This window comes from Ruminococcus turbiniformis, assembly GCF_020687545.1.
Classification (GTDB): Bacteria; Bacillota; Clostridia; order Lachnospirales; family Lachnospiraceae; genus Mediterraneibacter; species Mediterraneibacter turbiniformis.
Genome location: NZ_JAJEQX010000012.1, coordinates 57672 through 100656 on the forward strand (window position 1 = coordinate 57672; position 42985 = coordinate 100656).

Annotated in this window: 45 protein-coding genes and 9 tRNA genes (1 of these 54 running past the window's edge); 17 read left to right on the forward strand and 37 right to left on the reverse strand. The window is 49.5% G+C overall.

Annotated elements, in window-relative coordinates:
* The 15 genes from LKD70_RS08230 to glf all read right to left on the reverse strand — a co-directional run.
* Nucleotides 1–170, reverse strand: partial view of an HPr family phosphocarrier protein gene (locus LKD70_RS08230; protein WP_227707547.1) — the 5' portion only. The gene continues 70 nt to the left of window position 1, outside the view; the window shows 170 of its 240 coding nt (coding positions 1–170); the start codon lies at nt 168–170; its stop codon lies off the left edge, out of view.
* A 98-nt stretch (nt 171–268) separates the two neighbouring features.
* A complete protein-coding gene (locus LKD70_RS18615; protein ID WP_227707548.1) occupies nt 269–1585 on the reverse strand; it encodes a sedoheptulokinase in 1317 nt (438 codons plus the stop codon).
* Between the two features lie 98 nt (nt 1586–1683).
* Nucleotides 1684–1764 (reverse strand) — tRNA-Leu (locus LKD70_RS08240).
* A gap of 87 nt (nt 1765–1851) precedes the next feature.
* Nucleotides 1852–1924 (reverse strand) — tRNA-Lys (locus tag LKD70_RS08245).
* Between the two features lie 28 nt (nt 1925–1952).
* Nucleotides 1953–2024: transfer RNA gene (locus LKD70_RS08250), tRNA-Gln, on the reverse strand.
* 49 nt (nt 2025–2073) lie between these two features.
* Nucleotides 2074–2147, reverse strand: a tRNA-His gene (locus LKD70_RS08255).
* Nucleotides 2148–2152: 5 nt separating this feature from the next.
* Nucleotides 2153–2226: transfer RNA gene (locus LKD70_RS08260), tRNA-Arg, on the reverse strand.
* Nucleotides 2227–2270: 44 nt separating this feature from the next.
* Nucleotides 2271–2341: transfer RNA gene (locus LKD70_RS08265), tRNA-Gly, on the reverse strand.
* 5 nt (nt 2342–2346) lie between these two features.
* Nucleotides 2347–2421 (reverse strand) — tRNA-Pro (locus LKD70_RS08270).
* A 140-nt stretch (nt 2422–2561) separates the two neighbouring features.
* Nucleotides 2562–3053 carry a metallophosphoesterase family protein gene (locus tag LKD70_RS08275; RefSeq protein WP_227707549.1) on the reverse strand — a complete coding sequence of 164 codons (492 nt, stop codon included), beginning with the start codon at nt 3051–3053 and terminating at the stop codon, nt 2562–2564.
* The gene (locus LKD70_RS08280; RefSeq protein ID WP_227707550.1) at nt 3050–3664 is read right to left on the reverse strand and encodes an XTP/dITP diphosphatase; all 615 of its coding nucleotides are present in this window, start codon (nt 3662–3664) and stop codon (nt 3050–3052) included. Before LKD70_RS08280 ends, LKD70_RS08275 begins: the two co-directional genes overlap by 4 nt.
* Entirely contained in the window at nt 3661–4827 is a 1167-nt protein-coding gene (locus LKD70_RS08285) for a THUMP domain-containing class I SAM-dependent RNA methyltransferase (protein WP_227707551.1), read from the reverse strand. The genes LKD70_RS08280 and LKD70_RS08285 overlap by 4 nt, the downstream gene beginning before the upstream one ends.
* 39 nt (nt 4828–4866) lie before the next feature.
* A complete protein-coding gene (locus LKD70_RS08290; RefSeq protein WP_227707552.1) occupies nt 4867–5244 on the reverse strand; it encodes a hypothetical protein in 378 nt (125 codons plus the stop codon).
* 363 nt (nt 5245–5607) lie between these two features.
* A complete protein-coding gene (locus LKD70_RS08295) occupies nt 5608–6270 on the reverse strand; it encodes a hypothetical protein (RefSeq protein ID WP_227707554.1) in 663 nt (220 codons plus the stop codon).
* A gap of 271 nt (nt 6271–6541) precedes the next feature.
* Nucleotides 6542–7642, reverse strand: coding sequence for a UDP-galactopyranose mutase (gene glf / locus LKD70_RS08300; protein WP_227707555.1), 1101 nt, complete (start codon nt 7640–7642; stop codon nt 6542–6544).
* Between the two features lie 226 nt (nt 7643–7868).
* On the opposite strand from glf, the gene LKD70_RS08305 reads away from it, so the two are divergent.
* On the forward strand, nt 7869–9101 hold the full coding sequence (locus LKD70_RS08305) for a 6-phosphofructokinase (protein ID WP_227707556.1): 1233 nt from the start codon (nt 7869–7871) through the stop codon (nt 9099–9101).
* A gap of 112 nt (nt 9102–9213) precedes the next feature.
* Complete coding sequence (locus LKD70_RS08310; RefSeq protein ID WP_227707557.1) at nt 9214–10479, forward strand: dihydroorotase; 1266 nt, start codon at nt 9214–9216, stop codon at nt 10477–10479.
* 74 nt (nt 10480–10553) lie between these two features.
* Here the strand turns inward: LKD70_RS08310 and LKD70_RS08315 are convergent, their stop codons facing one another.
* A complete protein-coding gene (locus tag LKD70_RS08315; RefSeq protein WP_227707559.1) occupies nt 10554–11912 on the reverse strand; it encodes an FtsW/RodA/SpoVE family cell cycle protein in 1359 nt (452 codons plus the stop codon).
* On the reverse strand, nt 11909–12259 hold the full coding sequence (locus LKD70_RS08320; RefSeq protein ID WP_227707560.1) for a PadR family transcriptional regulator: 351 nt from the start codon (nt 12257–12259) through the stop codon (nt 11909–11911). The genes LKD70_RS08315 and LKD70_RS08320 overlap by 4 nt, the downstream gene beginning before the upstream one ends.
* 248 nt (nt 12260–12507) lie before the next feature.
* Between LKD70_RS08320 and LKD70_RS08325 the strand changes: the two genes are divergently transcribed.
* Nucleotides 12508–12591, forward strand: a tRNA-Leu gene (locus tag LKD70_RS08325).
* A gap of 52 nt (nt 12592–12643) precedes the next feature.
* Here the strand turns inward: LKD70_RS08325 and LKD70_RS08330 are convergent.
* The gene (locus tag LKD70_RS08330; RefSeq protein ID WP_227707561.1) at nt 12644–12862 is read right to left on the reverse strand and encodes a YgiT-type zinc finger protein; all 219 of its coding nucleotides are present in this window, start codon (nt 12860–12862) and stop codon (nt 12644–12646) included.
* 55 nt (nt 12863–12917) lie between these two features.
* Here LKD70_RS08330 and LKD70_RS08335 point away from each other — a divergent pair.
* A tRNA-Val gene (locus LKD70_RS08335) sits at nt 12918–12991 on the forward strand.
* Nucleotides 12992–13006: 15 nt separating this feature from the next.
* On the opposite strand, the gene LKD70_RS08340 is transcribed toward LKD70_RS08335, so the two are convergent.
* Entirely contained in the window at nt 13007–13615 is a 609-nt protein-coding gene (locus LKD70_RS08340) for a TetR/AcrR family transcriptional regulator (RefSeq protein ID WP_227707562.1), read from the reverse strand.
* 156 nt (nt 13616–13771) lie between these two features.
* Between LKD70_RS08340 and LKD70_RS08345 the strand changes: the two genes are divergently transcribed.
* Nucleotides 13772–14647 carry a DegV family protein gene (locus LKD70_RS08345; protein WP_227707563.1) on the forward strand — a complete coding sequence of 292 codons (876 nt, stop codon included), beginning with the start codon at nt 13772–13774 and terminating at the stop codon, nt 14645–14647.
* Here the strand turns inward: LKD70_RS08345 and LKD70_RS08350 are convergent.
* The 17 genes from LKD70_RS08350 to LKD70_RS08430 form a co-directional block, all read right to left on the reverse strand.
* Complete coding sequence (locus LKD70_RS08350; RefSeq protein WP_227707564.1) at nt 14628–15362, reverse strand: NAD-dependent protein deacylase; 735 nt, start codon at nt 15360–15362, stop codon at nt 14628–14630. The two genes, LKD70_RS08345 and LKD70_RS08350, sit on opposite strands and share 20 nt — an antisense overlap.
* Before the next feature lie 64 nt (nt 15363–15426).
* A complete protein-coding gene (locus tag LKD70_RS08355) occupies nt 15427–16071 on the reverse strand; it encodes an HD domain-containing protein (RefSeq protein WP_407690932.1) in 645 nt (214 codons plus the stop codon).
* An 85-nt stretch (nt 16072–16156) separates the two neighbouring features.
* On the reverse strand, nt 16157–16714 hold the full coding sequence (locus tag LKD70_RS08360) for a DUF6465 family protein (protein WP_227707565.1): 558 nt from the start codon (nt 16712–16714) through the stop codon (nt 16157–16159).
* Between the two features lie 142 nt (nt 16715–16856).
* On the reverse strand, nt 16857–17309 hold the full coding sequence (locus LKD70_RS08365; protein WP_227707566.1) for a MarR family winged helix-turn-helix transcriptional regulator: 453 nt from the start codon (nt 17307–17309) through the stop codon (nt 16857–16859).
* Between the two features lie 84 nt (nt 17310–17393).
* The gene (locus LKD70_RS08370) at nt 17394–19127 is read right to left on the reverse strand and encodes an acetyl-CoA carboxylase carboxyltransferase subunit alpha (RefSeq protein WP_227707567.1); all 1734 of its coding nucleotides are present in this window, start codon (nt 19125–19127) and stop codon (nt 17394–17396) included.
* A 23-nt stretch (nt 19128–19150) separates the two neighbouring features.
* On the reverse strand, nt 19151–20491 hold the full coding sequence (locus tag LKD70_RS08375) for an acetyl-CoA carboxylase biotin carboxylase subunit (protein ID WP_227707569.1): 1341 nt from the start codon (nt 20489–20491) through the stop codon (nt 19151–19153).
* A 7-nt stretch (nt 20492–20498) separates the two neighbouring features.
* Nucleotides 20499–20930 carry a 3-hydroxyacyl-ACP dehydratase FabZ gene (gene fabZ / locus LKD70_RS08380; RefSeq protein WP_227707570.1) on the reverse strand — a complete coding sequence of 144 codons (432 nt, stop codon included), beginning with the start codon at nt 20928–20930 and terminating at the stop codon, nt 20499–20501.
* Nucleotides 20931–21042: 112 nt separating this feature from the next.
* Nucleotides 21043–21570: an acetyl-CoA carboxylase biotin carboxyl carrier protein gene (accB, locus tag LKD70_RS08385; RefSeq protein ID WP_407690933.1), complete on the reverse strand. Its 528-nt coding sequence runs from the start codon at nt 21568–21570 to the stop codon at nt 21043–21045.
* A 4-nt stretch (nt 21571–21574) separates the two neighbouring features.
* Nucleotides 21575–22816, reverse strand: coding sequence for a beta-ketoacyl-ACP synthase II (gene fabF / locus LKD70_RS08390; protein WP_227707571.1), 1242 nt, complete (start codon nt 22814–22816; stop codon nt 21575–21577).
* 36 nt (nt 22817–22852) lie between these two features.
* The gene (gene fabG / locus LKD70_RS08395) at nt 22853–23593 is read right to left on the reverse strand and encodes a 3-oxoacyl-[acyl-carrier-protein] reductase (protein ID WP_227707572.1); all 741 of its coding nucleotides are present in this window, start codon (nt 23591–23593) and stop codon (nt 22853–22855) included.
* Nucleotides 23587–24507: an ACP S-malonyltransferase gene (gene fabD / locus LKD70_RS08400; RefSeq protein ID WP_227707573.1), complete on the reverse strand. Its 921-nt coding sequence runs from the start codon at nt 24505–24507 to the stop codon at nt 23587–23589. The genes fabG and fabD overlap by 7 nt, the downstream gene beginning before the upstream one ends.
* Nucleotides 24500–25438 carry an enoyl-[acyl-carrier-protein] reductase FabK gene (gene fabK / locus LKD70_RS08405; RefSeq protein WP_407690934.1) on the reverse strand — a complete coding sequence of 313 codons (939 nt, stop codon included), beginning with the start codon at nt 25436–25438 and terminating at the stop codon, nt 24500–24502. Before fabK ends, fabD begins: the two co-directional genes overlap by 8 nt.
* Before the next feature lie 36 nt (nt 25439–25474).
* A complete protein-coding gene (locus LKD70_RS08410; RefSeq protein ID WP_227707575.1) occupies nt 25475–25699 on the reverse strand; it encodes an acyl carrier protein in 225 nt (74 codons plus the stop codon).
* Between the two features lie 117 nt (nt 25700–25816).
* The gene (locus LKD70_RS08415) at nt 25817–26773 is read right to left on the reverse strand and encodes a beta-ketoacyl-ACP synthase III (protein ID WP_227707576.1); all 957 of its coding nucleotides are present in this window, start codon (nt 26771–26773) and stop codon (nt 25817–25819) included.
* Nucleotides 26774–26972: 199 nt separating this feature from the next.
* Nucleotides 26973–27317: a TIGR04076 family protein gene (locus LKD70_RS08420; protein WP_227707577.1), complete on the reverse strand. Its 345-nt coding sequence runs from the start codon at nt 27315–27317 to the stop codon at nt 26973–26975.
* 24 nt (nt 27318–27341) lie between these two features.
* Nucleotides 27342–28070, reverse strand: a complete 729-nt coding sequence (locus LKD70_RS08425) for an HAD family hydrolase (protein ID WP_227707578.1) — start codon at nt 28068–28070, stop codon at nt 27342–27344.
* Between the two features lie 124 nt (nt 28071–28194).
* Nucleotides 28195–29589 (reverse strand): MATE family efflux transporter, encoded by a 1395-nt coding sequence (locus LKD70_RS08430; protein ID WP_227707579.1) that lies wholly within the window; start codon nt 29587–29589, stop codon nt 28195–28197.
* Between the two features lie 242 nt (nt 29590–29831).
* Between LKD70_RS08430 and LKD70_RS08435 the strand changes: the two genes are divergently transcribed.
* Nucleotides 29832–30290 carry an Lrp/AsnC family transcriptional regulator gene (locus LKD70_RS08435; RefSeq protein WP_227707580.1) on the forward strand — a complete coding sequence of 153 codons (459 nt, stop codon included), beginning with the start codon at nt 29832–29834 and terminating at the stop codon, nt 30288–30290.
* Here LKD70_RS08435 and LKD70_RS08440 read toward each other — a convergent pair.
* Nucleotides 30285–30899, reverse strand: a complete 615-nt coding sequence (locus LKD70_RS08440; protein ID WP_227707581.1) for a CPBP family intramembrane glutamic endopeptidase — start codon at nt 30897–30899, stop codon at nt 30285–30287. The two genes, LKD70_RS08435 and LKD70_RS08440, sit on opposite strands and share 6 nt — an antisense overlap.
* 174 nt (nt 30900–31073) lie before the next feature.
* Between LKD70_RS08440 and LKD70_RS08445 the strand changes: the two genes are divergently transcribed.
* From LKD70_RS08445 to LKD70_RS08495, 11 genes are all read left to right on the forward strand, one after another.
* Nucleotides 31074–31748 carry an RNA polymerase sigma factor gene (locus LKD70_RS08445; protein WP_320442593.1) on the forward strand — a complete coding sequence of 225 codons (675 nt, stop codon included), beginning with the start codon at nt 31074–31076 and terminating at the stop codon, nt 31746–31748.
* A complete protein-coding gene (locus tag LKD70_RS08450; RefSeq protein WP_227707582.1) occupies nt 31738–32523 on the forward strand; it encodes a hypothetical protein in 786 nt (261 codons plus the stop codon). Before LKD70_RS08445 ends, LKD70_RS08450 begins: the two co-directional genes overlap by 11 nt.
* A complete protein-coding gene (locus tag LKD70_RS08455) occupies nt 32514–33401 on the forward strand; it encodes an ABC transporter ATP-binding protein (protein WP_227707583.1) in 888 nt (295 codons plus the stop codon). The genes LKD70_RS08450 and LKD70_RS08455 overlap by 10 nt, the downstream gene beginning before the upstream one ends.
* Entirely contained in the window at nt 33388–34611 is a 1224-nt protein-coding gene (locus LKD70_RS08460; protein WP_227707584.1) for an ABC transporter permease, read from the forward strand. The genes LKD70_RS08455 and LKD70_RS08460 overlap by 14 nt, the downstream gene beginning before the upstream one ends.
* Nucleotides 34612–35165: 554 nt before the next feature.
* Complete coding sequence (locus tag LKD70_RS08465; protein ID WP_227707585.1) at nt 35166–36509, forward strand: MarR family transcriptional regulator; 1344 nt, start codon at nt 35166–35168, stop codon at nt 36507–36509.
* On the forward strand, nt 36496–37026 hold the full coding sequence (locus tag LKD70_RS08470) for a hypothetical protein (protein WP_087418865.1): 531 nt from the start codon (nt 36496–36498) through the stop codon (nt 37024–37026). The genes LKD70_RS08465 and LKD70_RS08470 overlap by 14 nt, the downstream gene beginning before the upstream one ends.
* A 239-nt stretch (nt 37027–37265) precedes the next feature.
* Nucleotides 37266–37790: a DUF5697 family protein gene (locus LKD70_RS08475; RefSeq protein ID WP_015574568.1), complete on the forward strand. Its 525-nt coding sequence runs from the start codon at nt 37266–37268 to the stop codon at nt 37788–37790.
* 21 nt (nt 37791–37811) lie between these two features.
* Entirely contained in the window at nt 37812–38465 is a 654-nt protein-coding gene (locus LKD70_RS08480; protein ID WP_227707597.1) for a DUF6100 family protein, read from the forward strand.
* A gap of 141 nt (nt 38466–38606) precedes the next feature.
* On the forward strand, nt 38607–39713 hold the full coding sequence (locus LKD70_RS08485) for a hypothetical protein (protein WP_320442594.1): 1107 nt from the start codon (nt 38607–38609) through the stop codon (nt 39711–39713).
* A complete protein-coding gene (locus tag LKD70_RS08490; RefSeq protein ID WP_227707586.1) occupies nt 39703–41703 on the forward strand; it encodes a VirD4-like conjugal transfer protein, CD1115 family in 2001 nt (666 codons plus the stop codon). The genes LKD70_RS08485 and LKD70_RS08490 overlap by 11 nt, the downstream gene beginning before the upstream one ends.
* Before the next feature lie 20 nt (nt 41704–41723).
* Complete coding sequence (locus LKD70_RS08495) at nt 41724–42650, forward strand: RNA-binding protein (RefSeq protein WP_227707587.1); 927 nt, start codon at nt 41724–41726, stop codon at nt 42648–42650.
* The last annotated feature ends 335 nt before the right edge of the window (nt 42651–42985 follow it).

Sequence of the window (42985 nt, forward strand, 5' to 3'; positions counted from 1 at the left end):
ATAGGAAGTCCGAGTTTGATAGACATAAGTCCCAGAATAGATTTTCCGTCTATGCGGAAGTTCCGGTGCGTCATATCCGTCACATCGATATCGGATTTCATGTTCTGACATGCATCACAAAAGCTGAGCAGTTGGCTCGAGGTTACAAATTTGATCTTTTTCTCAACCATTTTTCCGACCTCCCGTTTTTCACGTCTGTAGTATATAATACAATTCCCGTTTTGGGTGAAAAAGTTGTCAAATCTTAACGCATCTTAACGCCCTTTTTTCACAGGATCCGCCTCGCCATATCCCGGGCCGCGAAGGCCGCTCCGCAGGCTGCTTCCTCCTCGCACAGAGCAGGCTGCGCGGGCATTGAAAACATCCCGGAGGCAATCTTTCTCAGAGTCTCATTCCGGCGGAATCCGTTTCCCGAAAGGATGATCTTATCTCCTTTCAGCCCGGCAGCAGTCTGCATCACATTATACATCTCATACAGTTCCCGTATCATTCCCTCCATTACGCCGCGCACAAGGAATGACGGGCGGAAATTCTCCGTACTGATGCCGCTGATTACGCCGCGTCTTCCGGGCATTTCTCTTGTGCCTGCAAACGAGGTATCCACGGTCAGCCCTCCCGTATCCGCCGTATCTTTTGCAAGCATCTCCATAACGCGGTAGTGGTCTGTGATCTGCATCCCCGCCGCATCCGCATATTCTCTGAAGAAGCGTTCCAGCATCGCGTACGCCCTTCCCCCGCACAGCGATGAGCCGGTCAGAAGGTAACTGTCTTCTGTCAGCGGCCGTGTCTCAATCCCGTTTTCATCCAGGCAGACATCCGAGCGGACCGAAATCTGCCCGCCGGTTCCCATATTAAGGAGCACCGCTCCTTCCCGGTTTCCAACCGCGCCGAGAAAAGACGCCTGATTGTCCCCAATCGCTGTACATACCGGTATGCCCCGATATTCTCCAAGCGGTCTCAGTCCGGCAGTCACCTCAGGGAGCACATCCGGAGCAGAAGCTTCGGCTTCTGTTATCTCTCTCATAAAAGCCCGCTTCCTCACGTCAAACAGCCCGAATCCCGCCGCATTGCCCGCATGTACGAGCGGCTGTTCTCTCCCGGCGAGGCGCATTCCCGCGTAGTCCATGATCGTACAGATCTTCACAGCGTCAGACGGCAGATTCCCTGTCTTATCCATATAGAGATGCGTTGCAAGACCATAGCCTGAGTACACACGTACCCCATACTTTTTCCAGAGGAGTCCGCACACACTGCCGCCTTCCCCCAGCGGGAGATTCCCCCTTCCGTCCTGCCACGTATAGAGCGGGCTCACATGTCTCCCTCTTTTATCTGTATACAAAATGCCATGCATCTGCCCGGTCAGGCCAATCGCGGAAATATCCTCATATTCCTGCAGCATTTTATCAAGCGTTTCTTTCAGCCGATTAAAAATACGTTCCGGATCCTGCGTCTTCTCCCACGCATGATCCGAGGGAAGGAAGCTGTCGTTCGGTATAGTACAGGTATTAATCGGCCGCTCCTCTCTGTCTGATATCAGGGAAAAACTAATCGTGGTAGTGCCTATGTCAATGCCGAGAAATTTCACAGGTTCTTCCTCCTTTTCTCAAATGAGCCATTCTCTCCGCAAAAAAGAAAAGGGCCCGGGAAAATCTGTCATTTTCAGGGGCTCCGCTGCCATAAAACTGCGGATAACAGGACTTGAACCTGCACGTCGTAGACACCAGATCCTAAATCTGGCGCGTCTGCCAATTCCGCCATATCCGCATTCTCCATATAATTCTCCGGCAGACAGACTGTATCTGCACTGTCGCCAGAAAAAAAATAGAACAAACACTGCGTGCTTGTTCTAAGTGAGCGTGCGGGGATTCGAACCCCGGACAACTTGATTAAAAGTCAAGTGCTCTACCACCTGAGCTACACGCCCTTATTTTCCCCGGCTTTCCCAGGATAAACTGGGCTAGCTGGATTCGAACCAGCGAATGCAGGAGTCAAAGTCCTGTGCCTTACCGCTTGGCGATAGCCCATCGAAGACTTGAGTCTGACACTGCATGCCAGTAGGAATATAAAGGAAAGGGTGGGTAGTGGGACTCGAACCCACGATATCCAGAACCACAATCTGGCGCGCTAACCAACTGCACCATACCCACCATAACGAGCCTGGGGGGATTCGAACCCACGACCTACGGCTTAGAAGGCCGTTGCTCTATCCAGCTGAGCTACAGACTCATTTTTACCATTCTCGAAGAAAACAATACGCTTTCCACAAGAAAAGCGGGTGATGAGAATCGAACTCACGTATCCAGCTTGGAAGGCTGGTGTTCTACCATTGAACTACACCCGCACATATCGGGGTGACAGGATTCGAACCTGCGACCTCCTGGTCCCAAACCAGGCGCTCTAGCCAAGCTGAGCCACACCCCGGTACAATCGCTGCTTCCTGTCTTTCCCGTAGCGCAAGCATTATTATATTATAAGCTTTTCCTAATGTCAACAATTTTTTTGTATTTTTTTACTTTTCGCGTTTTTTCGTCCCTGTCCGGCCGAAAACCGCTTTCTATTCCTCACTGTTTTGCTGTCAGATACCTCTGCTCATATGTAATTTTCCCGTCCTCAGAGACCTCCATCAGCATATAACTCCCCCGGCGCCCTTCCTGGCGCGGAAACGATAAACTTCCCGGATTAAGCACAGTTACTCCGCCCTTCTGGTCAAAAAACGGCCTGTGAGTATGTCCGAACATCACGATATCAGATCTTCTGGCTTCCCCTTCCTCCCGGATATGTTCCGGGTCAAGAGATACATAGTACGCATGGCCATGTGTGATAAACACCTTATATTTTCCTATATAAAATTCTTCTTCCCGCGGAAGCCCGGAAAAAAAGTCGTTATTTCCCCTCACCATATGTTTTTCACAGTCCACAACTGCATCAATATACTCTTCTCCGCCCTCCAGGTCTCCGAGATGTATGAACATATCGATAGCGCCTGCCTCTTCAAGTGCCTGATCAAGCCCCGCATGTCTGCCATGTGTATCGCTGACAATCAATACTCTCATTCCATATCCTCTCCGATTTTTTCTTTCAGAATCTCCTTCATTGCCCGAAGCGCCTTGCCTCTGTGGCTCAGTTCATTTTTCATTTCCGGATCCATCTCCGCCGTGGTCATGCCATATTCCGGGACATAGAAAATCGGGTCGTAGCCGAACCCGTTTCCGCCGGACGCCTCGTCTGCAATCCGCCCCTCGATCGTCCGCCGGACGGTTGTCACCGTACCGTCAGGGAAGACTGCTGCCACCGCGCATACAAACCGGGCTGTACGTTCCTCATCCCGCACGCCTTCCAACCGGTCCAGAAGGATCCTGTTTTTGATATCATAAGAAGTATCTTCCCCCGCAAACCTCGCCGAATAGATGCCGGGAGCCTTATCAAGATAATCGATTTCCAGGCCGGAGTCATCCGCCAGCACAATATCATTTGTAAGAATTCTGGAAACCGCTCTCGCCTTTATCTCCGCATTTTCCTCAAAAGACATCCCGTCCTCCACAATTTCCGTATCCGCTCCGGCTTCCTTCATAGAAAGGATCTCCATTCCAAGATCTTTCATGATCATGCGGATTTCCCTCATTTTGTTTTCATTTCCCGTTGCAAATATAATTCTTCTTTTCATCTCAATGCATCCTTCTGTTTCTTTTGTTTTGGCGGTTTCGGCCCCGCGAACTGGTAAAAGTATGTTTTCAGCATACCGTTATAAATTTTCCTGTTTTTGTCCGCTTTTCTTCCGAAATAACGTTCCGCATCCTCATAGCTTGTAATCATGTAGGCTGACCAGCTGTCAAGTCTGCGGAAAGCCTCCCCGAACTCCCTGTAAAGCCCCGGAAGATTTTTCTTTTCCTCCAGCCGCTCCCCGTACGGCGGATTTGTGATGATAAATCCATACTTTTTCGGATGGCTCAGGTCTTTGACTTCTCTCTGCTGGAAATGAATAAGACTGCCCACGCCTGCCGCTTCTGCGTTTTTCCGCGCGGCGCGCAGGACCTCCCCGTCCGCATCATAGCCCTGAATATCTGTTTCGATCTGATCGTTTATTACATCGGATGCCTCGTTGACCGCCTCGTACCAGTTCCTTTTTCCGACAAGGTTCGTCCAGTTTTCAGCCGTAAAAGAACGGTTCATTCCCGGAGCGATATTCGCGGCAATCATGGCCGCCTCAATGGGAAATGTTCCGCTCCCGCAGAAAGGATCGACCAGAATCCTTTCTTTCCTCCACGGGGTCAGCATAATCAGCGCCGCCGCAAGATTCTCGGCGATTGGCGCCTTTCCCGCCACCGGCCGGTATCCTCGCTTATGAAGAGAAACGCCTGTCGTATCCAGTCCCACCGTAACTACATCTCTCATAAGAAACACACGTACCGGGTAGGAGGCACCGCTCTCCGGGAACCACTCTATCCGGTATCTGGATTTCAGGCGCTCTACCATGGCCTTCTTCATAATCGACTGGATATCCGACGGGCTGAACAGACGGCTTTTTACCGAGGCAGCTTTTGCCACCCAGAACTTACCGTCCGCCGGGATATAATCCTCCCAGGGAATGTTTTTTGTTCCTTCAAAAAGCTCCTCAAACGTCCGGGCCTGGAAACTCCCCACTTTCAGAAGTACCCTTTCTGCTGTTCTCAGAAAAATATTTGCCCTGCATACAGCATCTATGCCGCCCGAAAATGTGACTCTTCCATCCTCCACCTGCACGATCTCGTAACCCAGATCCTGGATTTCACGCTTAAGCACTGACTCCAGCCCAAAATGACAGGGAGCGATCCATTCCATTTTATCCATTCAGTATTCCGTCCTTACGTTTTGTCTGTTATCATCTTACTATAAATCAGGGGCAGAGTAAAGTTGAACTTTGCTCTGCCCCTTCGCATTTACCGTCTCCCGGTTTCCGGATTTAATACCTGTCCGACTCGCTGTAATCATCCATGTTTCTTCCGCAGTTGCGGCTGGAATTTCTGGATGAAGATGTTGTGCTGTTCTTGTTTGCATTCTTATTCTTGCTCTGGGTGTCGGAGTAGGATGAATAAGAGTTGTTTTTGGAATTTGTGTTGTTTGAATTGTTTGTGTTATTGTAATTCTTTGCCATGAGTATCCCTCCTGTTTTTTTGGTTCAGTCATAGTATGAACCTGTTCAGGATGAATTATTCTCAATTTTATGTCCATATTCTGTTTTACACGGCATGTTTTTACATTTTTCAAATTTTTTTCTTGCTTTTTCCAATTCCGTATATTATACTGTCTATTGTAGAAAGTAATTTCTACAACCCCTTATTAATTATTTATACTCCCCTCAAAAGACCGATGGCTCCCCCATCGGTCTTTTACCGTACTCTCATTCGTTCATAATTTGTTCATTTATTATTATAAATTCTTTCATTTTATGATCACGTTTTCTTCATTTCTCTCCCCTATACTAAAACCATCGAAAGGAACAGAAGAAAAGAAAAATATCAGACACATTACAGAGACGCTTTCAAGTTATTAGAATAAACTTTTTCATAATACATGCCGGGGGCTGAGAAATCAGCCACCCGGCATCCTCCCTTTTTACGGAACTTTTTCTCACAGCGGTCCAATCAGGCCGATCAGAAGTCCAAGCACCGCGGCCGCAGCAATCTCTGCCAGAATCATTCCAAACCCTTTTCCGCTTTTCTCCCTGCCGCTCTGAATCTCCGCCGGAACAGGAGGAAGATCACGCAGCACCTGAGAAAACTCCGCGTATTTCTTTTTTGATTCTCCGGTACAGCGGCGGATCAGCCGTTCAAACCGCACCTCTTCTCTTCGCCGCAGCTGCGGTGTAATCTCCGAACATGCAAGAATAAACTGAACCGTTCTTCCATAGGCAAACAGATCTGCGTCCTGATTTTTTGTAATCCCCATGTCATAAACAGGCTTCACGAAATGGTTTCTCACAGCCCTCTTCTGCATTTGCTTCATAACAAACGCATTCTCCTGCGACTCCAGATCAAGAAGGAACAGTCGTCCCTCATCTGAAATTACAATACTGTACGGATTAAGATACCGGTAGTTTCTTCTGTTTCTGCATCGGTAAAACTGATCGACACAGACCGCAAGCTGACGGAACCACTCAAACACGGTTTTCTTATCCAGCCTGGGATTTTCCCCGATACAGTGAATCAGAAGTTTCCCCGGTACGCAGTCCATTCCCTGCCTGCAGCGGGCTCCGTGGTCAATAAACTTCAGCACTTCATACATTTCTTCCATATGCAGTTCTCTTCGGCTGTATCTGTTCAGCCGGTTCCGCGTTTCCCTCCTGCGCAGAACCGGCAGAATACATTCATCCCACTGAATTCCATCAGAACCTGATGATGAAAAAAAGAGTGTAAATTCAGACCCGAGCGGTCCGAGTAAACATATCATACTGTAACGGCAGGAAAAAATCAAGCATTTCCGCACAGTGCCCTCACTTCTCCCGCCCGGCACCTTTCATCCGGCACCGTTTATTCCGACATCTCCAGATGACCAGCGTATCCAGTCATTCCAAAGTATTCAGGCGTTCCAGCGCCGCTGCAATCACCTTATCCATATCATAATACCGGTAATCTCCAAGTCTGCCTCCGAATATGACATTCTTTTCCTGCTCCGCAAGTTTTTTGTACGATTCAAACAGAGCATTGTTCTTCTCATCATTTACCGGATAGTAAGGCTCCATCCCCACACTCCACTCCGATGAATACTCTCTTGAAACAACTGTTTTCTCCTGGGTTCCGAACTCAAAATGCTTGTGCTCAATCACACGGGTATAAGGCACTTCCCTGTCCGTATAATTGACAACTGCATTTCCCTGATAATTGGCGCAGTCAAGCACTTCCGTTTCAAACCGCACGGAACGGTATTCCAAAGCTCCAAGCTGATAGCCAAAATACTCATCGATCATACCTGTGAAAATAATCTTGTCCGCGGTATCCGGATTTTCTTTCCTGAATTCAAAGAAATCTGTTCCCGTGCGCACATCCGCCTCTGCCAGCATTTTCTCAATAATCGGAGTATATCCGCCGACAGGAATGCCCTGATACCGGTCGTTAAAGTAATTATTATCGTAGATAAACCGGCAGGGAAGGCGCTTTATGATAAACGCGGGGAGTTCCGTGCATTTTCTTCCCCACTGTTTCTCCGTATAGCCCTTCACCAGTTTCTCATAAATGTCTCTTCCGACTAAAAACAGCGCCTGCTCTTCCAGGTTTTTCGGCTCCGTGATCCCGGTTTCCCTCCGCTGTCTCTCGATAATCTCCTTCGCCTCTTCCGGCGTGCGGATTCCCCACATCTTGCTGAATGTATTCATATTGAAGGGGAGATTGTACAGCTCATCTTTGTACACCGCCACCGGTGAATTGATATAGTTGTTAAACTCTGCAAACTGATTGATATACTCCCACACTTTCCTGTCCGATGTGTGGAAAATATGCGCGCCGTATTTGTGGACATGAATTCCTTCAATATCCTTGCAGTATATGTTGCCTCCGATATGATCTCTGCGGTCGATCACAAGACATTTCTTTCCCTTTCTTCCGAGTTCATACGCCATAACCGCCCCATACAGTCCGGCTCCCACGATCAGATAATCATATTTTCTCATAGCTTTTCTCTCCTGCTTTCGTATTTCTGAATCAATACTGTTTCAAATCGATTTCAGTATAACATTTTTAGACGCCTGTTTTGCAAAGTATATTTTTTTCGTTATTTTGCCTATATAATGTATTTTTTCATTTACAAATTGGTTATTATGCACTAAACTGTAAATGTAGGCGTTTTTCAGAGGAATCCTCTCGGAACCGCCATCTACAGAACGGAGGTACCATACAATGAAAGGAAACGTTATCGTCGGACAGTCAGGAGGCCCGACTGCGGCAATCAACTCCAGCCTTGCGGGTGTTTACCGCACTGCGAAAGACCGCGGGGCTGTAAAAGTATACGGAATGCTTCACGGAATTCAGGGACTGCTTCAGGAGCGCTATATCGACCTGTCCGAATATATCACAAATGAACTCGATGCCGAACTTCTCAAGAGAACGCCGGCTGCTTTTCTCGGATCATGCCGCTATAAGCTGCCCGAGATTCACCAGGACAAAGAAGTCTACGAGAAAATATTCGGAATACTCGATAAACTCAACATTGAAGCCTTTATCTATATCGGCGGAAATGATTCCATGGACACAATCAAAAAGCTGTCTGATTATGCGATCGTAACAGGACATCCGACCCGCTTTATCGGCTGTCCGAAAACAATCGACAATGACCTTGCGCTCACCGACCACACACCGGGATACGGAAGCGCCGCAAAATATATCGGAACATCTGTAAAAGAGATCATCCGCGACAGTTTCTGTCTTGAATATGAGAAAGGACTTGTCTCCATTGTAGAAATCATGGGCCGCAACGCCGGATGGCTCACCGGTGCCGCTGCGCTGGCAAAAGGTGAGGACTGCGCCGGCCCCGATCTGATCTATCTGCCGGAACTTCCGTTTGACATTGAGGCTTTCGGACAGAAAGTCAGGGAACTTCTTGTGAAAAAGCCATCTGTTGTAGTGGCCGTTTCCGAGGGAATCCGTCTGGCGGACGGAAGATATGTATGCGAACTCGGACAGAGCATCGACTTTGTCGACGCATTCGGCCACAAACAGCTCTCCGGCACGGCAAATTACCTTGCAAGCTATATTGCCGGTGAAATCGGCTGCAAAACACGTTCCATTGAGCTGAGTTCTCTTCAGCGCTCCGCATCCCACTGCGCTTCCCGTGTTGATATTCTGGAAGCATACCAGGTAGGCGGAGCCGCCGTAAAAGCGGCCGATGAGGGAGACTCCGGCAAAATGGTTGTTCTTCAGCGTCTTTCTGATGATCCGTACCAGAGCGGCACGGAAGTCAAAGATGTGCATAAAATCGCAAATGACGAAAAACTCGTTCCGCGTGAGTGGGTAAACGAGGACGGTTCCTATGTGACCGATGAGTTCGTCAGCTATGTACGCCCGCTCATCCAGGGCGACGTATCTCCTGTCATGGTAGACGGTATACCGCGTCATCTCTACCGCCAGATATAGGAAATACTGTTTCAGTCGTCCGGATGTAGCCGGGAGGGCGGCCTGTGAGATGACAGGTGCGGCTCTCCCGGCATTTTTCTGTCATACAAAAAGAGCCAACAGGAGGTAACTTATGATTATTAATAACGGTTTTATCATGGATCCCGCCGCATGCCGGTCTTACACGTCCGACATCCGCATCCGTGACGGAATAATCGAGCAGATCAGCACCCACATTGAGCCGGAGCCTTCCGAGCAGGTTATCGACGCCGCCGGGCTGACGGTCGCGCCGGGGCTTGTTGATACCCACGTCCATTTCCGCGACCCGGGATTCACCCATAAAGAAACAATCCACACCGGGGCTCTCGCCGCTGCCAGGGGCGGATTCACTTCCGTCATATGCATGGCGAATACCTCGCCCACCGTAGATAACGTCAGTGTGCTGACCGATATTCTGGCCCGCGCCGGGAAAGAAGACATCCGCATCTACCAGGCAGCGTGTGTGTCACGTTCCCTGAAGGGCCAGGAGCCTGTCGATATGGAGGAACTGAAGTCGTACGGAGCATGCGGATTCACCGATGACGGTATTCCCATCCGGGATGCCGCCTTCCTCTACAGCGCAATGGAAAAGGCAAAGGAATTAAACGTTCCCATCAGCCTCCACGAGGAAGATCCTTCCTTTATCAAAAACAACGGCATCAATCATGGAAACGTTTCGGACGAGCTCGGAATATACGGTTCCCCGTCCATCGCCGAGGAATCTCTTGTGGCAAGGGACTGCCTTCTTGCGCTGCGCTCCGGGGCGGACGTCGTAATCCAGCATATCAGTTCCGGACGCTCCGTAAACCTTGTCCGGATGTTTAAGGCGCAGGGCGCTTCCCTGCACGCAGAGGCAACTCCGCATCATTTTACACTTACCGAGGATGCCGTGCTGAAATACGGATCGCTGGCCAAAATGAATCCTCCGCTTCGCACGGAGGAAGATCGTCTCGCAGTCATTCAGGGACTTGTCGACGGAACGATCGATATCATCGCCACCGACCACGCCCCGCACAGCAAGGAAGAAAAAGCCAGGCCCCTTACAGCGGCGCCAAGCGGAATCACGGGGCTTGAGACCTCTCTTGCCCTCGGAATCACATCGCTTGTGCGTCCCGGGCACCTCACCCTGATGCAGCTTCTGGAAAAGATGACCGTCAATCCGGCAAAACTCTATCACCTTCCGGCAGGGAAAATTAAGGAGGGCGAAGCCGCGGACTTTGTCCTGTTTGATCCCGAGGAATGCTGGACTCCGGATGAGTATGCTTCCATGTCCTGCAACACGCCCTTTACCGGCTGGAAACTGTACGGAAAAGTCAAGATGACCATATGCAGAGGAAAGATTGTATATACCGAGGGTTAAAACATCCCGAAAAGATCTTCATGTCCAACAGACGAAAACGGAGAGCAGCAGTCACGCTGTTCTCCGCTTTCCTTCTACACCGCTTTTTCCCGCGCATACCTGTTTTCCGGATATCGTCTCTCCGGAGCTGTATTCTGATACCGGAAGATACTCAGCACAATCCCCATGAGCAGATAAGAGACAACCATACCGCTGCCCCCGTTCATGAGAAACGGACAGTAGTTTTCAGCATAAATGATCCCCATATTGTTCATAAAGCACAGCAAAATCTCAATCAGAAATACAACCGCACATCCTGTACCCATTACCATGCCGAGCTGGTTGCGCTGCCTTAAAGAGATTTTCAAAAACCGTATAAAAAGTGCCAGAACCGCGCCGCCCAGCAGCACTGCTGCAATAAGTCCAAAATACGCAGCCACCCCGGCCAGGAGGAAATTCAGCGGCGCTTCCGGCATTCCTGAAGCGGGCAGTCCGCCTCCTTCTCCGAGAAACCTGCTGTTTCCCAGCAGCGCTCTGACAAACTCCCTTGTATAAGAGATATCCTTGCCCCAGCCGTCCATAGGCGACAGAAAATATACCAGCCGTTCCCACTGATACAGCGGGCGGAAAAGCATCACATATACGACCGGCACAGCCGGAAGTAAGGCCGTCACAGTCAGCGCCCCCAGACACAGTTTCCGCGGGACAAAGTACCACCCCTGCCAGACAGAGAGCCCGAACACGACCACATACGAAAAGAGCAGAATCGCCGCAGTGGAAAAGCTGCACACATAAAATGCGAGAAAGATTCCGGGAAGCATCCACAGTACCGCTTTTATAATTCCCGTCCAGCTCTTTCCCCTGCATCTGTACAGTACTGCCGCATAGAGAGGAACTGTCAGCAGAAGAACCATCGGGATATTCAGCGTAAGGCCGCCGGGCAGCGCAATCCAGCGCGCCGCTCCGTTTATCTTCACTCCAAACAGGGCGCTTCCCAAAAATAGGGCCGCAAAAAGAAGCACCATCATCTCCCTCGCCCTGGCGGCGATTCTTGTATAGTCTATAAAACATACTCCTGCCATGACTGCAAGTCCGACGGCCATATATACAATTCGTCTTTCCCAGCTTAAAATACCATCTCCGCCGGATTCCACGAATCTCTGCTGTATGAAATACTGAACGCCCAGTCCCAGTACACTCAGTATAATAATGAAGGCAATCATCCCCCACGGCATCTGCGGACGGTGGATCCGGTCCAGCTCTGTCCCCACTTCAACCGGGTCTCCCATATCACAGACAGCGGCTTCCTCCGCTTCACCTCTCTCCATCCCTTCACTCATGTATGCCTTCGTCTGCTCTTCTATATGCGTTCTGATCTCGTCCGTCACCTCTCCTCTCGCCATTTTACAGCGAATCTGTTCCGTCAGCGTCCGGATGTACTCTTCCGTTCTCATACGCTTCCTCCCATCTCTGGCTGAAAACCTCCCAGCACATCCTGCACCGCTCTGGAATACGTGCGCCACTCGCTCTCCTTTTCGGAAAACGCCTTTTTCCCCTGCTTTGTGATACTGTAATACTTTCGCATCTTGCCGCCCGCACTCTTCTCATATGCTGTGAGCAGTTTCTTCTGCTCCATTCCATGAAGCAGCGGATATAAAGTGCCCGCCTTCAGCTCGAACACATTCTGCGATCTCTCCCGAAGCGTCTCAATCATCTCATATCCGTACATGTCCTTCTCAGAGAGCAGTTTTAAAAGAAGCATGGATGTACTTCCAGACATTAAAGTTTTATCCGGATTCATAGTTATCCCTCCGTTCCTTTTATATATAGATCATCTATATAACCTGGTTTCATTTTATATCGATAATCTATATATGTCAAGAACTGTTTTTTTAATAACAGTTCAGCCATAGAACTGTCCGCTCGAAAAATCATGCAAGCATGATTTTCTCTCCCGAACAGCCCTATGGCTGAACTACTATTTTTTTCAAAAAAAGAAAATTAGGGGTTTACAAAAATACTTTGTTATGATAGAATAGTTTTTGTCGAGCGGAAGTGGCGGAATGGCAGACGCGCTAGATTCAGGTTCTAGTGGGAGTTAATCCTGTGAGAGTTCAAGTCTCTTCTTCCGCATTAATCCCGTAATCCTTGTGATTACGGGATTTTTGATTTTTCCGCGTAAATACTATATCAGCTCACCAGATGCATTGAACGTATATTCCTTTCCTGAGATCGTCAGCGTCTCATTGACAGCCATTACACCATCATTCTTAAAAGCAGCCATCCCGCACTCTACACACTTATAGCACGGCACATTTCTTACAATTACAAGGCATTCTCCTGTATCAGTAACACTCGTTGTCACGCCTTTCTCAACTGTTGCTCCGCATTTTGAACACCTCATTGTTTTCTCCTTTTTTTATTGCATTTTGTCTCCAAAGTGCTATAATAGATCACATGGAAGCATAGCTCAGCTGGGATGAGCGTTCGCCTCACACGCGAGAGGTCATGGGTTCGAGCCCCATTGCTTCCATTTTTCATGTCATTTTTACGCTCCGTTCTGGTCGCGGCGCTCGCTCTCGGTCAGTATTCCGGACTTCAGAAGATCCGTCAGAAGCCGGCGTGCCTCCTCACCGATCTGGTCAAGCGGCGTGTTCTCCTCATGCGATTCGTTGACAAACCCCAGCATTCCGTAACATACAAACCCTGCAATCTTTTTCGGAGAATATTTAAGCTTCAGTCTTTTCTTCAGATGTGTTGTATGCATTTCCACCATTTCAAGAACAATGCTGTAAAACCGCGATGCGAGATAGGGATTTGTCTCCGGGTTTGTGTGCTGAAAAAAATCAAATCTGTCATAATACAGCTTTAAAATACTGTCAAGCATATTTACATATCCCGCCGCCAGTTTTCTGGCAGGATTATTTTCTCTCTGCCGCCGGTAATAATCATCCATTCCAACTTTCAGCATGTCATCGAATATTTCATCCAGCAGCGCATATTTGTCATTGTAATGTGAATAAAATGTAATTCTGCTTATCTCTGCCTCTCTGCACAGTTCCGTGATGGAAATATGCTCAAAATCTTCTCTTCCGAGCATGCTGATCATTGCAGATTTCAAACTTCTTTTCGTTTTTGTAATACGTTTGTCTTCCATTTCCTGACACTTTCTCTCTCCTGTATAAATACCTTACATTTTACAGGAATTGTTCATTGTTATTCCTTTACGATTTTGCTATAATTTTAACACCTGTTATAATAACGGTCAATGACCGGTCATTTATACAGAATTCTGAAAAATAGGAGGTACTCTATGTCTGGGGTTGCCATAATGACTGACAGCAACTGCGGAATCATGCCGTCCGAAGGCGGTTCCTACGGAATCCATGTGCTGCCTATGCCGGTTATTATCGACGGAAAAACCTATTACGAGGGAATTGATATTACACCAGCCGAATTTTACAGAAAACAGTCCGAAGGAGCAGTTATCACCACGTCTCAGCCTTCTCCGGGAGATGTGACGGTCATGTGGGATCAGCTTCTTGAAGATCACAACGAAATTGTATTCATCCCGATGTCATCAGGCTTAAGCAACACTTGTCAGACCGCGCTTCTGCTCTCCGGGGATGAGCCGTATAAAGGACGTGTTTTTGTAGTAGACAACCATCGTATCTCCGTAACACAGGCGACTTCCGCCCTGGATGCCAGAGTTCTGGCGGACGAGGGAAAGTCGGGCGCTGAGATAAAAGAAATCCTCGAGAGGGAAGCACTCGATGCTACCATTTATATTGCGGTGGATACTCTGGAATACCTGAAAAAAGGCGGGCGGATCACAGCCGCTGCCGCTGCTTTAGGAACGGTACTGAAACTGAAGCCCATCCTGACGATTCAGGGCGGAAAGCTTGATTCTTACGCGAAGGCAAGAGGAATGAAAGCCGCTTTCCGCACAATGGCGGAAGCGGTAAAACTGGATGTCACGTCACGTTTTTCCCATTTAAAGGAGGAGGGCGTTCTCAAAGCCGGCATTGCCAACACACTGATGGAACCGGAAAAGCTGGCGGCGTTCAAGGACGCTATGCATGAGGTATTTCCAGATCTGGAACTGATCTATTACCCTCTCACTATGAGCATAGCGACCCATGTCGGCCCGGGAGGACTTGGAATCGGCGTCACAAGATGCCGACGGTAATTTTGTCCATAATTTCACCAATCGGAGCGGCGATTGTAAGTTCTGCGCGGACTTCTTTTGCTGTCTCCGATTTATTAATTACTACAAGATGTTTTCCCCGAAAATAATCGATAAAGCCCGCCGCCGGATACACTACGAGGGAGGTTCCCCCGATAATCAGCGTATCCGCAGTACTTATAGCCTTTACCGCTCCCTGAATCGTATCAGAGTCCAGTCCCTCTTCATAGAGCACTACATCCGGCCTGACCGTTCCGCCGCACTCACAGCGCGGCACGCCGTCCGCATTTTTCACGTATTCCGCATCATAAAACTTCCCGCATTTCATACAGTAATTTCTGTGAATACTCCCGTGCAGTTCAAACACGCGCCTGCTTCCCGCCGCCTGATGAAGCCCGTCGATATTCTGTGTCACTACAGCAGTCAGTTTCCCCGCCTTCTCAAGCTCCGCAAGTTTAAAATGGGCCGGGTTCGGCTTTGCGTCCAGACACATCATCTTCTCCCGGTAAAACTCATAAAACGCCGCCGGATACCTCATGAAAAAGCTGTGGCTTACAACCTCTTCCGGAGAGTATCTGTACTCCTGGTGATAGATTCCGTCCGCGCTTCTGAAATCGGGGATCCCGCTCTCAGTGGATACTCCTGCGCCGCCGAAAAACACGATTCTGCTGCTGTCATCAATAATTGCCTGCAGACGGCTTATCTCATTTTCATACATCGCATTTTCCTCCTCTTCCTGTTTCTGTCTAATCCGGTTTTAAGTTTCCGCTTCCTGTTTCTGTCTAATCCGCTTTTAAATTTCCTTTTTCAATATGGCTGTCCATAATCTCAAGCATCTTTTCCCAGACGATCTGAGACGTTTCCGCTATGTGCTCATTTCTGCGGCACACCTGGGATTTGCGGACGCCATGTTCCGCCCAGCTTTTTCCGCCGGACGCATCATTGAGAAGAAGCGGCTGAAAATTGTCAAGCAGATGGGCAAATTTGGCATCTGCTGTTCTGTATTCTTCAAACTCTTCCCACAGCGTGCGGAAACTGCTTCCCTGATCTTCCGGAAGCAGGCCGAATATTCTGTCTGCCGCTTTCGTCTCCCGTTCTTTCTTTGTTGCCGCTCCGGCGGTATCATAGGCGTATGTATCCCCCGCATCGATCTCCACAAGATCGTGAATCAGAACCATCGTCATTACACGAGTCAGATCCGTTTTTTCTTTCATATGCTCCTGCAGAAGAACAGCCATCAGGGCCAGATGCCAGGAATGCTCTGCATCGTTTTCCTTTCGTTTCGCATCTGAGAGATAAGTCTGCCTGAAAATATTTTTCACCTTGTCAATTTCCACAATAAAGCGAATCTGCTGCTCGAACCGTTTTTTCGCATCTGCATTTTTCTCAGACATGTACCCTGCAAAATCTTTTCTTCTGTCCGCCATTTTTATCCTCCTGTATATAGAGCAAAACCCCTTCTGCGCAGAACACAATCCGCACATAAGGGGTCTTTTTGCCTTTTTACACTGTTTACAGCTCTACTTTTCCTGTTGTGTCTCCGTTCACCACGTAATACGCAGCGGACTCCTCCGGCTTCAGATAGATCTTAACGTCCTTCATATCGCCCACCTTGTTTTTAAGCACTTTTGTCCAGATATCTTTCACTTTCTGAAGGATCTCTTTCTCTGTGTACTCTTTTCCTGCGAACTGAAGGAACATCTCTGTCTTAAGTTCTGCTTTCTTTGCAGGTGTTTTCTTTGCCGCAGGCTTTTTCGCTGCCGCTTTCTTCACAGCTGCCTTTGCTGCAGTCTCCTTCTTATCGTCTGCCTTCTTCTCTGGTGTATCTACTAAAACTGCCGCTTTTGTCTCAAGCTTTTTCGTCGTATCTTTCTTTGTCTCAATTGCTTTTGCCGCATCCGGCTGCGCAGACTTCACCGCCTCTTTTGCCGGTTCTGCCTTTACTGCCTTAGCTGCTGTATCAGCCGCCTTCGGCGCTTCTGTTTTCACTGTCTTAGCTGCTGTGTCAGCTGCCTTGACCGTTTCTGCTTTCACTGCCTTTGCTGTTGCATTTGTTTTCTTTGCTGCCATACTTGTCCCTCCTAAAATAATACTCCAAGTATTTCCGGCCTCGGTGACACTCCGGTCATCGGAGCCATTTTTTATTCAGCTCAATCCTTCGTGTTCCATAGGGGATTGTACCTCATTTTTCCGGAAAGGTCAAATTTTTCTGTTAATTTTTTATCGTCTCCTTATATCCCCGAAAAAATTCTGACAATCCATTAAGTGTTTTCAGCAAAATCGGAATTTCTTTTTCATCCAGTTTCTGAATCACCGCATCTGTCATCCTGCAGTGGTATTCTCTGTGATGCTCATAGGCTTTCCTTCCTTTTTCCGTAAGATCCAGAAAAACAACCCGCCGATCCTGCTCACTCCTGTGACGCGTCACATATTTCTTATTCACAAGGCCGTTTACTGCAGTTGTAAGGGAACCTGCCGTAATCCCCATTTTCTTTGCAACTACAGACATTGTATTTTCCCCTGAAAGTCCGATCGCATCGATAATATGCATATCATTGTTTGTGATGTCCTTAAACTCATCCGTAATGATCGCATCCTCTTCCAGTTTCCATATTTCATTGAAAAGATTTACCAGAATATCATTAATCGTTTCCCGGGGATCCATACATATTCTCCTTTCCACAGCGCAATCTACTGCTGCGGGACAGACATACCGCTCTCTGCCCTGTCGTCTCTTTCTATGATTTTATCACATTGCGCGGAATCTCGTATACCGTCTCTCCGTAAGTTTTTCCGTATCAAGCTCCGAATATCTGATAAGGAACTCCCCGATCCGCTCATTCAGAGTCTCCAGCACAGGTTTCATTTCTGTATCGCTGAAATTTTCCGGTTCCGGAATCACATCTTCAACAATACCCAGCTTCTTAAGGTCTGCCGCCGTAAGCTTCATCACTTCTGCCGCCTCGTTCGCTCTCTTGCTGTCTTTCCAGAGAATACTTGCAAACCCCTCCGGTGAGAGCACGGAATAGACGGCATTCTCGAGCATCCATACTTCGTCAGCCACTGCCATAGCAAGTGCTCCTCCGCTTCCGCCTTCGCCTATGACAACGGAAAGCACCGGAACTTTCAGCCCCGACATTTCAAACAGATTTCTCGCTATCGCCTCGCCCTGGCCTCTCTCTTCTGCCTCCAGGCCGCAGAACGCACCAGGCGTGTCCACAAAGCAGATCACCGGACGGGAAAACTTCTCCGCCTGTTTCATAAGGCGCAGCGCCTTGCGGTATCCGTCCGGAGACGGCATGGAAAAATTGCGGTCCAGATTCTCTTTTGTCGTCTTGCCTTTTGTCTGCGCAATGACTGTAACCGGTCTGCCGTGAAAATACGCGATACCCCCGACAATGGCGTGATCGTCCTTAAAGTACCGGTCACCGTGGAACTCCATAAAGTCCGTAAACAGGCCGTCTATATAGTCCGTCCCCACAGGGCGGTCTTTCTTTCTCGAAAGCTGTACCCTCTCCCACGCGCTGACGGCAGCCGTTCTGCCTGTCTCTGAGTTTTCTGACTTCTTAGCATCCATCGTATCCTTTGCGGCTTTGATATCCTTTTCTTCTTTTGAACCGTTCTCCGCTCCCGCACCGCTGTGCATCGCAAGAATCCGGGCGAGAACATCCTTCATCTCTTCCCGCTCCACAATCCGGTCCACAAACCCGTGGTCAAGCAGGAATTCCGACCGCTGAAATCCTTTCGGAAGTTTCTGTCCGATCGTCTGCTCGATCACCCGCGGTCCCGCAAATCCAATCAGAGCTTTCGGCTCTGCAAGGATAACATCTCCAAGCATTGCAAAACTCGCAGTTACGCCTCCCGTAGTCGGGTCAGTCAGCACGGAGATATAAAGCTGTCCCGCATCACTGTGCTTTTTCAGCGCGGCAGACGTCTTTGCCATCTGCATAAGCGAGACGATTCCCTCCTGCATCCTGGCTCCGCCGGAACAGGTAAAGATAATTACAGGAAGCTTTTCTTCTGTCGCTCTCTCCACCGCTCTTGCGATCTTCTCTCCTACAATCCAGCCCATGCTGGCCATCATAAACCTTCCGTCGCACACACCCACAACCGCAGGGTTTCCGCCGATCATCACCTTCCCTGTGACAACGGCTTCATTGAGATTTGTGTGCTCCTGAAGCTTTCTGACCTTCTCCTCATAGCCTTTAAACTCCAGAGGATTGACAAAGTCCATCTCCTTATCCCACTCTTCAAACGATCCCTCATCTGCTATCATCTCGATTCGTCTGTATGCGTGAACTCTGAAATATCCATGACATTTCGGACAGATATAATAGCCGTTCCTTACATCCTCCGCAACGATAGCCGCGCCGCATTTGTTGCACTTGCGCAGCAGTCCGACCGGCACCTCAGGATGTGAATTCCTGACGGCTATATAGTGAGAACGTGAGCTTGTCTTCTTAAACATGTTTTTCAGCTTCATCTGAGATACCCTCCTGAAAAGCTCTATTTCCCAAGATTTTCGATAAATTCAATATCTATATTTCCAGATATGAAATCAGGATTGTTCAGTATTTCGTACTGGTAATCCACATTTGTGTCAATCCCCTCGATGATGATCTCTCCGAGAGCGCTCTGCATCTTTCGGATCGCCTCGTTTCGGTTCTTCGCGTGGACGATCAGCTTTGCGAGCATGGAATCATAGTACGGAGGAACTGTATAACCGCTGTAAATGGCAGAGTCAATCCGGACACCCTTGCCGCCCGGAAGATACATGTCCGTGATCGTTCCCGGAGACGGCCGGAAATTTTTCTCCGGATTCTCCGCATTAATTCTGCACTCAATGGCGTGTCCCGTGATGTGAACATCCTCCTGCCTGTAACTGAGCGGCCGTCCGTCCGCGATCCTTATCTGCTCTTTGACAAGATCAATTCCCGTCACCCACTCTGTGACCGGATGCTCTACCTGTATCCGCGTGTTCATCTCCATAAAGTAGAAGTTCCCGCTCTTCTCCAGAAGGAACTCGATGGTTCCCGCATTTGTGTAGTGCGCCGCTTTCGCCGCCTTTACCGCCGCTTCTCCCATACGCTCTCTCAGCTCCGGCGTCAGAGCGATGGACGGCGACTCCTCGATCATTTTCTGATGGTTTCTCTGAATGGAACAGTCGCGCTCTCCGAGATGGATCACATTGCCGTATTCGTCTGCGAGAATCTGAAACTCAATATGACGGGGATGCTCCACGAAATGCTCGATATACATCGTATTGTCCCCAAAGGCCATCTGCGTCTCTTTCTGAGCCGTCCTGAAACTGTTCTCGAACTCTTCCGGCGTACGGGCCACTCTCATGCCTTTTCCGCCGCCTCCCAAAGCCGCCTTTACGATGACCGGATAGCCGACCTCAGATGCGATCTTCGCACCTTCCTCCACGTCATAGACCGGATCTTTGCTCCCCGGGATCACCGGCACTCCGGCTTCCATCATCGTGTTTCTCGCCTCGGCCTTGTTGCCGAGTCTGCGGATTACGTCTGATGACGGTCCGATAAATGTGATATTGCACTGTTCGCACAGCTCCGCAAATCTGCTGTTCTCCGAAAGAAAGCCGAATCCCGGATGAATGGCATCCGCGCCGGAAATCACGGTGGCGCTGATAATATTCTGCATATTCAGATAACTCTCGGACGAAGGCGCGGGGCCAATACAGACTGCTTCGTCGGCAAGCTGCGTGTGCAGAGCCTCCCGGTCTGCCTCAGAATAAACCGCAACTGTCTCAATTCCCATCTCACGGCAAGCCCGGATGATGCGCACGGCGATCTCTCCGCGGTTTGCGATCAATACTTTTCCGATCATCTTTTCTCTACTCTCCTACCATAAATGTCAGTTCTGCGCTGACAACAACTTTGCCGTCCACATAGGCGGTCGCCTGTCCCACTCCGACAGGTCCTTTGCTCTTAATGATCTTTGTCTCCAGCTTCAGAGTGTCTCCCGGAAGAACCATGCCTTTGAAGCGGCACTTCTGTACACCTCCGAAGAACGCGATCTTTCCTTTATTCTCCGGCATGCTCAAGATGGCGACCGCTCCTGTCTGAGCCAGTGCCTCAAGAATCAGCACACCCGGCATTACCGCCTTCTGCGGGAAATGGCCTTTAAAAAAGTCTTCTCTGTATGTCACACATTTGTATCCCACTGCATACTGTCCAGGCTCGTAGTCCTCGATCTTGTCGATCAGGAGGAAGGGATGTCTGTGAGGGATGATTTCCTGGATCTGCTCAATATTTAAACTGTTCATATTTTCTCTCCTTCTCGCTGTATGGCTGCGCCATATGGCACGAACCCTCCTCAGCTGCCGCCAGGGGGCAAGCCCCCCTGCCGCAGCTGGGATGGTTTCATGCCGCATGTACTTAGCTTATTACAAAGAGTGGCTGGCCGTATTCGACGGGCTGGCCGTTTTCAACGAGTATCTCTTTTACAGTTCCGCTGAACTCGCTTTCAATCTCGTTCATCAGTTTCATTGCTTCTACAATTGCAAGTACCTGACCTTCTTTCACACTGTCGCCGGTCTTTATAAACGGCTCTGCATCCTCGGCAGGAGCAGCGTAAAATGTGCCGACAAGCGGGGATTTTACGATCTTTCCTTCCAGTACATTCTCCTCTTCCGTCTGTACACCAGCTTTCAGAGCCGGGGATTCCTGCTGTACCGCAGGCACCGGAGCCGGAGAAGCCGCAGTTACCGGTGCGGTGACTGCCAAGGGTGCGGGTGCGGCAACAGCCACGGGAACCGGTGCTGCCGGAGCCTGTACCTGCACGATTCTGTCCCCTGCCTTTTTCAGAGACAGCTTCACGCCGTCTTCCTCGTACTTAAATTCCGTAAGATCAGAGTCCGATACAGCCTGGATGAGCTGCAATACCTGTTCTACCTTCATCTTCATACACCTATCCTTCATACTTTTTAAGCAGCAGTGTCGCGTTATGTCCTCCGAATCCGAGAGAATTCGTCAGCACATAATTTACTTCTTTCTCTACCGGAGCGCCAACTGTATAGTGCAGATCGCATTCCGGATCCACATTTTCCGTTCCCATCGTCTGATGGATGAAACTGTCCTGGATACTCTTGACGCATACAATGAACTCCACGCCGCCGGCCGCACCCAGAAGATGACCGATCATGGACTTTGTCGAGTTGATATCCACTTTCTCCGCCGCATCACCGAGAGCGAACTTGATTGCTTTTGTCTCAAAAAGATCGTTGTGGTGGGTGCTTGTTCCGTGCGCGTTGATATAATCAATCTGCTCCGGCTTTACCTCTGCCTCCTGCATGGCGATCTTCATGGCCATTCCGGCTCCCTCGCCGTCCTCTGCCGGAGAAGTGATATGATACGCATCGCCTGTGGCCCCGTATCCGATCAGCTCAGCGTAGATCTTTGCGCCTCTTGCCTTCGCGTGCTCCAGCTCCTCCAGAACAACGATACCGGAGCCTTCTCCCAGCACGAATCCGTCTCTGTCTTTATCAAAAGGACGGGATGCACGAGCCGGGTCTGCATTTGTAGACAGCGCTGTCAGCGCCGCGAAACCGGCGATTCCCGTCTCGCAGACAGCAGCCTCCGTACCGCCCGCAACCATCACGTCCGCATCGCCGTACTGGATCGCGCGGAATGCATCCCCGATACAGTGCGTACCGGAAGCACATGCAGTCACGACATTCGTACATTTTCCTTTCAGCCCAAGCTGAATGGAGATGTTTCCGGCCGCCATGTTGGAGATCAGCATCGGCACCATCAGCGGATTCACTCTGCTCGGTCCCTTTGTGCGAATCTTTTCATAGTTTGTCTCCACACACTGAAGGCTTCCGATTCCGGAACCGACGATTACGCCGACTCTGTATGGATCTTCCTTCTCCATATTAAGCCCCGAATCGTCAAACGCTTCCTTTGCAGCCGCTACCGCGTACTGGGAAAACAGCTCCATTCTCTTTGCCGCCTTAAAATCCATCCGCTCCTTTGCGACAAATCCTTTTACCTCTGCCGCAAGCTGAACCTTAAAGTCAGACGCGTCGAATTTTGTAATCGGTCCGATCCCTACCCTGCCTTCTCTGATACCGTTCCAGAACTCTTCCACCGTATTGCCGATCGGTGTCACAGCTCCCATTCCGGTCACTACAACTCTTCTCTTTTCCATATGTCAATCTTATTCCTTTCAAAACTTCCCGAACATTTACATTGCCATTCCGCCGTCTACAGCAAGCACCTGACCTGTAATGTAACGCGCGTTGTCCGACGCCAGAAATGCGACTGCATTCGCGATATCTTCCGGCTCGCCGAACTTTCCGAGGGGAATCTGCGCTGCAGCTCCCTCTTTCACTTTCTCTGACAGAACTGCCGTCATCTCCGTATTGACGAATCCCGGCGCCACGGCGTTCACCGTAATTCCGCGGCTTGCGAGCTCTCTCGCCACAGATTTTGTCAGACCGATAACACCAGCCTTTGACGCGGAATAATTTGCCTGTCCCGCGTTTCCGAGCACTCCGGACACGGAAGACATGTTGATGATGCGTCCGCCCTTCTGCCGGATCATCTGGCGTGCCACGTGGCGGATGCAGTTGAACGTTCCCTTCAGGTTCGTATCAAGAACCGCATCGTAATCCTCTTCCGACATCTTCATCAGGAGGCCGTCTTTTGTAATTCCCGCGTTGTTTACGAGAATGTCCACGCTTCCTAATGTGGAGATGATTTCCTTAAACATTTCCTCACACGCTGCATAGTCAGACACATTGCACTGTCTGATTTCCGCTTTTCCGCCGTTTTCTTCGATTTCCTTCTTCACCTCGAGAGCGCGGTCCTCTGATCCGTTGTAGTTAATCACAACCGTTGCTCCCTCGGATGCAAGTTTGATCGCGACTGCTCTTCCGATTCCTCTGGAAGCGCCCGTCACTACAGCAACTTTTTCATTTAACATAACTCACTTACCACCTTGTCTGCGTCTTCCCATACGGATACGTTATACACCTTCACATCGCGGCTGATCTTGCGCATGAATCCGGCCAGTGTCCTTCCCGGTCCGATTTCAACGAATGTGTCCACACCGTCCGCAATCATATTCTCCACGCTCTGCTGCCAGCGGACAGAGGACGCCACCTGTTTTGCAAGGAGCGCTTTTGTCTCGCTGATATCTGTCACATACTCTGCCGTCACATTGGTCACATACGGAATCTGAAGGGGGAAAAGCTCCGTATTTTCAAGCACTTTTCCCAACTCTTTTCCCGCGTCCTCAAGCATCGGCGAATGGAACGGGCCGCTTACGTTCAGCGGCATGACGCGCTTTGCTCCGGCTTCCTTCAACGCTTCGGACGCCTTCTCAACGCTCTCTTTCCATCCGGTGATGACGATCTGTCCCGGGCAGTTATAGTTGGCGATTGTCACGCCGTCGATTCCCCCGACCACTTTCTCAATCGCCTCACCGGTCATCCCGAGAACCGCTGCCATGGATCCTTTTCCTCCCGGCACAGCGTTCTGCATGAGGATGCCGCGTTTTCTCACTGTCGTGATCGCGTCATCCGCAGACATCCCGCCTGCCGACGCGATAGCGCAGTACTCTCCGAGGCTTAATCCCGCTGTTACATCCGGATTTAAGCCTTTCTCCCTCAGCACGTGCTCCATGGCCAGACACACGGTCACAAGCGCCGCCTGCGTGTACTCTGTCTGGTCGAGCCGGTCATTCTCCTCAAAGCACAGTTCTTTCATATCTATACCCAGCAGCTCGGTTGCTCTGTCCACAACTTTGCGCGCTGTTTCACTCTGTTCATAAAAATCTTTGCCCATTCCGGCTTTCTGCGCTCCCTGTCCGGGGAACATAAACGCGATCTTACTCATAGAATCCTTTTCCTCCGATCAGGTCGTCCGTCTCTTTTACAAGCTTCTGTATCAGGTCATGGCATGACATTTTCTCTTTTACCATTCCTGCGATCTGTCCTGCCATCACACTTCCGGTCTTCACATCTCCGTCAACAACAGCTTTTCTTAAGCCGCCGAGAGTTAAAAGTTCCAGCTCCTCGAAAGATGCCCCCTGCTGTTCCTTGTCAAGGTACTCTTTCGTCATCTGGTTTCTTAAGGCTCTCACCGGATGTCCTGTCGAACGTCCTGTCACTCTGGAGTCGATGTCCCGCGCCTTGATAATCATATCTTTATAATTTTCATGAACCTGAGATTCATTCGTAACCACAAAGTGAGTTCCCATCTGAACACCCTGTGCGCCCAGCATAAACGCAGCGGCGATTCCTCTGCCGTCTGCGATTCCTCCGGCTGCAATCACCGGGATACTCACTGCATCCACAACCTGGGGCACAAGCACCATGGTTGTGTTCTCACCAATATGTCCGCCGGCTTCTGTTCCCTCGGCAACTACCGCGTCCGCACCGCATCTCTCCATACGCTTCGCAAGAGCCACGGATGCGACAACAGGGATTACCTTCACACCGGCTTCCTTCCACATCTTCATATATTTTTCCGGAGATCCGGCTCCTGTCGTAACGACTTTGACGCCTTCCTCCACAACTACTTTCGCCACATCGTCCGCGTGCGGACTCATGAGCATGATATTGATGCCGAACGGCTTATCCGTCAGCTTCTTTGCCTCTCTGATCTGATCACGTACCCAGTCGGCCGGCGCGCTCGCAGCGCCGATCAGCCCCAAGCCGCCGGCTTCGGATACGGCGGCTGCAAGATGATACTCAGCAACCCAGGCCATTCCCCCCTGAATGATCGGATATTCAATTCCCAACAGTTCGGTTACTTTTGTCTTCATACTAACAACCTCTTTCATAAAATTAATAAATCAGAATTATTTGTGCTCTTCCAGATATTTCACTACGTCGCCGATCGTGCTGATCTGCTCCAGATCCTCAGACGGAATCTCTACCTCAAACTCTTCCTCGAATGCCATCACCATCTCAAATAAATCCAGGGAATCCGCACCGAGATCGTCTTTGAAGGAAGTCTCCTCTGTGAGCTCAGCTGCATCTGTGTTTAATGATTCTGCTACGATTTCTTTGATTTTCTCTAACATGGTTTTCTTTTCCTTTCTCTTATAAAAATATAGAAATAGCCTCCTCGTATGGAGGACGTCTCCGGCAGGGCGGAGGATTTATGTTGTAATCCGGTTACCCGGTAATTACCAGTCTTACTACCACTCAAACAGGCATGCGGCCCATGTAAGGCCCGCTCCGAATCCGGAGAGCATCAGTTTCTGTCCTCTCTCCAGCTCGCCTTTGCGGTTCATCTCGTCGAGCAGGATCGGCACGGTGGCGGCCGATGTGTTTGCGTATTCCTCCAGATTCATCGGAAATCTGGATATATCTGTTTTCAGACGCTTTGCCACCGCCTCAATGATTCGCCTGTTTGCCTGATGAAGGATGAAATAATCAATCTGATCCAGCGTCAGTTCTGTCTGAGCGAGCACTTCTTTTATAATCTCCGGCACCTTTCTCACAGCGAACTTAAACACTTCCTGCCCGTTCATATGGATATAGGAATCTTTGTCAGACTTCTCCCACTCTTTGCTGTGGCGGCTCAGACATGTAAGCGCCGCGCCTTTCTTTCCGTCCGAGTGGGCTGCCATGACAGCCGGCGTCCCTTCTTCCGCGCAGAGGAGAACCGCTCCGGCGCCGTCTCCGAAAAGAATGCACGTGCTTCTGTCCGTCCAGTCGAGCATATTACTCATGCTCTCTGCCCCCACCACTAGAACTGTCCGGTATATCCCGGCGCTTATATATGCCTGGGCTGTATTGAACGCAAGCACAAATCCCGTACACGCCGAGTTCAGATCATATCCGACCGCGTGTACCGCCCCTACCTTCTTCTGTACCTCGCACGCCGCACAGGGAAAGATGACTTCTGACGAGGAAGTGGCAACAAGAATCAGCTCAATCTGCTCCGGGTCAATCCCGCTCTGTTCCACAGCCTTTAACGCGGCTTCTCCGGCCATAAAAGACGTCGTCTCATCTCCGGCGATGTGTCTCTTTCCAATGCCGGTTCGCTCCCGGATCCACTCGTCGCTTGTGTCAACGATCTTCGAGAGATCGTCGTTGTCCAGCACGCGCTGCGGTACATAGGAGCCGGTTCCGTATATTTTTCCAATCATTGCAGTTCTCCATATCCGTCGAAATTACTTTGACTTTTAAATACTTTGACTTTCAAAGTATATCACATTCAAACCATTTGTCAATATTTATTTTTTAATAATTTTGTAACAATTCTCGACAAGCCCGGCTTTGGCTCGTCACCTTAACAAAAAAATCAGGAAAATCTCATACACGAGATCTTCCCGACTCTTAAAACTCTTACCTCACCGGTTCATAATCCAGCTTCGACTCAATATCCGTCGCTTCCAGCTTAAAAATAACAGGCCGCAGCCCGTCATTGCAGCTGCATATCGCCACGCCCGGCTTCCTGATCCAGTCTCCGAAATAGAACGTATCATTTCCCGCACCGTGGGCCAGAGCAAACACATACTGGTAAATCGCCTTCCAGGCTTCATCGCAGAAGCCCTGAGGCTTGGAGTAATCCGCCCAGAACACCTGGCCTTCCTGCATCATCGGACATGCCGCCAGTCCCTCAACGCCGTACTCTTTCGCAAGTTCTTCGTTAAATGTTGTCTGAAGCACCGTAATTTTTACTTTCTTCATACTATTCTGCCTCCATATCAAAAATCATTCCTGAACCGCATCCATATTTTCAATAAATACAAGAAGTTCTTCAAGCGTCCCTTTGTATTCCGTCTCAAACGGATGATTCTTCCGGTTCTCCATCGTATCCGTCACCAGATACGTCTTCACGCCCAGAGTCCGGATCGTCAGGTCCTCGTCCACATCATTCCCGACCATCAGGCACTCTTTTGGATCAAGGGAGTATTTTTCAAGGATCATCCTGTAATATTCCGGATTCGGCTTACAGTAGACACAGTCCTCATAGGTAGTGATCACCTTAAAATCAGACGCGTCCAGTCCCGCCCATCGAATCCGGTTCATCGTCGCGCATCTGGGGAACACCGGATTCGTTGCCAGATAAACGCCAAGCCCCTTTTTCTTCGCAGCCTTCACGGCCTGATCGGAAAGAGGAGTCGGCTGCGTGGCATTCTTTGCCTCGTTAAAATCAGTGTCATAGAATGCAAGCGCAATTTTCTCTGACTCTTCCACTGACATTGAAAGCTCTTCTTCCATATAGGTCCAGAACGCCTCCCGATTCGTCCTGCTGCCGTCGTTTTTCACCATTGCCTCATATCCTGCCCACACAGAGCGGATGAAACTCTCCGGATTCACCTGTACTCCGTTTTTTATGTAGAACTTTGCCAGAAGCGGCATGTAATACCGTACAAACTCCTCCTGTATCATCGGGAGCAGAGTCCCGTCCAGATCGAACAAAATATTCTTTATGCTCATATTCTCTTCTCCTTGTTTCTCCTCATCTTCAATATTTTTTATATCAGGTCTGATATTCGCGCTGAGCTTCAGACATATTTTGACACCTGTATATTATACCGAAACCCGAAGAAAAGGACAAGATTCATCTGCCCGTCTGTCCGTTCTGCCCCGGCCTGTTTACCAGTCTTCCTTTTCTCAAAAAATAATATCCCGCTCCCAGCGCATCCGCCAGAAACCATCCGATCGGCACAGACCACCAGATTCCCACAACGCCCACCGCCGGGAGCGCAGCAAGCGCATACGCCAACGCAACACGGGTTCCCAGTGAAACAACAGTGAGCACCACTGACATTCCCGGTCTTCCGAGCGCGCGGTACAGCCCATAGAGCAGAAACAGGATACCGATTAAATAGTAGAACGCGCCTTCAATCCGAAGATATCTGACTCCCTCCGCAATCACGGCCGTCTCTCCCGAGTCGATAAACAATGACATAAGCGGCTCCGCAAATGCAAACACGCATACAGAAATCACCGCACCGAAAATAACAGAAGTCATTACCGCCACGCGGATCCCCTTTCTGATGCGTTCCGTCTCTTTTGCTCCGTAATTTTGAGCTGTAAAAATAGAGAACGCATTTCCAAAATCCTGCACCGGAAGGTATGCGAACGCGTCGATCTTCACCGCGGCTGCAAAAGCCGCCATCACGGTTGTGCCGAAACTGTTGACAAGCCCCTGTACGGCAAGGATTCCGAGATTCATAATAGACTGCTGCAGACAGGTCAGGGCTGAAAAGCTCGTGATCTCCTTTACGCGGCTTACACGCAGCCGGATACTCTCATCCCTTTTCAGAAGTTCCGGAAACCGGATTTTCGTATACAGGGTAATCCCGATTCCGGATACATACTGCGAGATCACTGTCGCTTCTGCCGCACCTGCCACTCCCCGGTCCAGCACTGCCACAAACAGCAGATCAAGGCCGATATTCAAGGCCGCTGATACCGCCAGAAAAACAAGCGGTACGACAGAATTTCCAAGAGATCTGAGCAGTGAAGCGAAAAAGTTATAGAGAAATGTCGCGATCAGCCCCGCAAATATCACCGTCAGATATTCCCGCATCATCTCAACAAGAGCAGACGGTATTTGAAGAGCCCATATAATCCAGTCAACACCGGCAAACACAAGAACATTCAAAACAATTGTCACAATACCGAGAAGTGTAAAAGATGCAAGGATTCCTTCCTTCAGTCCGGCTGTATCTTTCTCGCCGAACCGGATTGAAAAAACCGTTCCGCTTCCCATGGCAAGCCCCAGTATAATCGAAGTCAGAAACGTCATCAGCGAAAAGGCAGACCCCACCGCCGCCAGCGCGTCCGCCCCGAGAAACCGTCCGACAATCAGCGTGTCCGCGATATTGTAGCACTGCTGAAGCAGATCGCCCAGAATCATGGGGACCGCAAACAGCAGCATCGTTTTCATCACCGGACCATGGGTCAGTTCTCCCTTTCCCGTTCTTTGTTTCTCTCTTCTTTCTTCCATCTTCCGTCCTTCTCCCGCTTCTATTCCGATTGTTTTCTTCTTTTTTCCTTCTTGCGCTTCGCAAATCTTGCGTTTCGTAACTTTAAGATTAACATCTGTAATCCATTATAGTTTTGTGTCTTCCTGATGTCAACCGCAGAACTGCGCTTTGCTTGACTTCACTTAAAAAGAAATTGTATAATGACCAAAAACCCCGGATCGACAAATACCGGAAATGACGCAGAAAGGAAGTGTCCCAAATCATGTTTCTGGACGGCCTCGACGAACTGGATCAGAAAATTGTCCAACTGTTGATTCAAAACGCACGGATGTCCTACTCCGAAATCGGACAGAAAATCGGAATCTCACGCGTCGCAGTAAAGATGCGTGTACAGACTCTTGAGCAGAAGGGAATTATTGAAGAATATACGACGATTATCAATCCCCAGAAAATCAGCGGGGCAGTCTCCTGTTACTTTGAAATAGAGACCGTTCCGGATAAACTGACAGAAGTAGCTGAAACCCTTCGTGCAAACGACACGGTCACTCAGATTTACCGCGTAACAGGGAAGAGCAGGCTTCATGTCCACGCAGTTGCGTCTTCAAACGAAGAGATGGAGCATCTGATTTACAATACGATAGATAAACTCCCGGGGATTGTGGAGTGCAGCTGCAATATGATCTTTTCCAGGATTAAGGATATCAAAGGACTGCGGCTATAAAACGGGAGCAGACTGCATCATCTGCTCCGCAATCAGAAGCTGTACCGTACTGACAAAATCCATATCCCTTCCGATGATGTGCAGTGCTCCGAACAGAACCGACGGGGCAATGACCGCAGCTTTTATCCCGAACCTTCTTTCCAGAATTCCCATAATCAGCCCCCGGAAAACCATTTCCTCGACCGTTCCCGCAGCCAGCCCGTAAAACAAAATGCCGGATGTGAGAATCAAAGCTGTATCTTCTTCGGAAAACGTGTTGACTTCCCAGTGTCCGCCAGCCACCATACAGATCACAAGTACAGCCGCCGGCATAAGAACTGCCGTAACTAGCCAAATCAGCTTCACCCGGAGCCGCGGCATTCTCATCTCCGTCATGCGGCAGCCGAAATATTTTCTGCACAGAAACGCTGTTCCGCCAAGCACAAACCCGATGTATAAAATACTTATGACAATATTGCAGACCGCACCGGGAACACCCAGATTCAGCGGTATCTCTCCGATGCTAAGTGCCAGGCTTTGAGCTGCGATCAATATAAAAATGGCGGCAATGATTCCGGTCACAGTTTTACCCATCGATATTTTCTCAGTCTGTTTCCTGGTTTCAGTCATGATGATCTCCCTCACTTTTCATTTTGTACTCTGATTTTAATAACTCTGATTCTAATAATTCAGATTAAATAAAACGCAAAAAAAGTACAAAGAAAAGTTAAAGTCTTCCTGTCCTTTTCCCTCTCTCCGGTGTTATACAATATAGAAGGACTACCGCAGGGAAAGGAGGATTTTGTGGATGCTGATTTTCTTTTAATCCGGAAAATGCGGCAGGGTGACGAAGATGCTTTCGACACTTTTGTCCGCAAATATTACGGCGACATTTTAAAATACTGCACTTATCACAGCCCGGATGCCGCCTACGCCGAGGATCTCACGCAGGAGACCTTTGTGCGATTTTTCGCAAAATTCTCTGACTACCGGCACCGCGGCAAGGTAAAAAATTATCTGTATACAATTGCGGGAAATCTCTGCAGAAATTGTCGCAGGGATCAGTCGCGCCGATTCAGCGGCGCCCCAGAGGCTATTTCTTCTGAGCAGCCGCGCTTTGCAGCGCATTCAGACATAACCCCATATGCGGCAGCCGGCCATGAGAGCGCCATAACGGACAGGCTGACACTTGAATGGGGACTTTCGCAGCTTGCGCCGGAGCTTCGTGAAATCGTCATCCTGTACTATTTTCAGGAAATGGAACTCAAAGAGGCAGCCGAACTTCTGCACATCGGTCTCCCTCTTGCGAAATACCGTCTGCAGCAGGCGAGACACAGACTGAAAGTTCTTTTGCAGGAGCAGGAACAGAAGCCCCCGGAAATACGTGATACTGAAAATCGGGAATCAGGGAATCGACAACCGAAAAATCGAGGATCGGAAACTCAGAGACAAAAAAGGAGGGATCACAATGAATTTTGACAGCTCAATAAACACATACCGGGAGGCTCTGCATCTTTCTCCTGACGAAAAAAAAATACAGAAGACAGTTGCCGCTTCTGTGGAAACATTTCTTCTGGCCGAATCCGGGAAATCCCTCTCCCGCCGCTCGTTTCTCTATATTCAGCTCCGGCTTATCCGGAAACGCTGGTGGCTTTTGCAGGCTGTTCTCCTCTCTGCACTCTGGATGTTTCTCCCATTTGCGGAGCGGGAGCCGTATATTTACAGAACACTCGGCACCGCAGGCACGCTCTTTATCATATTGATGATTCCGGAACTGTGGAAAAACCGAACAAACCATTGTATGGAAATCGAAGCCGCGGCCCGCTACTCTCTCCGACATATATATGCGGCCCGGATGCTCCTGTTCGGACTGGCAGATGTACTCATTCTGACCGCCTTTCTGCTTGTATCCACGCTCTTTTTCCGAGCGGATCTGACAGCTCTTCTGACTCAGTTTCTCTTTCCGACGGCCGTCACCGCATGCATCTGCTTTGGAACTTTAAGCAGCAGCTACCCTTTCGGTGAATCTGCCGCCGTCGGCATATGCATACTCTGGAGCGGACTCTGGTGGTGCATCACTCTGGACGACCGGCTTTACTCGGCTGTCACTGTACCGGTCTGGTGCATCCTTCTGGCAATGGCTTTTCTGCTGCTTGCTTTTGCTGTCCGCAGGTCTCTCTGTCAGTGCGAAAAAATATGGGAGAAAAGTGAAACAGAAAACATAACGACGAAAGGAGAAGACAGATGGAATTAAGAATGAAAGAGCTGACCAGACAGTTCGGCGGCTTTACAGCTGTTGACCATATCAGTCTCACAATGACAAACGGCGTCTATGGTCTGCTTGGAGTAAACGGCGCCGGGAAAACAACTCTCATGCGGATGATCTGCACCCTGCTTCAACCCACGGAAGGGGAGATCCTTTTTAACGGTCAGAATATTTTCAAAATGGACGCCGATTACCGGAAAATCCTCGGATACCTCCCCCAGGAGTTCGGATTTTATCCTGAATTCACCGTAAAAGACTATCTGTTCTATATCGCAGCGCTGAAAGGACTCCGCCCGGCCGTTGCAAGAAAAAGAGTAAAGGAACTCATCATCCGCACAGGGCTTTCCAAATACACCGGAAGAAAGATGAAGAAACTTTCCGGCGGAATAAAGCGCAGGGCAGGGATCGCGCAGGCGATGCTCAACGATCCGAAAATCCTCGTTCTGGACGAACCTACGGCAGGTCTTGACCCGAACGAACGCATCCGTTTCCGCAACCTGATCAGCGAACTCTCCGAAGAACGGCTTGTGCTTCTCTCCACACACATTGTCTCAGATGTGGAGTATATTGCCGGGGAAATTCTGCTGATGAAGGACGGCGCACTGATCCGGCAGGGCACGGCAGACGAACTGATCCGCTCCATGACCGAAAAAGTATGGCTGTGCCGCGTGGAAAAATCCGCCGTACCCGCGCTTATGAAAAACTATAAAGTTTCCAATATCCGTACCGGAACACACGGCACGGAACTTCGGATCATTTCCGAGAAAAGCCCGGTTCCCGGTTCCGTCATGGAAGAGGCCGCGCTTGAAGATGTATTTCTGCATTATTTCGGAGAAAAGGGAGGAAATAACGATGTTCTGCTATGAACTGAAAAAAGTGTTGTCAAAGGTATCTTCCAGAATTGCGCTCGTCGTACTTCTCACCGCACTTCTTATTGTAAGCTTTCTTGCGATAACCAGTGTGTCTTATACGAAAAGCGATGGGAGTTCCGTATCAGGCACATCTGCGGCGGACAGCCTCCGGCAGGAAAAAGAAAAATGGACCGGATATATCACCGAAGATGTACTGCGGCAGGTCATCACAGAAAATACGGCGGTGAACCAGTCACCCGAATATCAGTCTGACAATGTGACGGACAACAATATCGCCTATTCAAGGAAGCAGGGTTTCTCTGATATCCGGGAACTCATCAACATGGCATTCTCCGGCTTTCAGGACTACGACTATTACCGTGTGGACAGCGTCACAGCAGATGAGGTCGGCGAACTGTACGGAAAGCGGGTGGAAAATTTAAGGGAATGGCTCTATTCTGATGAAATCTCAGATACATTTACAGAATCCGAAAAACAGTACCTGATACAGGAATACGAAAAGATGGATACTCCGCTCTACTACACATATGCCGACGGATGGAAGGCGCTTCTTGAATACGCCCCAACACTGATCATGCTGACTGTACTTGTCACCGGTTTCCTTGTGTCCGGCATCTTCCCCGGCGAGTTCAGCCTGAAAGCGGATTCTGTCTATTTTTCCTCCCGCTATGGAAGAAACCGGGGCGTGAGAGCGAAAATCGCCGCCGGATTCTGTCTGCAGACCGCGCTGTACTGGACAACTATGCTGCTTTATACAGGGATTGTACTGTTTTCTCTCGGTGCAGAAGGCGGGGAATGCGCTGTCCAGACCTGGCTTGGCGGGTGGAAAAGCTTTTATAATATCACGCTTTTTCAGGACTATGCTCTGACCCTGATCGGCGGATACGCCGGAGAGCTCTTTATCCTGAGCCTTTCCATGCTCATCTCCGCGAAGACAAGATCCGCTGTACTGGCATCAGCTCTGCCATTTATCGTGCTGTTTGTCCCGTCCATTTTGAGCAGTGTAAATGTACTCTCAAAGCTCCTCGGACTGCTTCCTGATCAGCTTCTGCAGATCAGTACTGTAATAAACACGTTCAATCTCTATCAGATCGGAGGTATAGTCATGGGTGCAGTCCCCCTTTTGTTTGTCCTGTATCCTGTTCTCTTTGTGCTTATGCTTCCGGGGACTTATTTCGTGTACAGCAAGGCGGAAATAAAATAGGAAGACATCTCTGCTGCTTATCTTTCGGAAAGCAGATTTGGGAAAATGATAAATAAATTCAATGACTTCCATCTTCTCTGGTGATATAATCCGAATATTATTAGGAGGTTATTGCCATGAGCACATACGAATTTGACGGTGAGAAATAAAAAACTGCTTCATTCCCACTTTTTAAGGATTGAAGCAGTTTTTACAAATGCCGCAGACCGGAATCGAACCGGTACGGGTATCACTACCCACGGGATTTTAAGTCATTTAGTGCCAACCGATTTTCCCAGAACGTCTTGGTACGAAATGGAACTTAGAGTCCCGAAAAATGGGGGTTTTTTACCGGCTCGAAACAGCCTGAATGATAAATTTCTTGCAAATTCAGTATATATCAAGAATTTGAATTTGACAAGACTTTTTAGACCCAAAAGGGATGATGGAGGGATGTTGGCAGGATATCCTCATATCCGAATAATATAAAGAAAAAGGTGACATTCAACCGAACTATTGGCTAGAGGCAGCATCATCATGCTGTCTCTATTTTATTTCAGAAAGAGAGGCTTATTATGGAATACCAATTAGAAATCAAACAAATCGTAGATTTCCCACGCTGCCGGATCTACCGCAACTTCATACAGACCTTATTAAATGACAGGAGCATCCGAACCACCGGAGGCTCTTTTCTTTTCTGGTATCTGGTTCTCTGCTCCTACGCCAATTACAGCACTTCCATCCGGCGCATGGAGCAGCTCACTTATACGCTCTCACCGGGCGAATGGATCTGCAGCATCTCAGAACTGCAGAATTGGTTTCGCTGCCGGTTCCAGCATCAGGCCATTTCCATCCTGAAGCATCTCCAGGAGGAAAGCTGCATTACCTATTCCCTGCTGGAGAAAAACCGCCTGGTCAAATTCCGGATCACTGACTGGCAGGATGATAATACTGCCCTGAAATACAATTATCCCTGTAAAAAGGATACCGGCTTTTTCTTTTTTCCAATTGGAAAAGCCCATAAATTGATCCAGGCAGGCAAATGCTCGGAAATGGACATTCTGCTTGATCTGTGGATCCATGCTGTATACAATGACCCGTCTGTCCTCTGCTCTGACACCGGGCCTGTCGTCTACTATCGGAATAATACCGGATCCCCCCTGACCAGCTTCCAGACGCTGGGAGAACGGTGGGGACATTCCAAACCTACTGTCTCCAGGCTTTTGAAAAAACTAGAGAAGATGAACCTGATCACCCTGGTATCCTTCCGTGGAAATCACGGGAGCATGATTTACCTGAACAATTACCTTTCCATTATGTTTAACATCAGCGACGTACTGATTGACAAGGAGGAGATCGCCATGAAAATGAAACTGCCAATTTACATTCCAAAAGAGACACCTGAAGAGGAAACCGCAGAACCAGAGACTGTGTGCGTACCAGAAACGGTGACGGATGCGCAGATCACTGTTTCAAATCCCATTCCCTGCGTTCCAATTTCGCACATCCGCTACATGGTCAAAAAAGTCGCCAAACTCCTGGATACACAAGGGATTTCCTGCTGTCACTGCCCCCGGACCAGGTATATATTATCTCCTTTATCAGACTGCAAGGATAGTATACCTGTAATTGGTCTAAATATTATCTGCCCCTTTGGAGCCGCAAACTACAGGTTTGAGCTGACCATAGAACCCAGGCCGGAGTCTGCAAAGCTGGAGCCTGAGAAGAAGGGTGGACAGCAGAGCCGAACCGTACTGGCGAATCCTGCCCTTCCGAAAGAGGGCAGGATAGGACAGCGAGCTAAGAGGATGCACAGAATGGAACCGCCGGAAATCTTACTGCCGGATCTTCCCCCGCAAATACCGGATAATGCGAAAGCCGGAAGTCAGGAAGGAGGGGATCTGTATGCCGAAGCGTAAAGGACAGGACTTTTCAACACCGGAAGAAAATCCCCGGTTTCATGATACGTACCAGTTCCTGCGCCGTTACCGGGATGCCACATACAGCCTGAAAGTGGTCGTTCACCAGATGGAGAACCAATTCAAGGTGCAGTACGGTTCCAGCATTGATGAGTTCCTGGACTCCATTTATGCAGCCGGAGCAGATCTGGCTGGCAGCGACATTGCGGAACGTGCCAAAAGCATTGAGCGGAGCAACCGGATGCTGAAGCTGCTGGAGTCTTCTGTAGATCTTCTGCGGAATAACCATAAATACGGGGAGCAGTATTACTGGATCCTCTACTATGCCTTTCTCTCGCCACAGCAGCTGAAGAACACGGAAGAGATCCTGGAAAAGCTGGAGCAGCACATTCCCAATATCTCCTACCGTACTTACTACCGGAAACGCCACCTGGCGATAGAAGCTCTGAGCAGCATCCTCTGGGGCTATACTGCAAAAGAAACCATAGACACCCTGAATAAATTCTTCCCGGAGTAGGAAGTGGCACAGCTCCGGCATAGGATTGTCCCGGTTCTGCGATTGCAGGGTAAATTTACCCATGCTACAATAGGTATTGCTTATAGTTTTCTTTTTACAGCACCCTCGGCGGTGCTTTTTTTGTACCCATAAACCAACGCTGACTGCTGTACGTACAGCCTACATATTAAATAAGTAGAAAATCTACGTATGCTCTACGTACAGCACACGCACATTCTATTGAACGGAGGAAATCCGGCATGAAAACAAGAGATCAGATATACCACAGGGAAGGAGAAAAGCTCCTGCGCTTCCTGACCACCTACCATGCCCTGAAGTATGAACAGGTAATGAAGATGTTTGGTAACCAGGACTCCATCAAGTCGCTGATCACCAGCCTGGTCAAGCAGGGAAGGATTTATCATGATAAGGAAGCCGGCCTGTTATGTGACAGCCCGGAGGCTGCCAAAAGCCCGGATCGAGGCACGATTGCCGCCTTCTGGGTTTTACTGGATTTTGAAAAGCCCATCGTATTCCATACCAGCGGGGATTTTCCAGTGAAACTCCACTTCTTTTCAGAAAATGAGGAATACGAAATCCTCTATGTGCCGCTGGAACAGGAAATTTTAGTGGATCATGTGATGAAATCCATTCCCCGCCACGATGTGTTGCGTCTTGTGGTGCTGGAAAATATCCAGCAGGCGGCGAAACTCTCGATTGAAGGGGTGCTTGCTTTCTGTGTCGTGGATGACTCCGGCTCTGTCAGCTACTACGGAAGGAGGTAATACACCATTTCAAACCAGAAAATTCTCTATGAACGGCTTGCGAAGCTGGAAGGAGAGATCCAGAAACTCAACAACACGGTTTTTGCCCTGAAAACCACTGATATTCGTGCATATCCGGAAAACTACGGGGATCTGAGTATGAACGCTGCGCTGCGTGCCGAGCGGATTGCCTGCCAGATGCGCAACCTGGTCTGCCTGGCAGCCCCGGAAAAACGGGGCGGATATTTAAAGGAGGCGGCTGATGCCCAAGGGATTGAGATCTGCCAGGACAAAGATCTGATCTCCATTACGCTTCCGGGCCTGCTTCCCAAAAGAAAGCAGCACGTCAACGCCGCCTTTCTCCATGAGCCGCTGAACTATGCGCTGCAGAACTACCTGACTGTCCACTCTCTTCCCCTGTACCGGGAATGTGTGGTCTGCTTCAGCCAGATCTATGACCGGAACGGCCCATTTGACCGGGTACGTGATTACGATAACCTGGAGTTCAAACAGCTTCTGGACACGATTGCCACCTATATCATGGTGGATGACAGCGGGCTTTACTGCGACTCCTACCACACCACGGAGCTGGGAGATACGGATCATACTGTCATCTATGTGATGGGAAAATCCCGGTTTCCCCAGTGGCTGAAAGGACGAAAAAACGAGATTGAAACCATATCGGAAATTTCATGATTTTTCCGTCATTTTATCCGACATTGGTAAAACATCCTTTGAAAGCAGGAAATCCCTGCTTTTTTTGTTTGCCGGGAAGCACAACTTTTTACCCAAGTACAGACTTACATGGGTAACTACCGGAAGGAGGGGTGACTGATTTTGTATCCTTCTACCTCCCAGAAATACAGGCTCCTGGAAATGGTCGCTCTTTGCGGGGAATTTCCTGCTGACCAGCTTACCCGTCTGATCCCAAGCCCCTCTTATGGAGAAAAGCTCATTACAGAGTTAAAGGCACAAAAACTGCTGCGGACTCACTATCGGGATCATTTAAGGGGCTATCGCCTGACCGGACGGGCTAAACAGATGCTCCTTGCTCAAAATCCGGAGCGTTTCCGTGACTTCCTCACCGGGAATACCGAAACCAATCAGGTCCGAAGCGAAGTAACCCGTCGGCTGCGTCTGTACCAGAAAGCAGAAACCTATCTGACTCTCCTAAGCGCCGGCATCCCGTTCTTTGCTGACCAGAAACCGGATATTTTCAGGGAAGGCCGCGAAGCCGGTATCCTCACTATGGGGAACCTGCCCCTTTTTTACTCATCACGGGAGTTTAAGCACATCGGTTCAGAGGCAACCAAGATCAGAAATTCCCGGAGCATGGGGGTGCTGCTTGCTCCCCACTGTGCCTATGCACTGTATAACACCGGTGACCATGTACTCAAGTGGGAATACCGGACAGAGGTACGGCTGAACGCCTTCCTGCAGCATTACCTGCAGGATTTCCCCTATACGGGACATCCGAAAGTCCGGGCGATCCTGACCGGGAAGGACATGGACACCGCTTACCAGCTCCTGACCAGTACCGGCGGATACAAAAAGAGTCTGTTTGTAGCGGATACATCCTATGAACACTTTCACTATCTGCCAAACACACCGGAAGGTGAAACGCTTTTGAAACTGCTGGTCCGGCCACGGCTCATGAAACAGCTGGACCAGTTACTGTTATCCGATTTAGGTTCCCGGCAGCCAGGCCTTCCCATCGACCATGATGGGGTGGACGCTTCCGGGAACCCTGCGGTTCTTGCATATGATTTTGACTTGCACCGAATTAACCGATTCAATACCGGGCTGAATGTATATGGCAGAAAGGGGGTAATGATCTGCTTTGATTTCCAAATCCCCTGTCTAAAACGGTATCTGACCGCCGACATTCGGTTCTCCAGTATTGACCTCTCTAAGTTAAGAAAGGGGTTTTTGCATGAACCGTAAATGGTGGAAGCTCATTTATCTGCTTCCCATCAGCCTCTGCACCTTATATGCAGGCGGCTATATCGCTCAGTTTATCCGAAACTATCGCATCTGGACTGCCGCTGGTAACACGCCGGGCAATGGCAGTTCCCCACAGATGCCATCCCCGCATCCGGCAGCCTGTTTCCAGGCAGTCACCGATTTTCCGTATAACCTGTATGGGATTGGGGTCTGCCTTGTGGTATTTGGGCTGCTGATTTTTTTGCTCATGCGGATGGGCTATGACCGCAACGGCGAAGTCGCAGACCGGGAACGGAACCTGAACTACTCGACCAAAGGAACCTATGGAACCTCCGGTTTCATGACGCCGGAGGAAATGCATAAAGTCCTGGAGCTGACTTCTGATGTAAAGAAGAGCAAAGGCACCATCTTAGGCAAGCTGAACGGCAAAGCCGTCTGCCTGCCCTACCACACCTATATGAATCGGAATGTGGCAGTCTACGGCTCCAGCGGCTCCATGAAGAGCCGTGCCTATGTCCGAAATGCTATCTTCCAAAGTGTTGCCCGCGGAATTGACGGACCAGGAGAAAGTCTCATCATTACCGATCCGAAATCTGAACTCTATGAAAGTATGTCCGTGTATCTGGAGAATGAAGGCTATACCGTCAAATGTTTCAACCTGGTCAACCCGGAAAACTCCGACAGCTGGAACTGTCTTATGGAGATTAACGGGTCTGAGACAATGGCTCAGGTCTTGGCGGATGTCATCATCCAGAATACCGGCTCTGCTAAAGGGGATCATTTCTGGGATAATGCGGAGATGAACCTGCTGAAAGCCCTGGTTCTGTATGTAGACCAGGGTTTCCCGCCGGAAGTCAAAAATATCGGACAAGTGTACAAGCTGCTGACTATGAGTTCCGAGAAAGAACTGAACAGCCTGTTTGACTTGCTCCCGGTATCCCATCCGGCAAAAGTGCCTTACTGCATCTATAAGCAGGCCAGCGACACAGTGCGCTCCGGCGTCATCATCGGGTTGGGCGCCAGGCTGCAGGTGTTCCAAAATAAGCTAATCCGGCAGATCACCTCCTATGACGAGATCGACCTGACACTGCCAGGCAAGCAGAAATGTACGTATTTCTGCATCACCTCAGACCAGGACAGCACCTTTGATTTCCTCTCCTCCCTGTTCATGACTTTTATCTTTATCAAGCTGGTCCGTTTTGCGGACAAAGAGGGGAAGGACGGAAAGCTGCCGGTTCCGGTACATATCCTGGCGGATGAGCTGGCCAATACCGGCGCCATTTTGGAGCTGAACAAAAAAATTTCCGTTATCCGGAGCCGAAACTTAAGCATTTCCTGTATTTTCCAGAATCTGCCCCAGATGCAGAACCGGTATCCGCTGAACCAATGGCAGGAAATTATAGGGAATTGTGACAGCCAGTTATTCTTAGGCTGTACCGATGAAGTGACTGCCACCTTTATTTCCAACCGGTCCGGAGATGTGACGGTTGGAGTCAGCAGCGAAGCCAAACAGCTCAATTCCTGGCGGGTGTCCGACTACACGCCGGAGTACCGGCAGACCAGATCCATCGGGAAGCGCAAGCTCTTAACGCCGGATGAGATTCAGCGGCTGCCCTTAAATAAGGCGCTTATCATCCTGCGGGGACAGAAAATCCTGGAAGTGGAGAAATACGACTATACGCTCCACCCAGATTCCAAAAAGCTGATTCCAAGAAAGGCGGCAGACCATGTTCCCCAGTGGCGGGCAAAAGCCGAGCAGGAAGAATACGACTACACGCCGACTCTTGCGGAGAATTTAAAGAAAAAGCCCCGGCCCGGCCGCAGCGGCAGACGCCCTTCGTTTCCCTCTCAGGAGAAACCGCTTCGCCGGGAACCGGTCAAGCACGCATACCCTTCCGGTCATCCGGAAGAGCTTAGTGACCAGCCGGAAGAATTTCCGGATTTTCCAGAGGAAATTGTTCCGCTGGATAAAGATTCCATTATGTCTTAATTTTTGAAAGGAGGCAGCTTATGCCAAACGAACTGAACCATACAACATCTATCCTTACCCTGGACGCCGATGCTCAGCTGGAAACGCCGCAGTCCAAAGCGGATCTCATCTGGCACGAGATCCAGAACGCCTACCGCACCCGGAAAATCCTTACCGGGAAACTGGGCGGCATTGAGAAAACGGAGGCCGGCAGTCTGATTGCTATTATCTATTACAAGGACTTCCGTACCGTCATCCCCATCTCGGAAATGATGCTGAATCTTGTTCAGGATAACGCCCACGATTACGGGGAACTTTCCCTGCGGCAAAATAAAATCCTCAATAATATGCTGGGGTGTGAGATTGATTTTCTGGTGAAAGGATTAGATGCCAAGACACGCAGTATTGTGGCAAGCCGGAAGGAAGCCATGCTGAAGAAACGCCAGATTTTCTATCTGGATACAGACACATCCGGGAAGCCCAAGGTCTGCGAAGACCGGATCGTGCAGGCCAGGGTGATCGCTGTGGCAGAAAAGGTTGTCCGTGCTGAAATTTTTGGCGTGGAGACTTCCATCCTGGCAAGGGATCTGTCCTTTGACTGGCTGGGAGACGCCAGAGAGCGGTTCCGTGTGGGGGATCACATCCTGGTACGGATCCTGGATGTAAAAGCAGAGTCTCCGGAGCAGATCACCGTCCATGCAGATGTCAAAAGCGTAGAAGGCAATACCAGCAAGGAAAATATGAAGAAATGCAAGGTGCAGGGCAAATATGCAGGTGTTGTGGAAGATATCCACAAAGGCACCGTATTCGTCCGGCTCTCGATTGGCGTCAACGCCATCGCCCATTCCTGCTATGATCCCCGTACCGTAGGGAAAAAGGATGAGGTATCCTTTGTCGTTACGCACATTGATGAGGAGCGCAATGTGGCGGTGGGCCTGATCACCCGGATTATCCGGCAGAACCTGTAAAAAGAAAACGGCAGCGCAACAAAGTGAATTTTGCAATATTGCCGTTTCTTTCCATATATTTTTATTGCTCATAGCGATGCGTCATGCTATACTATTCCGGTATAATTGAACCAGAAAGACGGATGCTTTTCGATCTTGCCCTCTAGTAAAAAAGGAGGGTGATGCCCATGACTATCACAGAAGTCCTGACTTTACTGTTAGTTATTTTGTAAATGGTAGATAGCCGGTACCGTGTCGCTTGCTAGTTTTTGTGAGATAATTACTCTAAAAAAACTAAGGTTTTTCAGGGAGGGCTATCTCATGGATAAAATCACACACAAAGTCCGCTGCGAACA

Bases quoted from the DNA above. Each gene is read 5' to 3' on its own strand.
- LKD70_RS08280 (WP_227707550.1), bottom strand. From the start codon at position 3,664: ATGAAAAGAAGAATTATATTTGCAACGGGAAATGAAAACAAAATGAGG.
- LKD70_RS08345 (WP_227707563.1), top strand. From the start codon at position 13,772: ATGTCTGGGGTTGCCATAATGACTGACAGCAACTGCGGAATCATGCCG.
- LKD70_RS08360 (WP_227707565.1), bottom strand. From the start codon at position 16,714: ATGGCAGCAAAGAAAACAAATGCAACAGCAAAGGCAGTGAAAGCAGAA.
- LKD70_RS08305 (WP_227707556.1), top strand. From the start codon at position 7,869: ATGAAAGGAAACGTTATCGTCGGACAGTCAGGAGGCCCGACTGCGGCA.
- fabK (WP_407690934.1), bottom strand. From the start codon at position 25,438: ATGAAGACAAAAGTAACCGAACTGTTGGGAATTGAATATCCGATCATT.
- LKD70_RS08370 (WP_227707567.1), bottom strand. From the start codon at position 19,127: ATGAAGCTGAAAAACATGTTTAAGAAGACAAGCTCACGTTCTCACTAT.
- LKD70_RS08495 (WP_227707587.1), top strand. From the start codon at position 41,724: ATGCCAAACGAACTGAACCATACAACATCTATCCTTACCCTGGACGCC.
- LKD70_RS08330 (WP_227707561.1), bottom strand. From the start codon at position 12,862: ATGAGGTGTTCAAAATGCGGAGCAACAGTTGAGAAAGGCGTGACAACG.
- LKD70_RS08275 (WP_227707549.1), bottom strand. From the start codon at position 3,053: ATGAGAGTATTGATTGTCAGCGATACACATGGCAGACATGCGGGGCTT.
- LKD70_RS08415 (WP_227707576.1), bottom strand. From the start codon at position 26,773: ATGATTGGAAAAATATACGGAACCGGCTCCTATGTACCGCAGCGCGTG.
- LKD70_RS08355 (WP_407690932.1), bottom strand. From the start codon at position 16,071: ATGGCGGACAGAAGAAAAGATTTTGCAGGGTACATGTCTGAGAAAAAT.
- LKD70_RS08455 (WP_227707583.1), top strand. From the start codon at position 32,514: ATGGAATTAAGAATGAAAGAGCTGACCAGACAGTTCGGCGGCTTTACA.
- accB (WP_407690933.1), bottom strand. From the start codon at position 21,570: ATGAAGATGAAGGTAGAACAGGTATTGCAGCTCATCCAGGCTGTATCG.
- LKD70_RS08410 (WP_227707575.1), bottom strand. From the start codon at position 25,699: ATGTTAGAGAAAATCAAAGAAATCGTAGCAGAATCATTAAACACAGAT.
- fabD (WP_227707573.1), bottom strand. From the start codon at position 24,507: ATGAGTAAGATCGCGTTTATGTTCCCCGGACAGGGAGCGCAGAAAGCC.
- fabG (WP_227707572.1), bottom strand. From the start codon at position 23,593: ATGTTAAATGAAAAAGTTGCTGTAGTGACGGGCGCTTCCAGAGGAATC.
- LKD70_RS08465 (WP_227707585.1), top strand. From the start codon at position 35,166: ATGGAATACCAATTAGAAATCAAACAAATCGTAGATTTCCCACGCTGC.
- LKD70_RS08425 (WP_227707578.1), bottom strand. From the start codon at position 28,070: ATGAGCATAAAGAATATTTTGTTCGATCTGGACGGGACTCTGCTCCCG.
- LKD70_RS08340 (WP_227707562.1), bottom strand. From the start codon at position 13,615: ATGGAAGACAAACGTATTACAAAAACGAAAAGAAGTTTGAAATCTGCA.
- fabZ (WP_227707570.1), bottom strand. From the start codon at position 20,930: ATGAACAGTTTAAATATTGAGCAGATCCAGGAAATCATCCCTCACAGA.
- LKD70_RS08440 (WP_227707581.1), bottom strand. From the start codon at position 30,899: ATGACTGAAACCAGGAAACAGACTGAGAAAATATCGATGGGTAAAACT.
- LKD70_RS08295 (WP_227707554.1), bottom strand. From the start codon at position 6,270: ATGGAAGAAATGTATGAAGTGCTGAAGTTTATTGACCACGGAGCCCGC.
- LKD70_RS08430 (WP_227707579.1), bottom strand. From the start codon at position 29,589: ATGGAAGAAAGAAGAGAGAAACAAAGAACGGGAAAGGGAGAACTGACC.
- LKD70_RS08365 (WP_227707566.1), bottom strand. From the start codon at position 17,309: ATGGATCCCCGGGAAACGATTAATGATATTCTGGTAAATCTTTTCAAT.
- LKD70_RS08350 (WP_227707564.1), bottom strand. From the start codon at position 15,362: ATGTATGAAAATGAGATAAGCCGTCTGCAGGCAATTATTGATGACAGC.
- LKD70_RS08375 (WP_227707569.1), bottom strand. From the start codon at position 20,491: ATGATCGGAAAAGTATTGATCGCAAACCGCGGAGAGATCGCCGTGCGC.
- glf (WP_227707555.1), bottom strand. From the start codon at position 7,642: ATGAGAAAATATGATTATCTGATCGTGGGAGCCGGACTGTATGGGGCG.
- LKD70_RS08470 (WP_087418865.1), top strand. From the start codon at position 36,496: ATGCCGAAGCGTAAAGGACAGGACTTTTCAACACCGGAAGAAAATCCC.
- LKD70_RS08420 (WP_227707577.1), bottom strand. From the start codon at position 27,317: ATGAAGAAAGTAAAAATTACGGTGCTTCAGACAACATTTAACGAAGAA.
- LKD70_RS08490 (WP_227707586.1), top strand. From the start codon at position 39,703: ATGAACCGTAAATGGTGGAAGCTCATTTATCTGCTTCCCATCAGCCTC.
- LKD70_RS08435 (WP_227707580.1), top strand. From the start codon at position 29,832: ATGTTTCTGGACGGCCTCGACGAACTGGATCAGAAAATTGTCCAACTG.
- LKD70_RS08310 (WP_227707557.1), top strand. From the start codon at position 9,214: ATGATTATTAATAACGGTTTTATCATGGATCCCGCCGCATGCCGGTCT.
- LKD70_RS08475 (WP_015574568.1), top strand. From the start codon at position 37,266: ATGAAAACAAGAGATCAGATATACCACAGGGAAGGAGAAAAGCTCCTG.
- LKD70_RS08460 (WP_227707584.1), top strand. From the start codon at position 33,388: ATGTTCTGCTATGAACTGAAAAAAGTGTTGTCAAAGGTATCTTCCAGA.
- fabF (WP_227707571.1), bottom strand. From the start codon at position 22,816: ATGGAAAAGAGAAGAGTTGTAGTGACCGGAATGGGAGCTGTGACACCG.
- LKD70_RS08285 (WP_227707551.1), bottom strand. From the start codon at position 4,827: ATGGATAAAATGGAATGGATCGCTCCCTGTCATTTTGGGCTGGAGTCA.
- LKD70_RS08315 (WP_227707559.1), bottom strand. From the start codon at position 11,912: ATGAGAACGGAAGAGTACATCCGGACGCTGACGGAACAGATTCGCTGT.
- LKD70_RS08450 (WP_227707582.1), top strand. From the start codon at position 31,738: ATGAATTTTGACAGCTCAATAAACACATACCGGGAGGCTCTGCATCTT.
- LKD70_RS08320 (WP_227707560.1), bottom strand. From the start codon at position 12,259: ATGAATCCGGATAAAACTTTAATGTCTGGAAGTACATCCATGCTTCTT.